Here is a 47,939-nt window from a genome sequence, read left to right as displayed (position 1 = left end):
GCCCCGGACCGATGGTCCGGGGCCGTTCGCACGGGCGGGCCGGTCGGGCCGGTCCGCCGGTCAGGTCTTCTTCGGCGAGGGCGTCGGCGACGCCGTCGTCCCGGGCCGCACCACGTCGCCCAGCGTCGGGACCGCCTCCGGCCGCGAGCGGACGGCTTCGCTGCACTCCCACGCGCGCGGCGGGTCCGAGTCGGGACCGCCGAGCACCACCGGGCCCGGCCCCGCCGAGATCGCGTCGCTCTCCGAGAGCGTGCACACGATCTGCGACAGCGCCACCGGCGGCAGGTCCTCGGGCTTGCGGCTGAGCCGCAGCGTGCCCGCCGGGTCGCCCGGCCGCGGCGCCGCCGCCGTCAGCCCGGCCGGGACGTCGGTCGAGAAGCCCGCCTCCCGGTCCTCCGAGGACGGTTCGCGCTGCAAGGCTTCCAGCAGGGCCTGGCCCACCAGGACCACCGCGTCCCTGGACGGCTTCTTCTCCGGGATCGGCACCACCCGCTCGACGCCCACCAGCTGGGCCCCGCAGACCAGTTCCACCGTGGCCCGGATGCCCTGCACCCCGCCCGCCCCGGCCGGCGGGGTCGCCGGCGTCTTGCACGACACCCGTGAGGGCGCCGCGCCCACGTCCACCGGCACGGTGGTCGCCCTGATCCCGCACCCCGGCAGGCAGCCGCACAGGGCGAGCAGGCCCAGGGCCGCCAGTACGGCCGTACTACGCCTCGTCACCGGCGATCACCTTCCCCACGTCCACCGGCAGCCGCAGCGTGAACAGCGCGCCGCCCTCCGCCCCGTTCTCCGCGGTGATGTCGCCGCCGTGAATGTGCGCGTTCTCCATCGCGATGGACAGGCCCAGACCGCTGCCGTCCGACTTGGGGCGCGAAGCGCTCGCCTTGTAGAACCGGTCGAAGACGTGCGGCAGCACCTCCTCGGGGATGCCCGGCCCGTTGTCCCGTACCGCCATGACCAGCCACTCGCCCTCCACCCGGATGGAGACCCGTACCGGCGACCCGCCGTGCTTGAGCGCGTTGCCGATCAGGTTGGCCAGGATCACGTCGAGGCGCCGGGGGTCCAGACGGGCCACGATCCCGCGCTCCGCGTCGAGTTCGACCGCGTCGAGCCAGGCCCGGGCGTCGATGCACGCCGTCACCTGGTCGGCGACGTCCACGTCGTCCAGCACCAGCCGGGCCGTTCCCGCGTCGAAGCGGGTGACCTCCATCAGGTTCTCCACCAGGTCGTTCAGCCGCCTGGTCTCGCTCACGACCAGCGCCACCGCCGGTGCGATCATCGGATCGAGGTCGTCGACCTCCTCCTCCAGCACCTCGGCGACCGCCGTCAACGCCGTCAGCGGCGTGCGCAGTTCGTGGGACATGTCCGCGACGAACCGCCGGCTGGACTCCTCCCGCGCGCTCATGTCGGCGACCTTCTTCTCCAGCGCCTCCGCCGTCTTGTTGAAGGTGTGCGCCAGATCGGCGAGTTCGTCCGTCCCCGACACCTCCAGCCGGTGGTCGAGCTCGCCCTCGCCGAGCCGACGCGCCGCGTCGCCGAGCCGCTGTACGGGCTTCAGCACGGTCCGGGCCGCGGCCTGCGCGAGCAGCGCGCTGCCGAGCAGCGCGAGCCCCGTGGCGATGGTCAGCGACCAGGCCAGGGCGTTGAGGTCGTCGCGTTCCTGCGCGAGGGACTTGTACATGTAGCCCGTCGGCCCGCCGCCCACGATCCGGGTGCCGCCGACCAGGTACGGGTTGCCGTTCGGCTTCGTCCGCTGCCAGTACATGTGGTACTCGGCGTCGTTGGCCGACGTGGTCTTCTGCCGGTCGTCGATCGCGTGCTGAAGCGACTTGGGCACGTCCGCGAGCGAGAAGGCGTCGGGGCCGGCCGCGCCGGACACCTTGCGGCCGTCCTTCAGCTCGTCCACGAGCAGCACGCTGTAGCCGGGGCTGCTGCCCGCCATCATCTCGGCGGTGTGCTGCAGCTCCTCCTGCGTCGGGTCGGCGGGCAGCGCCGCGGCCCGGTTCTGCATCTCCTGCCGGAAGTCGCCGAGTGCGGCGTCCTGGGTCCGGGTCAGAACGGCCTCGCGGTTGAGCCAGTACGCGATCGCGGACGCGGAGACCGCGGCCGTCAGGGCGACCAGCGCGAACACGACGAGGAGCCGCAGCCGCAGGCTGGTCCAGCGCCGGCCCGCGAACAGGGCTTTGATCACTGAGGGGAATCCAGTCGGTAGCCGACGCCCCGGACCGTACGGATCAGGGTGGGTGACGAGGGCACTTCCTCGACCTTGGCGCGCAGCCGCTGGACGCAGGCGTCCACGAGGCGCGAGTCGCCGAGGTAGTCATGCTCCCAGACGAGCCTCAGCAGTTGCTGGCGGGAGAGCGCCTGACCGGGCCGGCGGCTGAGCTCCAGGAGCAGCCGCAGCTCGGTCGGGGTGAGCTGGAGGTCCTCGCCGTTCTTGGTCACCGTCATGGCGGACCGGTCGATGACCAGCGAGCCGAAGACGGCGGAGTCGGTGGACTCGCGTTCGCCGCGGCGCAGCACGGCCCGGATGCGGGCGTCGAGGACCCGCCCCTGGACGGGCTTGACCACGTAGTCGTCGGCTCCGGACTCGAGGCCGACCACCACGTCGATGTCGTCGTTGCGCGCGGTCAGCAGGATGATCGGCAGCTGGTCGGTGCGGCGGATGCGCCGGCACACCTCGAAGCCGTCGATCCCGGGCAGCATCACGTCCAGGACGATCAGGTCCGGCCGCTGCTCGCGCAGCAGTTTCAGGCCGTCCTCGCCCGTCGCCGCGGCGGCCACACGGTGGCCCTGGCGTGACAGGGAGAGTTCGAGGGCCGTGCGGATGGCGTCGTCGTCCTCGATGAGCAACAGGAAGGGCACGGGCTCATTCTGTCCCATCGCCCCTGAGGACTTCGACCGCCTTGCGCCCCCAATCCCGGGCGGGGCTCCCCCGGGGCCCGGCCGGGACCCTGTGACAGGCCTGTGACAGTCGAAGGACACCCCGGTTATGTCGGGCGGGCAGTCTTCTAGCAACGAACACACAGACTCCACGACGGGGGGCGCGAGATGAACACGCTGCACAGCACCACCACCAGCGCGGTTGTCACGCGGCTGCACGATGTGAACCGCCGGACGGTCGTCCGTACGGCGACGGCCCCTTCCCGGCGGCCGGCGCACGTGGTGGCCATCGACGCGAAGACCTACGAGCGCCCCACCGTCCCCACGCAGCGCACGGCGAACCCGTCCGGCGACTCCGAGGCCGAGTTCACGGCGTACGTCCAGGAGCGGCGGGCCGCCCTCTACGCGACGGCCTTCCACCTGACCGGCGACCGCTACGAGGCCGAGGACCTGCTGCAGACCGCGCTGTTCTCCACGTACCGCGCCTGGGACCGCATCAGCGACAAGGCTGCCGTCGGCGGCTACCTGCGGCGCACGATGACGAACCTGCACATCAGCGCCTGGCGCCGGCGCAAGCTGAACGAGTACCCGACGGAAGAGCTGCCGGAGACGGCCTCGGACACCGACGCCATGGGCGGTACGGAGCTGCGCGCGGTGCTGTGGCAGGCGCTCGCCCGCATCCCGGAGCCGCAGCGCACGATGCTGGTGCTGCGCTACTACGAGGGCCGCACGGACCCGGAGATCGCGGAGATCCTGGGCATCAGCGTCGGCACGGTGAAGTCGAGCATCTGGCGCTCGCTGCGGCGCATGCGCGAGGACGAGGCGCTGAGCTTCGGCCGCGACGAGGCGGAGTCCTTCGAGGACCTCGTCGCCTGACGGACCAACGGCCGGGGGGCCGTCCTACGGGGGTGGGGCGGCGGCCATGGGGGGAAAGCGCGGAATCAGTCGGCCGGGGGTCCGACTGGTTCCGCGCTTTCATGTGCGCCCTGCGTCTTGCGCGCTGGGTCCTGCGCGCTACGCGGCCGCGGTGCTCGCGCTCGCCGAGCGGTGGCGGCCCGCCGCAGCCGCCGCTAGGCGGCCCAGCGCCTCGTCACGGCCGCAGGCGTGCGCGCCCAGCGCGGTGTGCCGGGCCACGATGCCCCGCTCCGCCCGCATCAGCCGCCAGCCCCGCCGCAGCAGCATCGGCACCGACTTGCGGCCCTCGCGCAGGTCGCGGGCCAGCCGGCGCCGGAAGGTGGTGCTGGGCCGCCCGCGCAGGCAGATCGCGTCCGCCAGCAGTCCCAGTTCCTGGCACCGCAGCGCGACGTCCGCCGCGAAGATCCCCTCGGCTATGAACAGCGGGGTCCGGGAGATGTCCAGCGCCTCCGTACCGGTCCGGGAGGAGGTGGAGATGTCGTAGACGGGGACCTCGGTCCGCCCGGCCGCGCACAGCTCGGCGATCGCGGCCACGGCCGCCTCCGCGTCCCAGGACTGCGGGGAGTCCCAGTCGATGTCGGCACTGCCCTCGACGAGCGGCAGGGTGGGGTCGTCGCCGTCCTTGTAGAAGTCGTCCAGGCGCAGCACGGGCAGCCCGGAACGGGCCGCCAGCGAGGACTTGCCGGAGCCCGAGGGACCGGTCAGCAGGACGACACGCGTAGGCGAAGGAGAGGAACAGCTCACGGAACAACAGTGTGAACTATTACCTCGGGCAGGGGACCTACCCAAAGGTCCGTTGGTATCGAGGATCACACCTCCACTACGCTGCGTGCGCACGCGACTACAACCCAGGCGGGATCTCCATGGCACGTCACGCAGCCCCTTCCGTACCGAACCGACTCCGCAGTGCGGGCCTGACCCTCTCGATGGCCGGTGCGGCCCTCGCGATGGCCGCCGGGGGTGCCCAGGCCGGCGAGCTCGATGTTCCGGCGGCCCTCGCGGGGGTCTCCGACCCGATCTCGAACCTCAAGGTGAATCCGCTGGCCCACACCGGCGTGGACCCGCTCGACAACGGCGTGGCCACCCAGGTCGCGGATTTCCCCTCCGTCGGCACCGGCATGGTCACCGGCATCCTGACCCAGGGGCCGTCGGTCGGCGAGCTGCCCACCGCCGCGGCGTCTTCCCTCCTGGGCCCGCTGACGGGCGGCAAGCAGCTCCCGTAGGGCATGAAGAGGCCCCGGCAGTGCGGGGGAACGCTGCCGGGGCCGGTCTTCGGGGGAGCTCGTACGGCTCTAGTACGAGGAGCCGCCCGCGCCCAGCGACCCGGTGGGGTGCCAGACGGTCTTGGTCTCCAGGAAGGCCGTCATGCGCGCCGTGCCCGGGTCGGCGCTCCAGTCGTCCACAGGCTGTGGACGCAGGACGCGCTTGAGGTTGTCCGCGGCCGCGATCTCCAGCTCCTTGGCCAGCGCCGTGTCGGCGCCCGCCAGGTCGATCGCGTTGACGTCCTGGTGGGACGCCAGGTGCGGGCCCATCTCGGCGGCCTTGCCGGACAGGATGTTGACCACGCCGCCGGGCAGGTCGGAGGTGGCCAGCACCTCGCCCAGGGAGAGCGCCGGGAGCGGCGCCTTCTCGGAGGCGATGACGACGGCCGTGTTGCCCGTGGCGATCACCGGGGCGATCACGGATACCAGTCCGAGGAAGGACGAGGCCTGCGGGGCGACGACCGTGACGACACCGGTCGGCTCGGGGGTGGAGAGGTTGAAGAACGGGCCCGCGACCGGGTTGGCCCCGCCCACGATCTGGCCGATCTTGTCGGTCCAGCCCGCGTACCAGACCCAGCGGTCGATGGCCGCGTCCACGACGGCGGCCGCCTTCGACTTGGACAGGCCCTCGGCCTCGCCGACCTCGCGGACGAACTGCTCGCGGCGGCCCTCCAGCATCTCGGCGATGCGGTAGAGGATCTGGCCGCGGTTGTACGCGGTCGCGCCGGACCAGCCGCCGAAGGCCTTGCGCGCGGCGACGACCGCGTCACGGGCGTCCTTGCGGGAGGCCAGCGGGGCGTTGGCCAGCCAGTTGCCCTTGGAGTCGCTCACCTCGTACACCCGGCCGCTCTCGGAGCGGGGGAACTTGCCCCCGACGTACAGCTTGTAGGTCTTGAAGACGTTCAGACGGGTCGACTCAACGGATCCCATTAGCGCTCACCCTTCGGGTTCGACGGGGCGAGGTAGCCCTCGAGGCCGTGGCGGCCGCCCTCGCGGCCGAAGCCCGACTCCTTGTAGCCGCCGAAGGGCGAAGTCGGGTCGAACTTGTTGAACGTGTTGGCCCAGACGACGCCCGCGCGGAGCTTGTTGGCGACCGCGAGGATGCGCGAGCCCTTCTCCGTCCAGATGCCGGCGGACAGGCCGTACTGGCTGTTGTTGGCCTTCGCGACGGCCTCGTCGGGCGTGCGGAAGGTCAGCACGGACAGCACCGGGCCGAAGATCTCGTCGCGGGCGACGGTGTGCGCCTGGGTGACGTTCGTGAAGAGCGTCGGGGCGAACCAGTAGCCGGACGACGGCAGGTCGCACGGCGCGGTCCAGCGCTCGGCGCCCTCGGCCTCGCCGGTCTCCGCGAGCGCGGTGATCCGGGCGAGCTGCTCGGCGGAGTTGATCGCGCCGATGTCGGTGTTCTTGTCGAGCGGGTCGCCGAGGCGCAGCGTGGACAGGCGGCGCTTGAGCGAGCCGATCAGCTCGTCGTGGACCGACTCCTGGACCAGGAGGCGCGAGCCCGCGCAGCAGACCTGGCCCTGGTTGAAGAAGATGCCGCTGACGATGCCCTCGACGGCCTGGTCGATGGGGGCGTCGTCGAAGACGATGTTGGCGCCCTTGCCGCCCAGCTCCAGGGTGACCTTCTTGTCGGTACCGGCGACCTGGCGCGCGATGGCCTTGCCGACGGCGGTGGAGCCGGTGAAGGCGACCTTGTTCACGTCCGGGTGCTCGACGAGGGCCGCGCCCGCGTCCCCGTACCCGGTGAGGATGTTGACGACGCCCTTGGGCAGGCCCGCCTGGCGGCAGATGTCCGCGAAGAACAGGGCGGACAGCGGGGTCGTCTCGGCCGGCTTCAGCACGACGGTGTTGCCGGTGGCGAGCGCCGGGGCGATCTTCCACGCGAGCATCATCAGCGGGAAGTTCCACGGGATGACCTGGGCGGCCACGCCGAGGGGGCGCGGGTTGGCGCCGTAGCCCGCGTGGTCGAGCTTGTCGGCCCAGCCCGCGTAGTAGAAGAAGTGCGCGGCGACGAGCGGGAGGTCCGCGTCGCGGGTCTCCCGGATCGGCTTGCCGTTGTCGAGGGTCTCCAGGACGGCCAGCTCGCGGCTGCGCTCCTGGATGATCCGCGCGATGCGGAAGAGGTACTTGGCGCGCTCGGAGCCGGGCAGCGCGGACCACTTCTCGAAGGCCTTGCGGGCCGCCTTGACGGCCCGGTCCACGTCGGCGGCGCCGGCCTGCGCGATCTCGGCGAGCACCTCCTCGGAGGCCGGAGAGACGGTCTTGAAGACCTTGCCGTCCGCCGCTTCGGTGAACTCGCCGTCGATGAAGAGCCCGTAGGAGGGGGCGATGTCGACGACGGAACGCGACTCCAGCGCGGGCGCGTATTCGAATACAGATGCCATGGTGATCAGTCCACCGTCACGTAGTCGGGACCGGAGTAACGGCCGGTGCTCAGCTTCTGGCGCTGCATCAGCAGGTCGTTGAGCAGGCTGGAGGCTCCGAAGCGGAACCAGTGGTTGCTCAGCCAGTCCTCGCCCACGGTCTCGTTGACCAGGACCAGGAACTTGATGGCGTCCTTGGTGGTCCGGATGCCGCCGGCCGGCTTCACGCCGATCTGGATTCCAGTCTGCTCCTTGAAGTCGCGGACGGCTTCGAGCATGAGGAGCGTGTTCGCGGGGGTCGCGTTGACGCCGACCTTGCCGGTGGACGTCTTGATGAAGTCGGCCCCGGCCATCATGCCGATCCAGGAGGCGCGGCGGATGTTGTCGTACGTGGACAGCTCGCCGGTCTCGAAGATCACCTTGAGGCGGGCGGCGGTGCCGTCGGGGCGGACGCAGGCCTCCTTGACCGAGCGGATCAGCTCGTAGGTCTCGAGGTAGCGGCCGGCGAGGAAGGCGCCACGGTCGATGACCATGTCGATCTCGTCGGCGCCGGCGGCCACGGCGTCGGCCGTGTCGGCGAGCTTGACGGGCAGGGCCGCGCGGCCGGCCGGGAAGGCGGTGGCGACGGAGGCGACCTTGACGTCGGCGCCGTTCAGGGCGGCCTTCGCGGTGGCCACCATGTCCGGGTACACGCAGACGGCGGCCGTCATGGGCGTGGTGCGGTCGGTCGGATCGGGGTGCACGGCCTTGGCGGAGAGCGCCCGGACCTTGCCCGGGGTATCCGCGCCTTCCAGCGTCGTCAGGTCGATCATCGAGATGGCGAGGTCGATGGCGTACGCCTTCGCCGTCGTCTTGATCGAGCGGGTGCCGAGGGAGGCCGCGCGGGCCTCCAGGCCGACAGCGTCGACGCCGGGCAGCCCGTGCAGGAAGCGGCGCAGCGCACTGTCGGACCTCGTCACGTCAGCGAATGCGGTGAGGGTGGTGGGCATGGTCACCACATGAGCATATCTACGCGCGTAGCGGCCTGTCACCCCCCCCACAGGGGGCGGAAGGGGCCGCCGGGGGCCGGCGAGCGGTTCTCCCGCCCTTTCGGGACAATGCTCCGAGGAGCCGCCATGCGTACCGTTTTCCGTACCCCGCTCGTCACCGCCGCCCTCGCCGGGGCGCTTCTGACGCCCGCCGCGACCGCGATCGCCTCCGCTTACGTCTCTGCCTCTGCCTCTGCCCCTGCCCCTGCCCCTGCCTCCGCCTCCGCCGATCCTCCGGGCCCGTCCGACCCGTCGGCCGACGCCCGCTACGGCGGCGAGACCGTCCTCGTCGGCAAGGGCCGGATCGCGGTGCTGCGCAACGGGCCCGAGGGACCCGAGGCCTGGATCCGCGCCGTCGCTCCGGACTGGAAGCCCGCCGACGGCTGGGCCGGCCGCGTACTGGCGAAAGTGGACCGCGCGCACCCCCGCACGATGCTCGACGGCACCCGGTACGACCTCGTCGCGACGGACGACGCCCAGTACGGGCTCAGGGTGTGGCCGGCGGGCGCGGAAGCCGCGGCCGGCTTCTACCCGCTGCCGACACCACCACCGCGGCGGGGTTGAGGCAGAATCGGGCCCATGAGCAGCGAGCAGCCCACCGATGAGCCGGCGTACGCAGACCGTGTCTACCGCTCCCCCATGGCCACGGTCTCCGGCGTGCTGATGCTCGCGCTGATCGCGTGGCTCTGCGGGGACACCGTCGTACGCGGCGGCGGGAACTCCCCGTGGGTCGCGCTCGCCGTCGCGCTGTTCCTCGTACCGCTCGTCGTGGCGTTCACGATCCGCCCGGCCGTCTTCGCCAACGCCGACCGGCTGCGCGTGCGGAACCCGTTCCGGGTCATCGAGCTCCCCTGGGCTGCCGTCGACTCCCTGCGCGCCACGTTCTCGGCCGAGGTGCGGGCCGAGGGGGCCAAGTACCAGCTGTGGTCGGTGCCCGTCTCCCTGCGGGAGCGCAAGCGGGCGAACCGGGCCCAGCAGGGGCATCCCAGCAGGCTCGGCGGGCTCCTGGGCCGGAGCATGTCCACGCCCGGGCAGGGTGCGGACCAGAAGGACGAGGTGCCCCGCGCCACGGCGGACCGGACCATGGAGGAACTGCGCGAACTGCACGAGCGCGGAGCCTCCCGGCCCGGCGCCCAGGGCAGTGTGAAGGTCACCTGGTCGTACGAGATCATCGCGCCCGCCGTGATCGGCGCGCTGATCCTCATCGTGCTGCTCGCCACGGGCTGACCGGCGCTTTCTCCGGAACCGCGGGCACCGCGGGGTGCGTCCCCCCAGATGTGCACCGTCTCAAGGGCAGCGGCAACGCCGCTATTCACCTGCGGATCCGACTCCTCGCCGGGGTCCTGCTGACCGCTCACCTCCTCGTCGTCGGCTGGCTGATGCTGCGCCCGCTGGACGTTCCCTGGGCGGCCGCTGCCAATCTGACTCCGCTGGACGGTATCCGCGCGGACCTCGCCGCCGGGCCCCTGGTGGCCGCACGGCGGATCGGTGGGGGGCTGGCCCTGCTGGCCCCGCTCGGGGTGCTGCTGCCGCTGATCAGCGGGCGGGTGGAGCTGTCTCCGCTGGCCGCCTGGTCCTCGCTGGCCCGGACCGCCGCCGCGGGCGCGCTGGTTTCGGTCGGTGTGGAGATGCTCCAGACCGCGGTCCCGGGGCAGGTGGTCGACGTGGATTCGGTGCTGCTGAACACCGTCGGCGTGATGCTCGCGCACGTGATCGTCGTACCGGCGCTGCGGGGCCGGATGCGGCGGGCCCGGACGGCCGTCGCTTCTTCGGGGGGCGTCCTGGCCTCCTCCCCGTCCGGTTCCGGGACGGGCGCCCGGGCCGGCTCCCAGGGAGGCCCTCAGGCCGGGCCTCAGGGGGCTACCCCGAGAATTCCCAGGGTCGGGCTCGGTCCCTGGACCGACGTCCTCTCCTCCATTCAGCGGGAGTATTGAGACATCGCAGGAAGACTTCCCGCGAAAAAGCCTGAGGAGAGACCATGAGCGCCCTTGCCCGCCCCCGTGACGGACGATGGATCGGCGGAGTCTGTGCCGGCCTGGCGCGTCGATTCGGAATATCCGCGAACACGATGCGTGTCATCTTCCTCGTCTCGTGCCTGCTCCCCGGCCCGCAGTTCCTGCTCTACCTGGCGCTGTGGGTGCTCCTGCCGAACGACAAGACGAGCGCCGCCGGCACCGCCGGCTGGTAATCCGGAAAAGCCGGGCGCCGAGCGGGCCCGCCCTTCCGGCGGGCACGTTTCGACCGGCGCCCTCGTATCCGACCGGCAACGTCAGCGAGCGGCGCGGACCTTCTGGAGCTGCTTGTCCGTGACCTCGTGCGGGACCTCGGGCGCCTTCGGACTGCCCGTCACGTTGAGGGCCATGAGGCGCACGACGGAGTCCCCCTGGCGTACGACGACCAGGTGCACCTGAGCGGTGACGCCCTCGGCGGAGGCGGTGGTGGTCCAGCTGACGCTCTCGTCGCCGTCCGTCTTGTAGTCGGTCGGCTTCACGTCGCGGTAGACGCCGCTCTGCTTCTCGACGGTGGCGGTGAAGCCCGTACCGCAGGCGGCCACGGCGTCCCTGAGCCTGCTGATCAGCGCCTTGGCGTCGGCCTCGGCGTAGGAGCTGACGGAGGCGGAGACCGCGAGGCCCATCTGCTTCTGGGAGCCGATGCCGCGGTTGACCGTCTCGCGCGCGGCCGGGTCGGGCTTGTCGCCCATGATGTCGGCGAGCGGCTGGCAGGCCTTGCGGTCGGCCTGGGGCTGGCCGTCGGGTGCGCCGGGGTTCTTGCCGTTCGCGGAGATCTGATAGCCGGCCAGGTCGCCCTGTTCCAGGGCGGAGCGCTCCAGCCTGCTGCCGGCCCGCTTGGGCGCGGCGGAGGATCCCGTGGATCCGGCGGAGCCCGGGGCTCCCGGGGCGCCGGCCGACGCGGACGGGCCGGGTGCGCTCGCGGAGCCCTTCGGGTCCGGGGCCTTGCCCGGCGCGGGGGTGTGCGTACTGCCACAGCCCACTGCCGCGAGCAGCAGGGCGGGGAGCAGCGCGGCCGTGACCGCTGGTGCCTTCATGCGCATGATCGAGACCTCACACCCCGTTGTTCGGCGGGCAGTTGGCGGTGATCCTGGCACATGCCGCGACGCGGCACACACCTGCTCGAAGAGGTGTGCACCGCGCGGGCATGCGTGCGAATCGCGTACGGATCACGTACGAATCCGCCGGTGATCCGGAGCGGATCAGGCGCCGAGGCCGCTGGTCGGGAGACCGCCGAGCAGACCGGTCACCGTGCCGAGCGCGGCGGCCGGGTCGGTCGCCTGGGGGGCCTGCTGGCCCTCCTCGGAGCTCACGCGCTGCTGGCTGGTGAGGCCCTGGACCGTGCCCAGCGCATCGCCGAGACCGACGGCGGGGACGGAGGCCGAGGCGGTCCCGGCGGCGACGGCGGCGAAGGCGGCACCGAGAGCGGCGACACCGAGGGTCTTGGCAGCTGACTGCTTCATGAAGGATCGTCCTTGCGACGGGGAAATGAGCGGCTCCGCAAACTAGTCACTTCAAACCCCGGCCCGCAAACATCGTTAAATACGAGAAAGCGCCCGGGAATTGCTCCTCCCGGGCGTTCTCAGAACGTCATGCCATGGCCTACGCCGAGACAGAACCGCTGGTGGAAGCGGTCTGCTGGAACAGCCATTCCGACTTCAGCTCCGCATATCCGGGCTTGATGACCTCGTTGATCATGGCCAGTCGTTCATCGAAAGGAATGAACGCCGACTTCATCGCATTGACGGTGAACCACTGCATGTCGTCGAGCGAGTAGCCGAAGGTGTCGACCAGGTGCTCGAACTCGCGGCTCATGCTGGTGCCGCTCATCAGACGGTTGTCGGTGTTCACCGTGAGCCTGAAGTGCAGCTTCCGCAGCAGGCCGATCGGGTGCTCGGCGTACGAGGCGGCCGCGGCCGTCTGCAGGTTCGACGTCGGGCACATCTCCAGGGGGATGCGCTTGTCCCGGACGTAGGAGGCCAGGCGCCCCAGCTTCACGGAGCCGTCGGCGGCCACCTCGATGTCATCGATGATCTTCACGCCGTGGCCGAGCCGGTCGGCGCCGCACCACTGCAGCGCCTGCCAGATCGAGGGCAGACCGAAGGCCTCGCCCGCGTGGATGGTGAAGTGGTTGTTCTCGCGCTTGAGGTACTCGAAGGCGTCGAGGTGGCGGGTGGGAGGGAACCCGGCCTCGGCACCGGCGATGTCGAAACCGACCACGCCGTTGTCGCGGTAGCGGTTGGCCAGCTCCGCGATCTCCAACGCGCGGGCGGCGTGCCGCATCGCGGTCAGCAGCGCACCGATGCGGATGCGGTTGCCGTTGCTGCGCGCACGGCGCTCGCCCTCGCGGAAGCCCTCGTTGACCGCCTCGACGACCTCTTCGAGGGTCAGGCCGGCTTCGAGGTGCTGCTCGGGGGCGTAGCGGATCTCGGCGTACACGACGCCGTCCTCGGCCAGGTCCTGGGCGCACTCGGAGGCCACCCGGAAGAGGGCCTCCTTCGTCTGCATGACGGCGCAGGTGTGCGCGAACGTCTCCAGGTAGCGCGGGAGGGAGCCGGAGTCGGCGGCTTCCCGGAACCAGACGCCGAGCTTGTCGGCCTCGGTCTCGGGAAGGTTCTCGTAACCGACCTTGGCGGCCAGCTCGATGATGGTCCCGGGGCGCAGTCCACCGTCGAGGTGGTCGTGCAGGAGCACCTTCGGGGAGCGGCGGATCTGATCCGGGGTGGGCAGGTTGGGGGTCTCGCTCGTCATCTGCGCACTCTAGCTCCTACGCGCGTAGAGCGTTGAGAGTGTGCCTGCATGCGATATGTAACAGTGACCGCGCGGACGGGTGGCGTACACCTCGGCGTCTGAGACTGTTCCGTCATGGCACAGCATGCGCCGCCGGCGCGCGGGGCCCGCCTGGGGCGGGCGGCCGGCGCGAACGGCTCGGTCTCTACGGTCAGTGGTGTGGTGCTCCTGCTCCCCGGGGCGTCCAGGTTCTCCCCCGGTCCGGTGCGCCCGCTCGCGCGGGCGCTGGCCCGTGCGGGGGCGGCGGAGGGGCTGGTCACGCACCAGGTCGTCCACGGCGGAGGCAGCCGGGAGGAGGACGCCCAATGGGCGGCGGACGAGGTCGTCCGCCGGTACGGGGACGTTCCGGTGTGCCTGGCCGGATACGACGCCGGGGGCCGGGCGGCGCTGGCCGCCGCGGGCCACGAGGCCGTCAACTCCGTTCTCGCGCTCGCCCCTTCGCTGCCCCGGCAGGGCGGGGACGGCTCCCCTGAACCGGTGAAACAGCTGTCGGGGCGCCGGGTGCTGATCGTGCACGGCACCAATGACGCGCGCAGCGACCCGGAGCTCTCGTTCCGGCTGGCGAGCCGGGCGAAGAAGGCCAACCGCACCACGTGCCGCTTCGAGGTGCACTCCGACGGGCACCGGTTACGTGAGCACCAGGCCGAAGTGGTTGCCCTGTCGGTGGACTTCGTCCTGGGATCCGTGTTCTCCGGCCGCTACTCCCGTCCTGTCACCGACGCGCTGGCGGCGCCGCCGCCGTTGGGGCTGCGGATGCCGTTGGCCTCCGGGTTCGGGCGGTCGCTGCGGGGGTGAGGGCGGTGGGGGTGAGGCCGTGGGTGCCGGGGGCGGGGGCGGGGTGGGTGGCTGGTGGTCGCGCGGGGTGGGCCGCGCCGGCCGGGCCGTCCCCTCACGGTCGGATGGTGCGGTCGGATCCGGCGCGACCACCAGAGGCACGCACCCGCTTGCGGGCGCGACGCCGTGACGGCGAAGCGCGGACCGGAAAACGCCCGCGCCCTCCCCCGAGAACGCCGTGGCACCACTGTGCCGGTTCGGCATAAGCTCGCGAAGATCCAGGGGCATCGTCTTGACGCCTTGCGGGAACACGAGGGGTTTACCAATCGGCACAGGTCGGGACGAATATGTACATGCCTGCGGATGAAACGGAGCAGCTGAGTCCCGCGGCCCTGCGTCTTTACGGGTACGCGGCCGAGCGGCACGTCTTCACCGAGGCGGAGGCGGCCGAGGCCCTCGGCGAGCCCGCCGCGTCCGCCGTCGCCGAGCTCGCGGCGGCCCACCTGCTCCAGCCCCGTCCGCAGACCTGCGCGAACGGCACCGTACGGGAGCTGCGCTGGAGCGCGGTGTCCCCGCGGGCCGCCACCGCCCGCACGCTGGCCCCGCTGGCCCTGCGGGTGCGCGAGACCCACGACGAGATGGACCGGCTGCGCGCCCGGCTGGAGTCGCTGATCCCGCAGTACGAGGCCGGCAGCACCCAGCGCGACCGGGACGGGGTGGACCGCCTGGAGCTGATCACCGACCAGGCCGCGCTGCAGAACCTGATCACCGAGCTCATCGGCTCGGCCGAGTGCGAGGTGCTGACCTGCCATCCGGGTGGCGGCCGGTCCCCGGAGATCCTGGAGCAGGCGGTCGGCCGGGACGAGGCGATGCTGGCCCGGGGCGTGCGGCTGCGCACGATCTACCAGCACACCGCCCGCTACTCGCGCCCCACCGCGGCCTACGTCGAGCGCGTGACCGCGCTCGGCTCGCAGGTCCGTACCGTCGGCGACGGGCTGATGCGGATGATCCTGGTCGACCAGCACACCGGGCTGCTGGAGGTCCGCGACGACGACAAGGCCGCGCTGGTGGTGCGCGAGCCGAACGTCGTGCACTTCATGGTGCAGACCTTCGAGCGCTCCTGGGCCCAGGCGGAGCCCTTCGCCACCACCGTCGGCCCGGACCAGGCCCGCTCCATTTCCGAGGAGCTCCGCCAGAACATCGTCCGGCTCCTCGCGGAGGGGCTGGAGGACAAGGCCATCGCGCGGCGGCTCGGCATGTCCGAGCGGACCTGCCAGCGTCACATCGCGGAGGTCATGCGCGCGGTGGGCGCCAAGTCCCGTTTCCAGGCCGGGTACTTGCTGTCGGCGGCGGTCGGCGCCCCGCTCACGCGCCCGGCCGGGGCTCCGGAAGCTCCGGGATCAGCCGGCCCCGACGGGACAGCAGGAACCGTTTGAACTCCGCCACCGGCGGCGTGTCCGGGTGTCCGTCCAGCCAGGCGACCCCGATCTCGCGGACCGCGCGCGGGGCGGTGACCGTCAGCTCGACCACCCCCGGGCGGGCCACGGCGGGCGGCGGCAGCAGCGCGACGCCGAGCCCGGCGGCGACGAGCCCGCGCAGGGTCTCCGCCTCCTCCCCCTCGAAGGCGACCCGGGGAGTGAACCCGGCCTCCGCGCACAGGTCGTCGGTGATCCGGCGCAGGCCGTAGCCGGCCTCCAGGGTGACGAAGGTTTCCTCGGCCGCCTCGGCCAGCCGGATCCGCTTGCGGCCGGCGAGGCGGTGGTCGTCGGGGACCACCAGGCGCAGCCGCTGTTCGTCCAGGCGGCGGGCCACCAGGTCGGGGGCGTCGGGCAGCGGCGAGGTCAGGCACAGGTCGAGCTCGCCGGCCCGGAGCTTCTCCAGCATGGCCTCGCCGTAGTTCTGGACGAGGGAGAACCGTACGCCCGGATGGTCGGCCCGGAAGGCCCGGATCAGGCCCGGCACGGTCTCGGAGCCCAGGGTGTGCAGGAAGCCGAAGGCGACCTTCCCGAAGGCCGGGTCCGCGTCCTGCTGTACGGATCCCGCGGCGCGGGCGATCTCGGCGAGCGAGCGCTCCGCCGAGGCGAGGAAGGTGCGCCCCGCGGTGGTGAGCGCGACGGTACGGCCCTTGCGGGCGAACAGCGTGACGCCCAGGTCCTGTTCGAGCCGGACCATGGCCCGCGACAGGGTGGACTGGGGAACGCCCAGCTCGTGGGCGGCGCGGGTGACGTGCTCGTGCCGGGCCACGGCCACGAAGTACGCGAGGCGCGGGGCCAGCGCGTGTGTCACAGCCATGTCTTCTTCGTAACGGCTCATCGATATGCGCCCATCTGACCTGCGGTGATGCGTGGATGGATTGATTATCGCGAATCTGTGCATTGGACGCATGAAACGGGCGGCCCTACGGTCGTACACATGCCTCCCGCTCATACCGGGGCACCCGCCGTCACGGGTGCCTCCACCCCGTCGTTCCCCGCCTCCGCCCCCGAAGCGCACGAGCCCGGCCGTCCCGGCTACCGCCGCCTCAGCCTCGCGCTCTTCGCCGCCGGACTGGCCACCTTCGCCCTCCTCTACTCCACCCAGGCACTGCTGCCCGCGATCTCCGCCGGCTTCGGCGTGACGGCGGGTCAGGCCAGCTGGACGGTCTCCGCGGCCACCGGCGCGCTCGCCCTCTTCGTCCTGCCGCTCAGCGCGCTCTCGGAGCGCTTCGGCCGGACCCGGCTGATGATCTGCTCCATGGCGGTCGCGGTCGGCGTCGGCCTCCTCGTGCCGTTCGCCCCGAACCTGGAGTGGCTGATCGCGCTGCGCGCCGTCCAGGGCGCGGCGATCGCCGGCATCCCGGCCTCCGCGATGGCGTACCTGGCGGAAGAGGTGAAGCCGAAGGCGCTGGTCGCCGCGATCGGCCTGTTCGTGGCGGGCAACTCGATCGGCGGCATGAGCGGCCGCATCGTCACCGGCTGGGCGGCCCAGGCGTGGGGCTGGCGCGGCGGACTGCTGACCGTGGGCCTGATGTCGCTGGCCTGCGCGGCGGCGTTCCTGGTGCTCCTCCCCCGGGCCCGGTTCTTCCGGCCGGCCTCGCTGAACCCGCGCGCGGTGGGGCGTACCGTCGCAGGCCACCTGCGCGATCCGCTGCTGCTGCGGCTGTACGGGATCGGCGCGCTGTTCATGACGGTGTTCGGGGCCGTGTACACCGTCATCGGCTACCGCCTCGTCGACGAGCCGTTCTCCCTCGGGCAGGGTGTCATCGGCTCGATCTTCCTCGTCTACCTGGTCGGTACGGTCTCCTCGGCGGCCGCCGGGCAGCTGGTGGCCCGCACGGGCCGGCGCGGCGCGCTCTACCTGGCGGTGACCACGACGGCGCTGGGCCTGTTCCTGTCCCTCGCGGACTCGCTCGCCGCGATCCTGCTGGGGCTGGTCCTGATCACGGCGGGCTTCTTCGCGGGCCACGCCGTGGCCTCGGCGGCGGTGAGCCGCACGGCGAAGACGGGCCGCGCGCAGGCCTCGGCGCTCTACCAGTCGGCGTACTACGTCGGCTCCAGCGCCGGCGGCACGCTCGGCGCCCTCGCCTACCACTCGGCGGGCTGGGCGGCCACGGTCACCATCGCGCTGCTCGCGGTCGCCGGCGTCGTCTCGATCACCCTGTACGGGTCCCACGCGGCCCGTGCCGCGCACGCGGCGGCGCTGCCCGCCCGCTGAAGGGCCGACGGGGTGCGGCACTGACGGACCCGGATGGCATGATCGCTGCCCATGTCCACAGTCAACTTTCACCTGATCCTCGGTGACACGGTCAGCATGGTCTGTCCGGCCCGGATAGTGGAGGACCGCGAAGACGGTCTGCTGCTGTGGATCGCCCCGGGCACGCCGGTCTGGCGCGCCGAACTCCCGCCCGGCGCCCACCTGCGGGACCTGCCGCCGGGCGGCTCGTACCCGCTGCGGCCGAGCCGCTGGCGGCGCGGGGGCGCGCTGATCCTCCAGCCGGCCGGGGCGGGGCACGCGGTGTGGTGGACCTTCACGGAGGAGCAGGAGTTCCGGGGCTGGTACGTGAACCTGGAGTCGCGCGCCCGGTCCGGTGCGGACATCCACGTGACCGACCAGGAGCTGGACATCACGGTCAGCCCGGAGCGGGTGTGGCAGTGGAAGGACGAGGAGTCCTTCGCCGGGAAGACGGGCCACCCGGTGTACTGGACGGCGGCCGAGGCGGAGGAAATACGCGCGGAGGGCGTCCGCGTCACGGAGCTCGTCGAGGCGGCCGCGTACCCCTTCGACGGCACGCGGTGCGATTTCCGCCCGCCCGCGTCGTGGGACCTCCCGGAGCTCCCGGCCCTCACGGAGCTGGTCCTCGGTTCGGTCACGGCCCCCTCGGGGGTGCTCCTCCTGGGCAAGGCGGGCTGGATCGACCACCGGCGGGACGGGGACGGGCCCTGGTCGGAGCACGCGTTCGCCGCCGCGGCGGCGGGCGGTGGCCACCTCCACGACGGCGAGGCCGCCGACCCCATGACGTGGGAGTACGAGGCCGTGGCCGTCCCGGCCGCCGCCGACCGGCCGCTGCCGGTACGGGCGTGGACCTCCCCGTCCGTCTTCGACGACGAGCCGGTGGTCTCGGCCCTGGAAATCTCCCTGGGCATCCCCTGGGACCGGGCGGCCCACGGCGACGGCCCGGTCCCCCTCGGCGACCTCCCGATCGACCGCTGCGGCATGATCCTGGGCGACGCCCGGGCGCTGGACTCCTTCGAGAGCCTGGGCGGAGAGTCCGTGGACGGGCTGGCCGACGTCACGTACTGGGGGCTGTACCGGGAAGAGGCCCACGCGGTGTTCGGCGGCGAGGTCGTGCCCGAGAACCCCGACGGCTCCGGACCGTACGGCTTCCTCGACCTCCCCCTCGCCGAGGCTGAGGCCCTCGGCGCGCGGATCGAGGACTGGGTCAACCGGGGCCCGGGCAACGGTCTGGTGGTCGCGGTGGACGAGCACACCGACTTCCACCGCTTCCACCGCGCCGGCTGGGGCCATCCCCTGCTGGCCGGGGCCATGGAGGTCGGCGGATGCCGGGTGCTCGGGCTCGGCTGGGACCCCGGGGACCATGCCCTGCGCCACTACGGCGAGCGGGCGTACGGGCAGGTGTACCCGGCCACGCTGGAGGACCGGGCGGGCGAGGCCGTCCTTCGATGGGTCGTACCGGCTTACGAGGAAGAAGACGAGGACTGACGTGCCGCTCCCCCATGTGTACCGGGTGACCAAGTACGACCCCGCCGACCGGGATCCCGACGGGACCTACCGGGGGACGGTCGACTCCATCAGCGACCACGGGCCGCTGGAGGCCGCGTACCTGGAGGCCGTCGCCGCCTTCGCCGAGGAGAGCGGGGTCGAGCGGCTCGCCGTCCGGTCTCCGGAGGTCAGCGGCTTCGTGCACTTCGGGCTGGAGCCCCCGGTGGAGGGCCACGGGCTGGACGTGCTGTTCCCCGACGGCCTTGCCGGGTTCCACGACGGCGCGCAGGTGACGGTGCCGATCGCGCTCGAGCTCGTACGCGGCATGCTCCGCGACCACGGCGCGTGGTGCCGGCTGGAGGCGCAGGAGGAGGAGCGGGACGTCTTCACCGTGCACGTCGGGTACGACCAGTACGTCTACGTCGGCTCCCGCACGCCCTGCGAGTCGGCCGTGGCCCGCGCCGGGGAGCTCGGGCTCTTCGCGGAGCCGATCGAGGCCTCGCCGTACGAGCAGTCGCCGGACGAGGAGTACGAGCTGCGCCCCGCCGACGAGGAGTTCTGGGAGCGGGTGCGGGCGAGCGCGGAGCGCGGTGAGGCGGGGCTGGTCCAGGAGAACGCCGTCTCGAACCTCTCCCGCTGGCACTCCCTCGGTGACGGGAGCCGGCTCGACGCCCTCCGGGCCGGGCTGGCGCCGCGCGCCCTGCTGAACGTGTGGCCGGGTCTGTCCACCGACACCGACGGGCTGCTCGCCGGGCTTCCCGAGCAGTTCACGGTCGAGGTCGTGTGGGAGGACGCGGACGGTCTTGTGTCGAGCATGTGGGTCAACGAGGAGGACCGGGCCGAGCTGGCGCAGGTGCTCGCCGTCGCCCGGGCCGCGACCCTGCTGTCGATCTACGTCGACGAGCGGAAGCCGTTGTTCACCGGTGTACTGCCGGACGCGGACGGTGTGGTGCGGGCCCGGTGGCAGCTCTGAGCAACCGGGTGAACGTTCCGTCACCGCGTGCCGGGCTGCGGTTGTCAGAGCCCTCGGGTAGTTTCCGAAGTATCGGGAACTACCAGGGGGATCAAGGGACATGACGGATACCACCGATCTCGGGCCCGGGCTGGACGCGGCGCTGGACCGGTACCGCGTCGAGCTCACCGGCTACTGCTACCGGATGCTCGGTTCCTCCTTCGACGCCGAGGACGCGGTGCAGGACACGTACATCCGTGCCTGGCGCAGCTTCGAGAAGTTCGAGGGGCGCTCCTCCCTGCGGTCGTGGCTGTACCGGATCGCCACGAACGTCTGCCTGGACCTGCTGAACGCGGGGAACAAGCGGGCCCGCCCGATGGACCTGAGCGCCCCGCAGCACCAGGCGTCCGCCGTGCTCAACGAGCGGCCCGAGGTGACCTGGCTGGAGCCGGTCCCGGACGGGCGGGTACTGCCGCAGACCGCCGACCCGGCGGAGATGGCGCTGGCGAAGGAATCCGTACGCCTCGCCTTCGTCGCGGCGCTCCAGCACCTGCCGGCGAAGCAGCGGGCGGTGCTGATCCTGCGCGAGGTGCTGGCCTGGAAGGCGGACGAGGTCGCGACGCTGCTGGACACCACCGTCGCGTCGGTGAACAGCGCCCTTCAGCGGGCCCGCGCGACGCTCGCCGCCACCCGGATCCGCGAGAGCGAGTCCGCGGACCCGCTGGACACCGACCAGGTGAAGCTGCTGGAGCAGTACCTGTCCGCCTTCGAGGCGTACGACATCACCCGCCTGACCACGCTCCTGCACGAGGACGCGGTGCTGTCGATGCCGCCGTTCGACCTGTGGCTCCGGGGCCGCGAGGACATCGCGGCCTGGCATCTGAACCAGGGCATCGGCTGCAAGGGCTCGCGGCTGCTCCCGACCACGGCGAACGGCATGCCGGCGTTCGGCCAGTACCGGCCGCGCGAGGACGGGCGGCCGGGCTGGACCCCGTGGGCGCTGCAGGTCCTGGAGGTCTCAGACGGGAAGATCGTCGGGCTCAACGCCTTCCTGGACACCCCCCGGTGGTTCCCGCTCTTCGGGCTCCCCGAGCAGCTCGACGAGTCCTACGAGGTCCAGCAGCGCGCGTAAGCCGGGCCCGGCCCCGATGACCCGGAGGGGGCGGCCGGCGGCTGCGAGGCGTAGCCGGGCCAGCGCCTCGACGGTGCGGAGATCCGGCGCGATGGCGGCGGATGCATCGCATACGACCTCGGTGGCCCCCGCCTCGTAGAGCAGTACGAGCCGTGCGCACAGTCGCGCGGTGTCCTGGGCGGTGGAGCCGGGCAGTACGAGTCTTGTGATCGTCACAAGGGGATGACTCGCCTACGGCCCGTAACTCATCGGCGCGACCCGCGCGGCCGAGAAACCGGGGTCAGAGGCGGGGGAAGTCCGACGTGTCGAGCGTGTAGTCGAACGGCTTGGGGATGTGGATCGGCTCGCCGAACTCGACCACCGAAAGCAGGCGGTACGTGCCGCCCTGGGGCTCGCCGTACAGGTGGACAGTGGGCGTGCCGGACACGTGCGGGTCGATCAACAGGTAGAGCGTCACGCCTGCGGCGGCGTAGCCGTTCAGCTTGGCCACCCGATCGTCGGAGGCATTCGACTTCGAGGTGATCTCGACAACGATCTCAGCGGCGGCTGCAGGGACGTAGTTGCCCTCGCTGCGCACCACATCGCGTGGCACGACCGCAAGGTCAGGAATGTAGAGGCCGCTTCGCGACGGGACCGCCACGTTGAGCGTCTGGTAAATCCCACAATCGTCGGGCTTCGCCGCGTACAGGCCCTCATGAACCAGGTCGGCGATGTAGTTGTGATGGTTGACCGGTGGTGGCGCCACGGTGACGATCCCCTCGATGATCTCCACCTTGCAGCCCTCCGGCCAGTCCATCGCCTCCCAGCGATGGACAAGCTCGTCCCAGCTCTCGCCACCTCGTGGCTCATGCTGAACGGTGAGTGCGCTCATGGTGTGCTCCTCAAGCTGTTGGCACCGATCCCAGCATGCAGAACGGGACCGGTGGTCGTCCACCGATCCCGTTCAGCCGCACGAGGGAGCGCGCAGGATTACGCGATCCGGTCCAGCACGATCGGCGTGGCGGAGAAGGCCGTGCCCGCCGCCGCGATGTCGAAGGTGCCGTCCAGCGCCGCCAGGGCGTAGTCGAACTTCTCCGGGGTGTCGGTGTGCAGGGTCATCAGCGGCTGGCCGGCCGTGACCGTGTCGCCCGGCTTGGCGTGGAGCTCGATGCCCGCGCCCGCCTGGACCGGGTCCTCCTTGCGCGCGCGGCCGGCGCCCAGGCGCCAGGCGCCGACGCCCACGCCGTACGCGTCGAGTCGCGTGAGCACGCCCGAGGAGGGGGCGGTGACCACGTGCTGCTCGCGGGCCACCGGCAGGGCCGCGTCCGGGTCGCCGCCCTGGGCCGCGATCATCCGGCGCCAGACGTCCATGGCGGAGCCGTCGGCCAGGGCCTTGGCCGGGTCGGCGTCCTTGATGCCCGCCGCGTCCAGCATCTCCCGGGCCAGGGCCAGGGTCAGCTCGACGACGTCCGAGGGGCCGCCGCCCGCCAGGACCTCCACCGACTCGCGGATCTCCAGCGCGTTGCCGGCGGTGAGGCCCAGCGGGGTGGACATGTCGGTGAGCAGGGCGACCGTCTTGACCCCGCTGTCCGTGCCCAGGCCCACCATGGTGCGGGCAAGTTCGCGCGCGTCCTCGATGTTCTTCATGAAGGCGCCGGTGCCGACCTTCACGTCCAGGACCAGCGAGCCGGTGCCTTCGGCGATCTTCTTCGACATGATCGAGGAGGCGATCAGCGGGATGGCCTCGACGGTGCCGGTGACGTCGCGCAGCGCGTAGAGCTTCTTGTCCGCCGGGGCGAGGCCGTCGCCGGCCGCGCAGATGACGGCGCCGGTGGTGTCCAGGACGTGCAGCATCTCCTCGTTGGAGAGCAGCGCGCGCCAGCCGGGGATGGACTCCAGCTTGTCCAGGGTGCCGCCGGTGTGGCCGAGGCCGCGGCCGGAGAGCTGGGGCACGGCCGCGCCGCAGGCGGCGACGAGCGGGGCCAGCGGGAGGGTGATCTTGTCGCCGACGCCGCCGGTGGAGTGCTTGTCGGACGTCGGGCGGGAGAGGGAGTCGAAGTTCATCCGCTCGCCGCTGGCGATCATCGCGGCGGTCCAGCGGGCGATCTCGGCCCGGTTCATGCCGTTCAGCAGGATGGCCATCGCCAGTGCCGACATCTGCTCGTCGGCGACCACGCCGCGCGTGTACGCGTCGATGACCCAGTCGATCTGCTCGGGGCTCAGTTCGCCGCGGTCCCGCTTGGTGCGGATGACGGAGATGACGTCCATGAGGTGACTTTCCTTCCGGCGGTGCTGCGTACGTCCGAAAACTCTACGCGCATAGAGGCAGAAATGAGGGAGTTGGGAAGGGCAACGGCCCTTCCGCACGCGGGCGGAAGGGCCGTCAGAAGGGTTCTCGGCTACCTGAGGTGGTCCGGCCCGAAGGCCTGCGGCAGCATCGCGGAGAGCGGCAGGACCCCCTCGGGCGTCTCCACCTGGAGTTCGGCGCCGCCGAACTCGAACAGCAGCTGCCGGCAGCGGCCGCAGGGGACGAGGATCTCGCCCTTGCCGTCCACGCACGTGAAGTGCGTCAGCCGGCCGCCGCCCGTGGCCTGGAGGGAGGAGACCAGGCCGCATTCGGCGCACAGGCCCAGCCCGTAGCTGGCGTTCTCGACGTTGCAGCCGACGACGGTCCGGCCGTCATCGACCAGCGCGGCGACGCCGACCGGGAAGCCCGAGTACGGGGCGTACGCGCGGGACATGGCGTCCCGCGCGGCCGTCCGCAGGGCCTCCCAGTCCACGGTCCGCTGCGCCGTCACTTGCCCTGGCCCTTGCGGTACGGCATGCCGTCCGCCTTGGGCATCCGCAGGCGCTGCGCGGACAGCGCGAGCACCAGCAGCGTCGTCAGGTACGGGGCGGCGTCCACGAACTGGCTGGGCACCGCGTCGGTCAGCGCGTACCAGACGAACAGCAGCACGGCGAAGACCGCCGAGATGCCGGCCTGGACGTAGCGCTTCTTGTAGACCTGCCAGGCCACGACCAGGACCAGCAGGATCGCGATGAGCAGCAGCATCGCGTGGACGTTCTCGGCACCGCCGCGCAGCTTGAGGCTGTCGGTGAAGCCGAACAGGCCGGCGCCCAGCGCCATGCCGCCCGGCATCCAGTTGCCGAAGATCATCGCGGCGAGACCGATGTAGCCGCGGCCGCCGGTCTGGCCCTCCTGGTAGATCGGGCTGGCCACGATCGACAGGAACACGCCGCCCAGGCCCGCGAGGGCGCCCGAGACGATCACGGCGATGTACTTGTACTTGTAGACGTTGACGCCGAGCGATTCGGCGGCGACGGGGTTCTCACCGCAGGAGCGCAGGCGCAGGCCGAAGGTGGTGCGCCACAGCACCCACCAGGTGCCGGGGATCAGCAGCAGCGCGAGGACGGTCAGCAGCGACAGGCCGGTGACCAGGCCGCCGACGACGCCCGCCAGGTCGGAGATGAAGAACCAGTGCTTGCCCTGGAGGGTGGACATCCAGTCCGACACCCCCGGCACGGTGATCTTGTAGATCGGCTCGACGCGCGGGGACTGCTTGGAGGAGCCGCCGGCCGCCTCCGCGAAGGTGAAGTTCGACAGGTACTGGGTGAAGCCCAGCGCCAGGATGTTGATGGCCACACCGGAGACGATGTGGTTGACGTTGAAGGTGACCGTGATGATCGCGTGCAGCAGGCCGCCGATGGCGCCGCCGATCAGACCGGCGATGACGCCCGTCCACGGGCCCCACTGGTAGCCGGCCCAGGCACCGAACCAGGTGCCGAGGATCATCATGCCCTCGAGGCCGATGTTGACGACGCCCGCGCGCTCGGCCCACAGGCCGCCGAGGCCGGCGAGGCCGATCGGCACGGCGAGGGAGAGCGCGCCGGAGACCTGGCCGACCGAGGTCAGGTCGTTGGCGCCGCTGATCACGCGGACCAGCGAGACCAGCGCGAGGCCGCCCGCGACGATCAGCATGATCCACGGAAGGGTGAGCTTCTTGCGGCCGCCCTGCTTCTTGGGGGCGGCGCTCGTCGCGGAAACGGTGCTGGTGCTCACGCCGCGACCTCCTTGTCGGTCTTGATGGCGCCGCCGGCGGCGAGTTCCTCGCCGACCTTCTGCTGCTGGCGCCGGATCCCGTAGCGGCGGACGAGCTCGTAGGACACGACGACCGCGATCACGATCAGGCCCTTCATGATCGTGCCGATTTCCTTGGCGTACCCGGCCTGGTCGAGCGAGGCCGAGGCCTTGTCGATGAAGGCCATCAGGAACGCGGCGAAGAAGATGCCGACCGGGCTGTTGCGTCCGAGCAGCGCGATGGTGATGCCGGTGAAGCCGATGCCGACCGGGAAGGACAGGTTGTACGTGTGGGTCTCGCCCAGCAGCTGCGGCATGCCGGAGAGGCCGGCGACGGCACCGGAGATGAGCATCGAGGTGATGATCATCTTCTTGGCGTCCACACCGGAGGCCTGGGCGGCGGACTCGCTGGCGCCGGTGGCGCGCAGGTCGAAGCCGAAGCGGGTGCGGTTCAGCCCGAACCAGTAGACGATGCCCAGCGCGAAGGCGACGAAGGTGAAGCCGTAGATCTCCAGGCCGTTGCCGAGGTCGAGCGGCGGGAACCAGCCGGAGGAGGCGATCTCGCCGGTGGTCAGGTCGTTCGAGCCGGCGGGCTGGACGCCGAGGTTCTTCGGCAGGATCAGCCAGGCGATCAGGCTGGTCGCGATGGCGTTCAGCATGATCGTGGAGACGACCTCGCTGACCCCGCGCTTGGCCTTCAGGATGCCGGCGATGCCGGCCCAGAAGGCGCCGGTGAGCATGGCGACGACCACGATCAGCAGGATGTGCAGCGGCCCCGGCAGGGTCACGGCGGTGCCGACCACGGCGGAGATCATCGCGGCGAGGCGGTACTGGCCGTCGACGCCGATGTTGAAGAGGTTCATCCGGAAGCCGATGGCCACGGCCAGGGCCGCCAGGTAGTACGTGCCCGCCTGGTTCACGATGAGGATCTGAACGTCCTCGTAACCGGCGTTCTCCACCATCAGACGCAGGGGTTCGATCGGGTCGATGCCCGTCGCGCCCAGTACGGCCATGGTCAGCGCGAAGGCGGTGACCAGCGCGAGCGCGGGCCCGGCGAAGCCGAGGAGCAGCCGGTCCTTGTCGAGTTTCTTCATCGGGCCTCGTCCTCCGGAGAGTCGGTACGGGCGTCCGTACCGGCGGCGGAGTGGTTGTCGGTGGCTTCCAGGCGCCCGGAGGCGGCGCCCGTCATGGCGGTGCCGAGCTCTTCCGGGGTGACGGTCGCGGGGTCCGCGTCGGCGACCAGGCGGCCGCGGTAGATGACGCGCAGGGTGTCGGACAGGCCGATGAGCTCGTCCAGGTCGGCGGAGATCAGCAGCACGGCCAGGCCCTCGCGGCGGGCCTCGCGGATCGCGTCCCAGATCTGCGCCTGAGCGCCGACGTCCACACCGCGGGTGGGGTGGGCGGCGATGAGGAACTTCGGGTTGTGGCTCATCTCGCGGCCGACGATCAGCTTCTGCTGGTTGCCGCCGGAGAGCGAGGCCGCGGTGACCTCGATGCCGGGCGTGCGGACGTCGTACTCGCGCACGATCCGCTCGGTGTCCTTGCGGGCGGCCTTCGGGTCGAGGATGCCGCGCTTGGAGTTGGGGGCCTCGGTGACGTGCCCGAGGATGCGGTTCTCCCAGAGGGAGGACTCCAGCAGCAGACCGTGCCGGTGGCGGTCCTCGGGGATGTAGCCGATGCCGTCTTCGCGGCGCTTGCGCGTCGCGGTGGTGGAGATGTCGGCGCCGTCCAGCGTGATGGTGCCGCCGTCCGGGATGCTCATGCCCATCAGGGTCTCGATGAGCTCGGTCTGACCGTTGCCCTCGACGCCCGCGATGCCGAGGACCTCGCCCTTGTGGATGGTGAAGTTGATGCTCGCCAGCACCTCGCGCACCACGCCGTCCGGGTCGGTCGCGGCCAGCCGCAGGTCCTCGACCTGGAGCATCGGGGTGGTGGTCACCGTGGACTCGCGGGTCTCGGGCGAGGGCAGCTCGGAGCCGACCATCAGTTCGGCGAGCTGCTTGGTCGTGGTGGTCCGCGGGTCGGCGGTGCCGACCGTGGTGCCGCGCCGGATGACGGTGATGTCGTCGGCGACCTTCAGGACCTCACCCAGCTTGTGCGAGATGAAGATGACGGTCAGGCCCTCGGACTTGAGCTCGCGCAGGTTGTCGAAGAGCGCGTCCACTTCCTGCGGGACGAGCACGGCGGTCGGCTCGTCGAGGATGAGGATCTTGGCCCCGCGGTAGAGGACCTTGAGGATCTCCACGCGCTGCCGGTCGGCGACACCGAGGTCCTCGACCAGCGCGTCGGGGCGCACGCCGAGGCCGTAGGCGTCCGAGATCTCCTTGATCTTCTTGCGGGCCTTCGCGCCGATGCCGTAGAGCTTCTCGCCGCCGAGAACCACGTTCTCCAGGACGGTGAGGTTGTCGGCGAGCATGAAGTGCTGGTGCACCATGCCGATGCCGCGGGCGATGGCATCGCCGGGGCTGTGGAAGGAGACCTGCTCCCCGTCGATGGCGATGGTGCCCTCGTCCGGCTTCTGCATGCCGTAGAGGATCTTCATCAGAGTCGACTTGCCGGCGCCGTTCTCACCGACGAGGGCGTGGACCGTGCCCTTGCGGACGGTGATCGCGATGTCCTTGTTGGCGACGACGCCGGGGAAGCGCTTGGTGATGCCGTGCAGTTCTACGGCGGGGGGCGGGCTGGACGCGTTGATGACGCACTCTCCTTGGCGCGGAAGGAGCTGAAGACAGGAGGGGGACAGGGCGGGGGGAGAAAGTATCGCGTCCACGATGCTTCTACGCGCGTAGCACTGTCGAAAGTGAAAACTTGCGGCCAACCGGCCACACGATCACATGAAACCACGGGACACGGACCGGGGCCCGGGAGCGATGGAGACCGCTTCCCGGACCCCGGGTGTCACGCTGACCGCAGGTCAGACGGCGCCTTACGGCGCGGTCTTGACCTCGATCTTCTTCGCGATGATGTCGGCCTTGGCCTTGTCCACCGCGGCGACCAGTTCGGTCATCTTCTTGTACTCGGGGTTGGAGTCGGCCAGGCCGACGCCGTCCTTGTCGAGGCCGTAGCGGACCTCACCGGTCTGCGGCTTGCCGTCCTTGACCGACTTGATCAGGTTGTAGACGGACTGCGAGACCTGCTTCGTGACCGAGGTCAGGATGTGGTCCTTGTACTTCGCCAGACCGGCCTGGTTGTACTGGTCCGAGTCGACGCCGATGGCCCACTTGCCCTTGGCGGCGGTGGCCTCGATGGCACCGGAACCGGCCAGACCGGCGGCCGCGTAGATCACGTCGGCGCCCTTGTCGAGCTGGCCCTCGGCGGCGGCCTTGCCCAGGTCGGGCTTGGCGAAACCGTCGAAGTTCGGCGGCTGGGTCAGGTACTGGGTGAGCACCTTGGCGTTCGGGTTGGTGTCCTTGACGCCCTGGACGAAGCCCGCCTCGAACTTCTTGATCAGCGGAACCTCGACACCGCCGATGAAGCCGACCGTGCCGGTCTTGGACGCCTTGGCGGCGGCGACGCCGGCCAGGTAGGAGCCCTGCTCCTCGTTGAAGACGAGGTTGGCGATGTTCTTCGCCTGCACCGAGGTGTCGTCGATGATGCCGAACGTGGTGTCCGGGAACTTCTCGGCGACCTTCTTGATGGCCGGCGCGTAGGCGAAGCCGACGCCGATGACCGGGTTGTTGCCCTTGCGGGCCAGCTCGGTGAGGCGCTGGACCTTGTCGGCCTCGCCCTCGCCGTCGGTGGGCTCCGCCTGGGCGCCCTTGATCTGCAGGTCCTTCTCGGCCTTCGCGAGACCCTCGTAGGCGGCGTCGTTGAACGACTGGTCGCCGCGGCCACCGATGTCGTACGCGATGGCGGCGGACTGCTCCTTGGAGGAGGAGGTGTCCGAGGACTTCTTACCGCCACAGGCGGTGGCCGAGAGGGCCAGCGCCGCGGACGCGATGCCCACGGTGGCGATCCTGGTGATCCGGCGCAAGGGGAGGCTCCTTCAAAACCTGACCGAAGCGCCACGACCGGCGCTGGTTTCGCCGCGATCGTAACGCGCGTAGATGTCAGTTAAAGGCCCGTTCATGAGTCGTTATCGGATCGTCGTGAACCAGACAGTGACCGGCCGGTAACTCACGACGCGTCCAGCCCTTGCGTACCAAGGGCTGGACGCTCCCGCCGGATCATCCGCCGATGCTGTACGGATTTCTACCCCGCGGACCCCGTCGGCCTGGCGCGTCGCCCTTCGAGCGGCTTCCCGTCGAGCAGCGCGACGGCCGTGAAGAACTCCACTCCGACCCCGATCGCGGCCTCGTCCACGTCGAAGTCGCCCCGGTGCAGATCGCGCTTGGCCGTGTCGCCGGGCTTGCGGACGCCCAGGCGCGCCATGGCTCCGGGGACGTGCTCCAGGTACCAGGAGAAGTCCTCGCCGCCGAGGCTCTGCTCGGTGTCCTCGACCGAGTCGGGGCCGCGCCGGGCGCTCATCGCGTCGCGCAGCAGTTCGGTGACCACCGGGTCGTTGACGACCGGGGGGACCCCGCGGACGTAGGTGATCTCCGATTTGGCACGGTGCATCGAGGCGATCTCGTCGATGACCGCGTGGATCTGGTCGGGGGCCTCGTGCCAGGAGTTCAGGTCCAGGCACCGAACGGTTCCGGACAGCTCCGCGTGCATCGGGATGACGTTGCAGGCGTGTCCGGCCTCGATCCGGCCCCACGTGACCGACATGCCCGAGCGGGCGTCCATCCGCTTGGCCAGGACCGCGGGCAGGTCGAGGGCGAGCCGGGCGGCCGCCGTCACCAGGTCGGTGGTCAGGTGCGGGCGGGCGGTGTGACCGCCGGGCCCGTCGAGGGTGACCTCCAGCCGGTCGCAGGCCGAGGTGATGGGTCCGCTGCGCAGTCCGATCCGGCCCGCGTCGACGCGCGGGTCGCAGTGCACCGCGACGATCTTGCCGACGCCGTCCAGCACCCCGGAGTCGATGGCCTCGGTGGCGCCGCCCGGCAGGACCTCCTCGGCGGGCTGGAAGAGCAGCCGCACCGGCCGGGGCAGCAGCCCCTGGCGGTCGAGCTCGGCGAGGACGAGACCGGCACCGAGGACGACGGCGGTGTGCACGTCGTGGCCGCAGGCGTGGGCGCGGTCCGGGACGGTCGAACGGTACGAGACGTGGGTCTTCGCATCCGGAATGGGCAGGGCGTCGATGTCCGCGCGCAGGGCCAGCATGGGACGTACGCCGTCCCAGGTGCCGACGTCACAGATGAGCCCGGTGCCCGACTTCAGCACCCTCGGGCGCAGGCCCGCTTTCTCCAGCCTGGCCTTGATCGCCGCCGTGGTGCGGAACTCCTGGTGTCCTAGCTCGGGATGCATGTGCAAGTCCCGTCGGAAGGCGATCAGTTCGGCACGCAGGTGGTCCGGAAGCTTGCCGGGCAGCTCGGGCCGGTCGGGCGTGCCGGGCAGGGCGGTCTGGGACTCGCGGGACATCAACTGGTTCACCCGTTCAAGGGTAGGCGCACCCATGGGTCAACTGGCCGGAGATCACCAAAAGTTCATGCCGTTAGGGGAAAGAAACCCGGCCTCTGGACGCATGACCGGATGTGCGCGGGGGTAAACTCGCGCGCTCATCCGGCCGCCGGAGCCGCCTGAGCAGGAAGTCTGTGCACATCACGGGCCGAGTCGGTGACTCCGGCGAGGAATCCGCGGGCCCGCTCCGACGCGGACGGCGTGAGCCAGCCCGGATCGACATCGCATACAGCGACCCGGACACCCGTACCGATCAGGGCGTACGGCAGCGTGTGGACGACCGTGGACGGAAAACTGACGATCGTACGGCCGACCGGTCCCCGACGCGCGATCAGTTCCAGCGGCAGGTCCGGCCGTACGATCTCCAGCCCGGTGGCCTCGCTCAGCGCGCGCAGCTTCTCCGGGGACTCCCGGCGGTGCGCGAAGTAGCGGGTGGCCCCGTGTTCCAGGGCCAGGGCGCGCACCGCGTCCAGATAGTGCTCCGGGTCGACCACGCCGGTCTCCACCAGCGAGGTCCCGACCAGGTCGGTGCCCTTGGTCAGGCGCGGCGGGCCGAAGCGGGCCCGGGTCCAGGCGAAGTCGTTGAGCCGGACGGTCATCGTGCCGTGCGCGGTGACCGGCATGGAGGTGAACACCTCGACGCGGCGGCCCGAGGCGGGGCCCGGGGTGAACCTGCGCCGGGCGTTCGCCGAGACCGGCGCGTACGCCAGCTCGCGCAGCCGGCCCGGCAGTCCGCCGCCGCCGGCCCGGTGCCAGCGCACGAGGCGTTCGCCGCGGGCCGTCTGGGCGACGAACTCCATGGTGGCCGTGCCGTCGTCCACGACGACGAGCTCTTCGGCCCGGACCAGGGTGAGCAGCAGCTGGACGTAGCGGGAGAACGGATCCCCTATGACCACCCGCCGGGCCGCCCGCACGTCGCGCGCGAGCGCGCCGAACGCCTTGAAGGGCGTGAACCGGCCGCCGCGCGCCTCCTGCCAGCGCACCTCGTGCCCCTCGTCCCGCGCCAGGCCGGCCATCCGGCGCAGCTGGCCGCGGGACATGGGGTCGGTGGGCGGGAGCACGACGATCCGCAGGCCTGCGGTGGCGGCGGGAGTCGCGGGACGCACCCCGGCCCCGCGGCCGGTGCCCCGTTCGGGCTGGCGCGGGACGGCGGCGAGCAGGCCGGCTCGCTGCGCGTGCGCCCACTCCAGGACGTTGAGGAGCTGGACCGGGCTCTCGACGAAAGCGAGGGTTCGTTCGGGGGCTGAGGGGGTCACCGGGTACTCCTCGTCGGAGGGTGGATGGGAACGACGCACAGTCCGCACGCGCGGGCCCGCTGCACGGGGGCCGGCCCCCGGACCCCCGCGCCTCAATCGCCGGCGGGGCTGGATTTCTGCCGGCGCCGACCTGCACGCGCGCGCCGCGCACCGTGCCGGCCCGGGGAACGGGGGAAGGGCGGGTAGGGGACGAGCCCCGCGCAGCGGCGATCCGCAGCCCGGGTCAGACGGTGGCGAGCTCGCCCTGGAAGCGGCGGAGCTTCTTCATCGGGCCGAGCTCGGACTCGTAGACCCGCTTGATGCCGTCGCCCAGCGCGGTCTCGATGGTGCGGATGTCGCGGACCAGCCGCGTGAGGCCGCCGGGTTCGACCGAGGCCGCCTGGTCGGAGCCCCACATGGCCCGGTCGAGGGTGATGTGCCGCTCGACGAACGAGGCGCCGAGCGCGACCGCGGCCAGCGTGGTCTGCAGGCCCGTCTCGTGGCCGGAGTAGCCGATGGGGACGTTCGGGTACTCCTCCTGAAGGCTGTTGATGACCCGCAGGTTGAGCTCCTCGGCCTTGGCCGGGTACGTGGAAGTGGCGTGGCAGAGCAGGATGTTGTCGCTGCCGAGCACCTCCACCGCGTGCCGGATCTGCCTCGGGGTGGACATGCCGGTGGACAGGACGACCGTGCGGCCGGTGGCGCGCAGGGCGCGCAGCAGCTCGTCGTCGGTGAGCGAGGCGGAGGCGACCTTGTGCGCGGGGACGTCGAACTTCTCCAGGAAGGCGACGGCCTCGGTGTCCCACGGGGAGGCGAACCAGTCGATGCCGCGCTTGGCGCAGTGCTCGTCGATGGCGCGGTACTCGGCCTCGCCGAACTCCACGCGGTGGCGGTAGTCGATGTAGGTCATCCGGCCCCAGGGGGTGTCGCGCTCGATGTCCCACTGGTCGCGCGGGGTGCAGATCTCGGGGGTGCGCTTCTGGAACTTCACGGCGTCGCAGCCGGCCTCGGCGGCGGCGTCGATGAGGGCGAAGGCGTTGCCGAGGTCGCCGTTGTGGTTGATGCCGATCTCGCCGACGACGTAGACGGGGCGGCCGGGGCCGGCGGTGCGCGAGCCGAAGGTCCGGAGGCGGGAGGCGGGGGTGACCGTCATGGCAGGGCTGTCCTTCGGTACGGGAGGGGTCTGCGCGGGAGGGGACGCGAGTACGGGTACGAGCGCGCGGGCGCGGGCCAGGTCGTGGGGGTCGTCGATCTCCAGGACCCGGGCGGGGTCGGTGGCGACGGGCACGGTCCGCCCGAAGAAGCGGTGGCGTGCCGTGCGGAACCCGGCTGCGTCCATGGCGTAGGCGGCGCCGGTCTCGAGCAGGTCCTGGGGGCGGTCCTGGCGGCGGGGGCGGTACGAGGTGTCGTGGTTGACCCCGGTCCCGGAGCCGTCGGGGGACGCCCGCCAGAGGAAGCCGTGGAAGGGGGCCGCGGTGAGCGCGCAGTCGGCGGCGCCGGACGCGACGGCCGCGGCGACGGACTCCACGTCGGAGGCGGTGACGAAGGGGCTGGTGCACTGGACGAGGAGGACCACGTCGACGGTGACCGAGTGCAGCTCCTCGAAGGCGTCGAGCGCGTGCAGCAGCGCGGCCTCGCTGGTGGCGGTGTCCCCGGAGATCCCGGCGGGCCGCCGCAGCACCACGGCCCCGGCTGCGCGGGCGGCAGCGCCGATCGCCTCGGAGTCGGTGGACACCAGGACGTCGGTGACGCTGGCGGCCCCCAGGCAGGCCCGTACGGCCCGTACCACCAGGGGTACTCCGCCGACGTCGGCCAGGTTCTTCCCGGGGACCCCCTTGGAGCCTCCCCGGGCCGGGATCACAGCCAACACCCTTGTTCTGTCCAGGTGTTGAGCGAAGGCGGGTCCGGCCCCGGCCGGGCGGGCGCTCACAGCTCCCCCAGGCGGCGGATCACCGGGGCGACGCGCTGGACTCCGTGGCGGTAGGCCCCGCGGGCGGCTTCGCGCAGGTGGGCGCGGAGCCGGCGGCGCAGCCGGGACTCCCCCTTGTCCGGCCGCGGGGCCCCGGGCAACGGGCGTCCATCGGGGCCGAGATGGTGCCGGGCCAGGATTCCGGGCAGGTAGCCGGGCGCGGTGTCCTGCGTGTAGTAGGGGGAGAGCGGCGGGAGCCGGTCCCGCCCGAGCAGCTCCGCGAGCCGGGCCCGGGCGGCGGCGTACGCGTCCCCGCGCGCGCCGGGCTCCTCCGGAGCGGCGGCGGCAGCCGCCGGAAGGCGCGCGGCCTCCGCCGGAGCGGCGGCCGGGGCCACGCCCTGTGCCGCCAGCCAGTCCGGGTCCCCCTCGGGCAGCAGCCCGGCGTCGAGTTCGGTCCAGGAGGCCAGGCAGCCCGAGCCGAGGAAGTGGTGGTTGCCCAGGGTCTCGCGGACGCCGAGGTCGGTGAGCACCGCCGTCGGGATGCCCCGGTGCAGGGATTCCAGGGCGGCCGTGGAGGAGACGGTGACGAGCAGGTCCGTGGTGTCGAGGACCTCGCCCATGTTCCCGTACACCAGGCGGCAGTTGACGGGCAGTCCGCCGGGCAGCTGCTGCGCCAGCCGCTGGTAGGGGAGCTCCTCCAGGTGGGTGGTGTGCTCCCCCGGGCGGCTGCGCAGTTTGACCAGCACCTCGCGCTCGGGGTGCAGACGGGCGTGTTCCGCGGCCCGCCGCAGCAGGTAGGAGCGGTCCGCGCGGGACTGCGGCACGGAGGGCTGGACCGCGAAGACGACCCGGTGGGTCCGGTCGCCGACGGGCGAGTACGGCGCCCCGTCGAGGAACGGCAGGGCGGTCTCCACGACGGCTCCGGGGTCCGCGCCCACGCCCTCGTACACCGCGCGGAACCGTCCGGCGTCGTGGCGGGAGTTGGCCAGGACGAGGTCGGCCCCGTGCCGCAGCAGGAGCCCGTCGGCGAGCTTCTCGTACACGACGCCGACGTATCCGGTGACGAACACCGGGCGGGTGCCCGGTCCGGGCCACAGGGCGCGGGCTCCGTGCAGGACGGCCGCGGCCGCGCCGCCGACCAGCGCGAGGACGACCACGTCGTACCGCTCGCGCTCCAGTTCCGCGAGGAAGCCGGCGCAGGTCACCTCGGTGAGCCGGTCGGCCCGGACCCCGACCTCGCCGAGCTGGCGGGCGGTGGGTGTGGCCCGGCCGCGCAGCAGGTATCCGGTCAGGTGGGTGGCGCCGGGCTCCGGGGCGAGGCGGTGCGCGGTGAGCGCTCCCCATTTCCACCGGGTGTCGGAATCGGCGAGGACGGCCGTACGGAGGACGGCTTGTGGCGTCGCGCGGTTGCTTGCTGGCACCCGGCAGAAGTTATTCCGCCTTTTCGGTGATCGGCCCAACGAGCGCACAACAGCGGGTTAACAACCCGTCGACTCCATGCGAAAGCGCCCGGGTTAACGCGTCCGCCGTTCGTCGTTCACATGGAATCCGCGCCCGGGCCACGGTGAATGACGAACGGCGTCCTAATGTCTCGCGAGTGCTCAAGCTCTCTGTTGTCGTGCCGTTCCACAACGTGCAGACATACGCGCCGGATGCCCTGAAGAGTCTCGAACTCAACGCCCGGGACGATTTCGAGTTCCTGCTCGTCGACGACCGCTCGACGGACGGAACGCCCGCCCTCCTGGAGCGGGCGGCCCGCGAGCTGCCCGGCGCGGTGCACCTCAGACACGAGCGCAACGGCGGCCTGGCGACGGCCCGGAACACCGGCCTGGACGCGGCGCGCGGCGAGTACATCGCCTTCCTGGACGGGGACGACTGGCTGGCGCCGGGCCATCTGGCCCGTACGCTCGCCGCCATCGAGGCTCTGAGCTGCGATTTCGTCCGCACCGACCATGTCCGGTGCACGGGCAGGGCGCGCAGTGTGCAGCGCGTGCCGTTCGGCCCGGAGTCGGTCGTGGCCGATCCGCGGACCGCGATCCTGCCGGCCGGCCGCTCGACCTCGGTGGACTATCCGTACGCCTGGGCGGGGATGTACCACCGGCGGCTGCTGGACCGCGGGCTGCTGCACTTCACGGACGGCCTGCGGACGGCGGAGGACCGGCCGTGGATCTGGCGGCTGCACCGGGAGGCGGAGTCCTTCGCGCCGGTCGGGCTGCCCGGAATCTTCTATCGTCGCGGGGTTTCCACCTCGCTGACACAAATCGGGGACGAGCGTCAGCTCGATTTCATTCGAGCATTTGATCAAGTGCTGGCGGATACGGCCACCGACCGGGAATTCGATCTTCTTCTCCCGAAAGCCGTACGAACATATTGTGCAATCATCGCGCACCACATCGGGACCATCGAAAGGTTCGAACCGGCCGTGGCAAAGAAACTCCGTTCGACGAGCGCGGCCGCGCTCGGCCGAATGCCCCAGGACGTGCTCGACCGGGCCCTCGACTCGATGGACGCCGACCGCGCCGCCCTGCTCCGCCGGCTGCGCCGCCGCGCCTCGGCCGGAGCGGGCGCATGAGCACCGGCGTCACCCAGATCTTCCTGGCCTCCACCCTCTACGGCACGGCCACCCTCGCCGCCGCCCTCGACGCGGACTGCTTCCCGCCCGCCGGCCGCAGGATCCTGCTGACCAGCAACCACTCCGTCACCGCCGAGATCGCGCCCGCCCCGGCCGACGCGCCCGGCTTCGCCGCCCTGCGCTCCCGCTTCGACGAGGTGCTCGACTGGAACGCGGTCATCGCCCCGCAGCACCCCAGCACCTGGGCCCCGCGCCCCGACGACGTCCCGCTGTGGGAGCGGCTGCTGCGCGCCTCCTGGGGCCTGGGCTCCGGCCGCATCGAGCTGATCGTGGAATCGCTCCAGGTCCCGCCCGCCCAGAGCCTGTGCCGGGTGTTCCCCGGGGCGGCCATAGAGGTCTACGCCGACGGGCTGATGAGCTACGGACCCACCCGCTTCCGCCTCGACCCGCAGCTCGGCATGCGGGTCCGGCGGGTGCTGCACCTGGACCTCGTACCGGGTCTGGAGCCGCTGCTGCTGACCGAGTTCGGCGTCCGCGCCGAGGCGATCCCGGCGGCGGCGTTCCTCAAGGTCGTCGAGGCGCTCTCCGAGCTCGACGCGCCGGTCCTGCCCGCTGCCCCGGAGGAGGCGCCGGCGCTCCTGCTCGGCCAGTACCTCTCGGCGCTCGACCTCATGCCGGCCGGCGAGGAGGAGGAGCTGCACGTGGCGATGGTCCGGGGCGCGCACGCGCTGGGCCACCGCGAGCTGGTCTTCAAACCGCACCCCAGCGCCCCCGCCGCCTACGCGCGCCGGGCGCGGGAGGAGGCGCAGCGGCTCGGCGTCCGGCTCACCGTGCTCGACGCGCCGGTGCTCGCCGAGACCCTGTACGAGCGGCTGCGCCCGGCCCTGGTCGTCGGCTGCTTCTCGACGGGGCTGCTGACCGCCGCCACCCTGTACGGGCTCCCGGTCGCCCGGACCGGCACCGAAGCGGTGCTCGCGCGGCTGGACCCGTACCCGAACAGCAACCGGATCCCGCTGGCGCTGGCCGACGCCCTGCTGCCGGACCTCGGCGACGCGGCGGCCGTGCGCTCCTGGACCCCGCCGGGCCCGGAGCGGGCCGCCGAGGAGGTGGCCGGTCTGCTCACGGCCGTCGGCTTCACGATGCAGCCCAAGATCCTGGCGGCGCGCCGGGCGGAGGCCGAGGGCTGGCTGGCCGCGCGGCTGACCCCGCGCACCTGGCGCTACTTCACCCGCCGCCGGCTGACCGTCCTGGGCCTGCCGGGCGGCATCCCGGCGCAGCTGTCCTTCCTGCCCCGCAGCCGCGCGGTCCGCCGGATGGCCCGGCTGCTGCGCAGGGCGGTCAGCTGACGGCGAGCTTGGCGGCGAAGCCCAGGAAGAGGACGCCCGCCGCCGAGCTGGCGCCCGCCGAGAGCCGCTTGCGGCGGCGGAAGGCGGCGGCGAGCCGGGTGCCGCCGAAGATCAGGGTGGTCAGGTAGAGGAAGCTGCCGATCTGCAGCAGGCCGCCCAGCAGCAGGAACGACAGCGCCGGGTAGGCGTAGGCCGGGTCCACGAACTGCACGAAGAAGGACATCAGGAAGAGGATGGCCTTCGGGTTGAAGACGCTGATCAGCAGGGCGCGCCGGTAGGGCCGCTCCACGTCGCCGGCGGACCCGGCGGACCCGGCGGACCCGGCCGGGGCGCCGTCCTCGGCGGCGGTGCGATCGCGCCGCGAGCGCCACATGGCCCACGCGCCCCGGAGCATGCCGATGGCCAGCCAGGTCAGGTATCCGGCACCGAGCAGTTTGACGGCACCGAAGAGGATCGGGCTGGTCTGGAGCAGGGCTCCGGCGCCGACCGCGGCCAGGGTCATGAGGACGGCGTCCCCGGTGAAGACTCCGCAGGCGGCCTTGTACCCCTCGCGGACCCCACCGCGCGCGGCGACGGAGAGCACGTAGAGGGAGTTCGGACCCGGCAGCAGAACGATCAGCACGAGTCCGGCGATGTACGTCGGAAGATCTGTGACACCCAGCATGTCCAGGAGTGTCGCAAGGGACACACCTGTCGCGCCAGTCGTTTCCAGCAAGCGGACGCGAGGCCTCCGCCACCCCGTCACCACTGGTCACACGCCGCTCACCAGGTGGAATCGACGGGTACGTACGTCCCCCACACCTCGCGCAGCGCCCCGCACACCTCCCCGACCGTGGCCCGTGCCCGCAGCGCCTCCCGCACCGGGTAGAGCACGTTCCCCGTCCCCGCCGCCGTCTCCCGGACCTCCGCCAGCGCCGCCGTCACGGCCGCCCCGTCGCGCCGGGCCCGCAGCGCGGCCAGCGCCGCCCGCTGCCGGTCCTCGATGGCCGGATCCACCCGCAGCGGCTCGTACGGTTCCTCCTCGGCCAGCGCGAACCGGTTGACCCCGACCACCACCCGCTCGCCGCTCTCGGTCTCCCGCGCGATGCGGTAGGCGTTCCGCTCGATCTCGCCCTTCTGGAAACCCGCCTCGATCGCGGCCACCGCCCCGCCCAGTTCCTCGACCCGCCGCATCAGGGCGAGCGCCGCCGCCTCCACGTCGTCCGTCATCCGCTCCACCGCGTAGGACCCGGCGAAGGGGTCGACGGTGTGCGGCACGTCCGTCTCGTACGCGAGCACCTGCTGGGTCCGCAGCGCGAGCCGGGCCGATTTCTCGGTGGGCAGCGCGATCGCCTCGTCGAAGGAGTTGGTGTGCAGCGACTGGGTGCCGCCCAGCACCGCGGCCAGCCCCTGCACGGCGACGCGTACGAGGTTGAGCTCCGGCTGCTGCGCCGTCAGCTGCACCCCGGCGGTCTGGGTGTGGAAGCGCAGCATCAGCGACTTCGGGTCCCGGGCCCCGAACTCCTCGCGCATGACGCGGGCCCAGATCCGGCGGGCCGCGCGGAACTTCGCGACCTCCTCCAGGAGGGTGGTGCGGGCGACGAAGAAGAACGACAGCCGGGGTGCGAACTCGTCGACCTCCATCCCGGCGGCCAGCGCGGTGCGCACGTACGCGATCGCGTCGGCGAGGGTGAAGGCGATCTCCTGCGCGGGCGAGGCCCCGGCCTCGGCCATGTGGTAGCCGGAGATGGAGATGGTGTTCCACCTGGGCATCTCGGCCCGGCAGTAGCGGAAGGTGTCGGCCGTCAGCCGCAGGGAGGGGCCGGGCGGGAAGATGTACGTCCCCCGTGCGACGTACTCCTTCAGCACGTCGTTCTGGACGGTGCCCGTCAGGGCGGCGCCCTCGATCCCCTGCTCCTCCGCGACCAGCTGGTAGAGCAGGAGCAGCAGCGCGGCCGGCGCGTTGATGGTCATCGACGTGGAGACCCGGTCGAGCGGGATCCCGTCGAACAGCACCCGCATGTCCTCGATCGAGTCGATCGCCACGCCCACCTTGCCGACCTCGCCGTGCGCGAGCGGGGCGTCGGAGTCGTGGCCCATCTGGGTGGGCAGGTCGAAGGCCACGGACAGGCCCGCGGCCCCGCCCTCGATGAGCTGGCGGTAACGCGCGTTGGACTCGGTGGCGGTGCCGAACCCCGCGTACTGGCGCATGGTCCAGGGCCGTCCGGTGTACATCGTGGGGTAGACCCCCCGGGTGTACGGGTACTCCCCCGGCTCGCCCAGTTCGACGGCCGGGTCCCAGCCCGCCAAGTCGCCCGGCCGGTAGACCGGCTCGATCGGGATGCCGCTCTCGGTGTGCCGGTTCATGTGCCCGCTCCTTCGTGGATCCGAGGGGCCCGGGGCTGATAAAACGTCCCCGCGACGGCCGCTGGTCACAATGGCGCAACATCGCGGCTTTCCTTGCAACTGTCCACGCCCGCCGCGCATCACCTAGATACACACGTAGAGAAATCGGGGGACCGCAATGCACCGCCAGAGAGTCATAGTCCGCGCACTGGGCCTGGCCACCGCCGTCGCACTGGCCGCGACCGCTTGCGGGCCGCAGGAGTCGGAGGCCACGGGCTCCGGTTCTTCCGCGCCCGCCTCGCCCACGGCGGTCGCCTCCCCCGAGACCTCGCCGTCCACGGACGCCAAGCCCGGGGAGGCCTCGCCGTCGCCCTCCGCTTCCGCGTCCCCCTCGGCTTCCGCCTCGCCGTCGCCGACCGTCAAGCAGATCATGTCCAACGGTGACGACAGCGAGCAGGTCCGCGAACTGCAGGCCCGGCTGCGCCAGCTCAAGCTGATGTCGGTCGCGCCGACCGGCTTCTACGGCTCGAAGACGACCGCCGCGGTCAAGTCCTTCCAGTCGAAGAACAAGCTGGACGCCACGGGCGGCGTGGACGAGCCCACCTGGAAGAAGATCCAGAGCCTCTCCAAGAAGCCGACCGCCGACGAGCTGCGCCCGCCGGCCGTCAACGAGGCCGACGCGCCCGACCCGCGCTGCATGACGGGCCGCGTCATGTGCATCAGCAAGGAGAGCCGCACCCTCACCTGGATGATCGACGGCAAGATCATGTCCACCCTGGACGTCCGCTTCGGCTCGGAGAACACCCCGACCCGCGAGGGCGAGTTCAAGGTGGACCGCAAGGAGAAGGAGTGGACGTCGACGCTCTACGGATCGTCGATGCCGTACTCGATGTTCTTCAGCCGCGGCCAGGCCGTGCACTACTCGGCGGACTTCGCCGCCCGCGGTTACAACGGCGCCTCGCACGGCTGCGTGAACGTCCGCGACAAGGGCAAGCTCGCCTCGCTGTTCGAGCAGGTGCAGGTCGGCGACAAGGTCGTCGTCTACTGGTGATCCCGTCGGGGGCGAAGGTCTGACGTTGAGGGCGCGGGCGGGATCGGGGGAACGAATCCCGCCCGCGCCGGTTGCGCAGAGCCCAGGGGTACGGGGGGAACCCCGGCTCATGCGCGGCCGATGACCAGTCGGCTCGTTATGTACTGCGCCGGCGCTTCGAAAAGTGTTACAGCCGGGTCGGGGTCTGTTTCAGGACAGTGTCCGGTACCCGGTTCCGGCCGGGACCGCCTTCAGCGGCCTCCGCCCGACACGCGCGAACCGTCCGCGGGGGGCCGCGCCGGTTCCGCCGTCGAGCCCGCCGCCGGCGTGCGCCCCGAAGCCGGGGCATCGTCCTTCGTACCGCCGGCGGGGCCGTCGAGCACTCCCTGGCAGTAGCGGGGGATCCGCAGCAGCCCGTTGGCCAGGCGCACCAGCTTCTCCCGGCCGTCGTTGTCGAGCCTGCCCGCCCGGAAGTCCCTGCACAGCGCCGCGGCCTTGGTCCGGATCTCCGTCTCCTTCTCGGCCGCGCCCGCGGTGCCGCCGAGGAGGAAGCGGTCCGTGCCGCCCTTCTCTCCGGTGGAGCCCGTCCCGCCGGTGGAACCGCCCGCGGACGGCTGTGCGGTGACCGCTCCGTCCGCCCCGGTGGAACCGCCGCCGTCGGGTCCGGCGGGCGTACGCTCCTGCGCGCCCGGGGAGTTCCCCGGACCCGGGGTGCCCCCCTGGCTCTGCCCGCCGCCCGGCGGGGTCGTCTGCCCGGGCTGCGGGACCGGCTTCGCGTACGTGCCGCCGGAGGCCGCCGGGGAGAACCCGGTGGTCACCGACACGGCCGGGAGGTGACTCGCGTCCTCGGCGGTGTCCCGGTCCAGCAGGCCGGCTCCGGCGACGGCCGCCAGTCCGCCCACGGCGACGCTCGCCAGGGCGGCCGCGAGGCCGAAGCGGACCGGGCGGGCCTTGCGGGAGGGGGAAGCGGAGCCCGCCGGGCGGCGCGGGCCCGGGGAGCGGGTGCGGGAGCCGGCGCCACCGGCCGGCGGGCTGAGCTCGACCACCGTGTCACCGGACGCGAACACCCCGGCGCCCAGGGCCCGGCCCCGGGGCACGGAGCCGCGCGCCGCGCGGAAGGCGGCCACGGCGGCGGCCTCCCCGGGCAGCTCTCCGGTGGCCGGCGGCGGCTCCGCCAGTACGTCGAGGGCGGCGCGCAGCCGCTCGGCCCGTGCTCGGGAGTGGTGCTCGGCGCCAAGTACAGCCGGTTCACCGCGCAGCAGTCTGTCCGCCGCGGCCCTGTCCAGCCACCTGTCGCGCTCGTCGGCCATCACATGTCCTTCTGCGTCCGCCAACGTGAATGCGTCACACCGGTTTGTTCTACGAGCCCCCCGTTGTGGGCCCGCTGCGCCGGTACGCCGTCGAGATCCCTCTCGCCCCCCGCGTCCCGTGACCGGCCGGCGCCATTATCGCCGAGTCCGTACCCCGGTCCGGAGCCGATGTCGGAGCCGGTCTCGAAACCGCCCTCCGCGCCGAGCATCTCGGCCAGTTTCTTCAGACCCCGGTGCGCGGCCGTGCGTACCGCGCCGGGCCGCTTGCCGAGGGTCTCGGCCGCGCTCTTGGCGTCGAGGCCGACGACGACCCGCAGGACGACTGCTTCCGCCTGGTCCTGCGGGAGCCTGGCTATGAGCGCCATCGTGCGGCCGGTGGAGAGGGACTCCATGGCTTCGACGGCGGTGTCGGACTCGGCGGCGTGGCCCGTCAGCTCGGTCTCGTCGCCGCCGACGGCGGGGCGCCGGCCGCGCATCCGGATGTGGTCGAGGGCACGGTTGCGGGCGATCCGGGCGGCCCAGCCGCGGAAGCGGTCGGCGTCGCCGGTGAAGGAGTCGAGGTCGCGGGCGATCTGCAGCCAGGCTTCGGAGGTGACGTCCTCCGCGTCCGCGTCTCCGACGAGGGTGCGGACGTATCCGAGCAGGCGTGGGTGCACGGCGCGGTACACAGTACGGAACGCGTTCTCGTCGCCGTCTTGTGCCGCGAGCACCGCGGTGGTCAGCTCCGCGTCGTCCCCCAGCAAAGTCCCCAACCCGTTCACTGTCCTGTACGTGTGGCGCAAATCAGCACGTTACGGGTTTCAAGCACCTTCGTCCACGAGTTGTACAACGAGCAACCATTCCTGCGCGGAGCGAGGTGTGACACAAAACGCACCGAAGACGCTGACAGGGGTACGGGCTTGTCGCACGAGTCCGTGACGGATGGCGATCGGGGCCTCTCCTGTGGGGGGTGGCGGCCTCGGTCGCCCTCCCCTTTTCCGGCCCTTTCCGGCCGCCCCCGCGGCCATCATGCCCGCTCGCCCCGCGTGGCCACGACACGCGGCCCCGTCATCCTTTCGGCTCACTTACGGGTGAAAACCCGGGATGGGTACGACACACCCCGCCCCACGTCGATAGCGTGGCGGGACACCCGCGCCACGCCACGAGGAGCCCCCCGCTGTCCAGCCACCTTCCGGCACAGGCCCGCGGAGGCTCCGACCCCTCGCACGGCTCAGGGCTCGCGCGGTTCAACGCCCTGTCCCCCGAAGCCGCCCACGCGGCCCTGCTGCACTGCTGCGGCAGCCGGCGCTGGGCCCACCGGGTGGCCGCCCACCGCCCCTACCCCGACCACGGCGCGCTGCTCGCCGCCGCGGACGAAGCCTCGTACGACCTCTCCCAGGCCGATCTCTCCGAGGCGCTGGCCGGCGAGTTCCCGCCGGAGCTGGAGCAGGGGGCCTCGTACGCCGCGCTGCTCGCGCTGGACGCCGCCCACGCGGAGTACGAGCGGACCTTCGGCCACGCCTTCGTCATCTGCCTCGACGGGCACACCCCGGAGGAGCAGGCGGACCAGCTGCTGGCGGCGATCCGGCGGCGGATGGAGCTGGAGGTGGACGAGGAGCGCGCGATCTCCGCGGACGAGCTCCGTCGTGTCGCGCAGGCCCGGCTGGCAGATCTGACACGCTGGCTGACCTCGACAGATGGTGCCTCAGCTGTCGAATTCGGGCTATTCGCCCCTGTGGGATAGTCCGTCCGTGCCTGTTTGATCACACCGATGGCCCCCGCGCGAGGGAACCGACAAAGCGTCGCTACGATGTCCGGGGCCGGAGGACCGTACCCGGCCGGGCCCGACCGACAAAGAAGCCGGCTGGCCCCCGCCCCGCTTCCGGAGGGTTTTCCGTGCCGGCTGGAACGTTGTACCGCGGCCGGGAAGGAATGTGGTCCTGGGTGGCTCATCGAGTCACCGGCGTCACCATTTTCTTCTTCCTGTTCGTACACGTCCTCGACACCGCTCTCGTCCGCGTCTCCCCCGAGGCGTACGACGATGTCGTGGCTACCTACAAGACTCCGATCGTCGCGCTGATGGAGTACGGCCTCGTCGCCGCCATCCTTTTCCACGCGCTCAACGGTCTCCGTGTCATCGCCGTGGACTTCTGGTCCAAGGGCCCCCGCTACCAGAAGCAGATGCTCTGGTCGGTCGTGGGCATCTGGGTCGTGCTGATGGCCGGGGCCGTTTACCCCGTGCTGCACCACGCCTACCTCCAACTGTTCGGGAAGTGACACCCATGTCTTCCGACACTTCTTCCGCTCAGGCCATCGGTGATGTCGAAGGCGTCTCCCTCTACGACGTCGACAACCCGGCGCCGTACATCGAGGCGCCGCGCAAGCGCACCGGCAAGACCCCTCGTTCGACCCGCGGCAACTTCGAGATGGTCGCGTGGCTCTTCATGCGCCTCTCGGGCATCGTGCTCGTCGTCCTGGTCATCGGCCACCTGCTGATCCAGCTCGTCCTCGACGGCGGCGTCTCCAAGGTCGGCTTCGCCTTCGTGGCCGGCCGCTGGGCCTCCCCGTTCTGGCAGGGCTGGGACCTGCTGATGCTGTGGCTGGCGATGCTGCACGGCGCCAACGGTCTGCGCACCGTCGTCAACGACTACGCGGAGCGCGCCAACACGCGTCTGTGGCTCAAGGGCCTGCTCTACACCGCCACGGTGTTCACCATTCTTCTGGGCACGCTGGTGATCTTCACCTTCGACCCGAACATCCGCTAGGCAACGGGGCTGAGGCGAAACCAATGAAGATCCACAAGTACGACACCGTCATCGTCGGCGCTGGTGGCGCGGGCATGCGCGCCGCCATCGAGGCGACGAAGCGCAGCCGCACCGCCGTGCTGACCAAGCTCTACCCCACCCGCTCCCACACGGGCGCGGCGCAGGGCGGCATGGCCGCCGCGCTCGCGAACGTGGAGGACGACAACTGGGAGTGGCACACCTTCGACACGGTCAAGGGCGGTGACTACCTGGTCGACCAGGACGCCGCCGAGATCCTGGCGAAGGAGGCCATCGACGCGGTCCTCGACCTCGAGAAGATGGGCCTGCCGTTCAACCGCACCCCGGACGGCACCATCGACCAGCGCCGCTTCGGCGGCCACTCCCGCAACCACGGCGAGGCGCCGGTCCGCCGGTCCTGCTACGCCGCGGACCGCACGGGCCACATGATCCTCCAGACGCTCTACCAGAACTGCGTCAAGGAGGGCGTGGAGTTCTTCAACGAGTTCTACGTCCTGGACCAGCTCCTGGTCGAGGAGGACGGCGTCAAGAAGTCGGCCGGCGTGGTCGCGTACGAGCTCGCCACCGGCGAGATCCACGTGTTCCAGGCGAAGTCCGTCATCTACGCCTCCGGCGGCACCGGCAAGTTCTTCAAGGTGACCTCCAACGCGCACACCCTCACGGGTGACGGCCAGGCGGCCTGCTACCGCCGCGGCCTGCCGCTCGAGGACATGGAGTTCTTCCAGTTCCACCCGACGGGCATCTGGCGCATGGGCATCCTGCTGACGGAGGGCGCCCGCGGTGAGGGCGGCATCCTCCGCAACAAGGACGGCGAGCGCTTCATGGAGAAGTACGCGCCGGTCATGAAGGACCTCGCGTCCCGTGACGTCGTCTCGCGCTCCATCTACACCGAGATCCGTGAGGGCCGCGGCTGCGGTCCGGCCGGTGACCACGTGTACCTGGACCTGACGCACCTCCCGCCGGAGCAGCTCGACGCGAAGCTCCCGGACATCACCGAGTTCGCGCGCACCTACCTGGGCATCGAGCCGTACACGGACCCGATCCCGATCCAGCCCACCGCGCACTACGCCATGGGCGGCATCCCGACCAACGTCGAGGGTGAGGTCCTCGCGGACAACACCACCGTCGTCCCGGGCCTGTACGCGGCCGGCGAGGTCGCGTGCGTGTCGGTGCACGGCGCCAACCGCCTGGGCACCAACTCGCTGCTGGACATCAACGTCTTCGGCAAGCGCTCGGGCATCGCGGCCGCCGCGTACGCCCACGCCAACGACTACGTCGAGCTGCCCGAGAACCCGGCGCAGCAGGTCATCGACCTCGTCGAGCACCTGCGCGCCTCCACGGGCAACGAGCGGGTCGCCGACCTGCGCCTGGAGCTCCAGGAGACGATGGACGCCTGCGTGATGGTGTTCCGCACCGAGCAGACGATCAAGACCGCGGTCGAGAAGATCGCGGAGCTGCGCGCGCGCTACAAGAACGTGTCCGTCCAGGACAAGGGCAAGCGCTTCAACACGGACCTGCTGGAAGCCATCGAGCTGGGCAACCTGCTCGACCTGGCCGAGGTCATGGCCGTGTCCGCGCTGGCGCGCAAGGAGTCCCGCGGCGGTCACTACCGCGAGGACTACCCCAACCGCGACGACGTCAACTTCATGCGCCACACCATGGCGTACCGCGAGGTCGACGACAACGGCCAGGACTCGGTCCGCCTGGACTACAAGCCCGTCGTCGTCACCCGCTACCAGCCGATGGAGCGTAAGTACTGATGGCCACCCCGACCCTGTCCAAGACGGACGCGATGGAGGCGGCGGCCGCCGCCTCGCCGTTCATCACGGTGACGTTCCGGATCCGCCGCTTCAACCCCGAGATCTCGGAAGAGTCGACCTGGCAGGACTTCCAGATCGAGATCGACCCGAAGGAGCGCGTGCTCGACGGTCTCCACAAGATCAAGTGGGACCTGGACGGCTCGCTCACCTTCCGTCGCTCGTGCGCGCACGGCATCTGCGGCTCCGACGCGATGCGGATCAACGGCAAGAACAGGCTCGCCTGCAAGACGCTGATCAAGGACATCAACCCGGAGAAGCCGATCACGGTCGAGGCCATCAAGGGCCTGACGGTGATGAAGGACCTCGTCGTCGACATGGAGCCCTTCTTCCAGGCGTACCGGGACGTCATGCCGTTCCTGGTCACCAAGGGCAACGAGCCGACGCGCGAGCGCCTGCAGTCCGCCGAGGACCGCGAGCGCTTCGACGACACCACCAAGTGCATCCTGTGCGCCGCGTGCACGTCCTCGTGCCCGGTGTTCTGGAACGACGGCCAGTACTTCGGCCCGGCGGCGATCGTCAACGCGCACCGCTTCATCTTCGACTCGCGTGACGAGGCCGGCGAGCAGCGGCTGGAGATCCTGAACGACAAGGACGGCGTGTGGCGCTGCCGCACGACCTTCAACTGCACCGACGCGTGCCCGCGTGGCATCGAGGTCACGAAGGCGATCCAGGAAGTGAAGCGCGCGCTCATCACGCGCCGCTTCTGATTCCGTCGTAGTCGGTCGTAGTCAGTCGTACGAGGGCCCCGCGGCCCGGGGTGGCAC

General features: G+C 71.4%; 47 protein-coding genes and 1 pseudogene. 20 read left to right on the top strand and 28 right to left on the bottom strand.

Features of this window, described 5'->3' with window-relative positions:
• Positions 1 to 60: 60 nt before the first annotated feature.
• Genes ACWGDE_RS06945 through afsQ1 form a run of 3 tightly spaced genes read right to left on the bottom strand, consistent with a single transcriptional unit; the run spans position 61 to position 2,865 of the window.
• The gene (locus tag ACWGDE_RS06945) at positions 61 to 720 is read right to left on the bottom strand and encodes a hypothetical protein (RefSeq protein ID WP_453387929.1); all 660 of its coding nucleotides are present in this window, start codon (positions 718 to 720) and stop codon (positions 61 to 63) included.
• Positions 707 to 2,290, bottom strand: a complete 1,584-nt coding sequence (locus ACWGDE_RS06940) for an ATP-binding protein (RefSeq protein ID WP_453387936.1) — start codon at positions 2,288 to 2,290, stop codon at positions 707 to 709. Before ACWGDE_RS06940 ends, ACWGDE_RS06945 begins: the two co-directional genes overlap by 14 nt.
• Positions 2,188 to 2,865 (bottom strand): two-component system response regulator AfsQ1, encoded by a 678-nt coding sequence (afsQ1, locus tag ACWGDE_RS06935; protein ID WP_453387928.1) that lies wholly within the window; start codon positions 2,863 to 2,865, stop codon positions 2,188 to 2,190. Before afsQ1 ends, ACWGDE_RS06940 begins: the two co-directional genes overlap by 103 nt.
• Before the next feature lie 186 nt (positions 2,866 to 3,051).
• Here afsQ1 and ACWGDE_RS06930 point away from each other — a divergent pair, with 186 nt between their 5' ends.
• Positions 3,052 to 3,759 (top strand): SigE family RNA polymerase sigma factor, encoded by a 708-nt coding sequence (locus ACWGDE_RS06930; protein ID WP_453387927.1) that lies wholly within the window; start codon positions 3,052 to 3,054, stop codon positions 3,757 to 3,759.
• Positions 3,760 to 3,897: 138 nt separating this feature from the next.
• Here the strand turns inward: ACWGDE_RS06930 and ACWGDE_RS06925 are convergent, their stop codons facing one another.
• Complete coding sequence (locus ACWGDE_RS06925; RefSeq protein WP_453387935.1) at positions 3,898 to 4,608, bottom strand: uridine kinase family protein; 711 nt, start codon at positions 4,606 to 4,608, stop codon at positions 3,898 to 3,900.
• A gap of 53 nt (positions 4,609 to 4,661) precedes the next feature.
• Between ACWGDE_RS06925 and ACWGDE_RS06920 the strand changes: the two genes are divergently transcribed.
• Positions 4,662 to 5,021 (top strand): hypothetical protein, encoded by a 360-nt coding sequence (locus tag ACWGDE_RS06920; RefSeq protein ID WP_453387926.1) that lies wholly within the window; start codon positions 4,662 to 4,664, stop codon positions 5,019 to 5,021.
• Between the two features lie 69 nt (positions 5,022 to 5,090).
• On the opposite strand, the gene ACWGDE_RS06915 is transcribed toward ACWGDE_RS06920, so the two are convergent.
• From ACWGDE_RS06915 to deoC, 3 genes are read right to left on the bottom strand one after another with little or no spacing between them, the layout of a single operon-like run.
• Complete coding sequence (locus ACWGDE_RS06915; RefSeq protein ID WP_453387925.1) at positions 5,091 to 5,990, bottom strand: aldehyde dehydrogenase family protein; 900 nt, start codon at positions 5,988 to 5,990, stop codon at positions 5,091 to 5,093.
• Positions 5,990 to 7,447: an aldehyde dehydrogenase family protein gene (locus ACWGDE_RS06910; protein WP_453387924.1), complete on the bottom strand. Its 1,458-nt coding sequence runs from the start codon at positions 7,445 to 7,447 to the stop codon at positions 5,990 to 5,992. Before ACWGDE_RS06910 ends, ACWGDE_RS06915 begins: the two co-directional genes overlap by 1 nt.
• A 5-nt stretch (positions 7,448 to 7,452) precedes the next feature.
• Positions 7,453 to 8,415, bottom strand: a complete 963-nt coding sequence (gene deoC / locus ACWGDE_RS06905; protein ID WP_453387934.1) for a deoxyribose-phosphate aldolase — start codon at positions 8,413 to 8,415, stop codon at positions 7,453 to 7,455.
• Positions 8,416 to 8,541: 126 nt separating this feature from the next.
• Between deoC and ACWGDE_RS06900 the strand changes: the two genes are divergently transcribed.
• From ACWGDE_RS06900 to ACWGDE_RS06885, 4 genes are read left to right on the top strand one after another with little or no spacing between them, the layout of a single operon-like run.
• On the top strand, positions 8,542 to 9,018 hold the full coding sequence (locus tag ACWGDE_RS06900; protein ID WP_453387923.1) for a hypothetical protein: 477 nt from the start codon (positions 8,542 to 8,544) through the stop codon (positions 9,016 to 9,018).
• 15 nt (positions 9,019 to 9,033) lie between these two features.
• On the top strand, positions 9,034 to 9,681 hold the full coding sequence (locus tag ACWGDE_RS06895) for a PH domain-containing protein (RefSeq protein WP_453387922.1): 648 nt from the start codon (positions 9,034 to 9,036) through the stop codon (positions 9,679 to 9,681).
• Between the two features lie 50 nt (positions 9,682 to 9,731).
• A complete protein-coding gene (locus ACWGDE_RS06890) occupies positions 9,732 to 10,388 on the top strand; it encodes a VanZ family protein (protein WP_453387921.1) in 657 nt (218 codons plus the stop codon).
• 44 nt (positions 10,389 to 10,432) lie between these two features.
• Positions 10,433 to 10,642 carry a PspC domain-containing protein gene (locus tag ACWGDE_RS06885; RefSeq protein ID WP_453387920.1) on the top strand — a complete coding sequence of 70 codons (210 nt, stop codon included), beginning with the start codon at positions 10,433 to 10,435 and terminating at the stop codon, positions 10,640 to 10,642.
• Between the two features lie 81 nt (positions 10,643 to 10,723).
• Here ACWGDE_RS06885 and ACWGDE_RS06880 read toward each other — a convergent pair whose 3' ends face one another.
• The 3 genes from ACWGDE_RS06880 to ACWGDE_RS06870 form a co-directional block, all read right to left on the bottom strand.
• Complete coding sequence (locus ACWGDE_RS06880) at positions 10,724 to 11,500, bottom strand: hypothetical protein (RefSeq protein WP_453387919.1); 777 nt, start codon at positions 11,498 to 11,500, stop codon at positions 10,724 to 10,726.
• 165 nt (positions 11,501 to 11,665) lie between these two features.
• Positions 11,666 to 11,926, bottom strand: a complete 261-nt coding sequence (locus ACWGDE_RS06875; protein WP_453387918.1) for a hypothetical protein — start codon at positions 11,924 to 11,926, stop codon at positions 11,666 to 11,668.
• A gap of 139 nt (positions 11,927 to 12,065) precedes the next feature.
• Positions 12,066 to 13,214, bottom strand: coding sequence for an adenosine deaminase (locus ACWGDE_RS06870; protein WP_453387917.1), 1,149 nt, complete (start codon positions 13,212 to 13,214; stop codon positions 12,066 to 12,068).
• 114 nt (positions 13,215 to 13,328) lie between these two features.
• Between ACWGDE_RS06870 and ACWGDE_RS06865 the strand changes: the two genes are divergently transcribed.
• Together ACWGDE_RS06865 and ACWGDE_RS06860 are read left to right on the top strand one after the other, a co-directional pair.
• A complete protein-coding gene (locus tag ACWGDE_RS06865; RefSeq protein WP_453387916.1) occupies positions 13,329 to 14,048 on the top strand; it encodes an alpha/beta hydrolase in 720 nt (239 codons plus the stop codon).
• A gap of 332 nt (positions 14,049 to 14,380) precedes the next feature.
• Complete coding sequence (locus tag ACWGDE_RS06860; RefSeq protein ID WP_453387915.1) at positions 14,381 to 15,463, top strand: LuxR C-terminal-related transcriptional regulator; 1,083 nt, start codon at positions 14,381 to 14,383, stop codon at positions 15,461 to 15,463.
• Here the strand turns inward: ACWGDE_RS06860 and ACWGDE_RS06855 are convergent.
• A complete protein-coding gene (locus ACWGDE_RS06855) occupies positions 15,393 to 16,340 on the bottom strand; it encodes a LysR family transcriptional regulator (RefSeq protein ID WP_453387914.1) in 948 nt (315 codons plus the stop codon). The two genes, ACWGDE_RS06860 and ACWGDE_RS06855, sit on opposite strands and share 71 nt — an antisense overlap.
• Before the next feature lie 99 nt (positions 16,341 to 16,439).
• On the opposite strand from ACWGDE_RS06855, the gene ACWGDE_RS06850 reads away from it, so the two are divergent.
• The 4 genes from ACWGDE_RS06850 to ACWGDE_RS06835 all read left to right on the top strand — a co-directional run bounded on the left by ACWGDE_RS06850 (position 16,440) and on the right by ACWGDE_RS06835 (position 21,310).
• Positions 16,440 to 17,720 (top strand): MFS transporter, encoded by a 1,281-nt coding sequence (locus ACWGDE_RS06850; RefSeq protein ID WP_453387913.1) that lies wholly within the window; start codon positions 16,440 to 16,442, stop codon positions 17,718 to 17,720.
• Positions 17,721 to 17,771: 51 nt separating this feature from the next.
• On the top strand, positions 17,772 to 19,226 hold the full coding sequence (locus ACWGDE_RS06845; RefSeq protein WP_453387912.1) for a DUF402 domain-containing protein: 1,455 nt from the start codon (positions 17,772 to 17,774) through the stop codon (positions 19,224 to 19,226).
• Position 19,227: 1 nt separating this feature from the next.
• Positions 19,228 to 20,199, top strand: coding sequence for an RNA-binding protein (locus ACWGDE_RS06840; protein ID WP_453387911.1), 972 nt, complete (start codon positions 19,228 to 19,230; stop codon positions 20,197 to 20,199).
• A gap of 100 nt (positions 20,200 to 20,299) precedes the next feature.
• Positions 20,300 to 21,310 (top strand): sigma-70 family RNA polymerase sigma factor, encoded by a 1,011-nt coding sequence (locus ACWGDE_RS06835; protein ID WP_453387910.1) that lies wholly within the window; start codon positions 20,300 to 20,302, stop codon positions 21,308 to 21,310.
• Here the strand turns inward: ACWGDE_RS06835 and ACWGDE_RS06830 are convergent.
• The 13 genes and pseudogenes from ACWGDE_RS06830 to ACWGDE_RS06770 all read right to left on the bottom strand — a co-directional run bounded on the left by ACWGDE_RS06830 (position 21,197) and on the right by ACWGDE_RS06770 (position 35,431).
• Positions 21,197 to 21,526 carry an STAS domain-containing protein gene (locus ACWGDE_RS06830; RefSeq protein WP_453387909.1) on the bottom strand — a complete coding sequence of 110 codons (330 nt, stop codon included), beginning with the start codon at positions 21,524 to 21,526 and terminating at the stop codon, positions 21,197 to 21,199. The two genes, ACWGDE_RS06835 and ACWGDE_RS06830, sit on opposite strands and share 114 nt — an antisense overlap.
• A gap of 64 nt (positions 21,527 to 21,590) precedes the next feature.
• Positions 21,591 to 22,181: a Uma2 family endonuclease gene (locus tag ACWGDE_RS06825; RefSeq protein WP_453387908.1), complete on the bottom strand. Its 591-nt coding sequence runs from the start codon at positions 22,179 to 22,181 to the stop codon at positions 21,591 to 21,593.
• Positions 22,182 to 22,279: 98 nt separating this feature from the next.
• Positions 22,280 to 23,557, bottom strand: coding sequence for a thymidine phosphorylase (locus ACWGDE_RS06820; RefSeq protein WP_453387907.1), 1,278 nt, complete (start codon positions 23,555 to 23,557; stop codon positions 22,280 to 22,282).
• Between the two features lie 131 nt (positions 23,558 to 23,688).
• Positions 23,689 to 24,087, bottom strand: coding sequence for a cytidine deaminase (locus ACWGDE_RS06815; RefSeq protein ID WP_453387906.1), 399 nt, complete (start codon positions 24,085 to 24,087; stop codon positions 23,689 to 23,691).
• Positions 24,084 to 25,349, bottom strand: a complete 1,266-nt coding sequence (locus ACWGDE_RS06810) for an ABC transporter permease (RefSeq protein ID WP_453387905.1) — start codon at positions 25,347 to 25,349, stop codon at positions 24,084 to 24,086. The genes ACWGDE_RS06815 and ACWGDE_RS06810 overlap by 4 nt, the downstream gene beginning before the upstream one ends.
• Positions 25,346 to 26,461 carry an ABC transporter permease gene (locus ACWGDE_RS06805; protein WP_453387904.1) on the bottom strand — a complete coding sequence of 372 codons (1,116 nt, stop codon included), beginning with the start codon at positions 26,459 to 26,461 and terminating at the stop codon, positions 25,346 to 25,348. The genes ACWGDE_RS06810 and ACWGDE_RS06805 overlap by 4 nt, the downstream gene beginning before the upstream one ends.
• On the bottom strand, positions 26,458 to 28,128 hold the full coding sequence (locus ACWGDE_RS06800) for an ABC transporter ATP-binding protein (protein ID WP_453387933.1): 1,671 nt from the start codon (positions 28,126 to 28,128) through the stop codon (positions 26,458 to 26,460). The genes ACWGDE_RS06805 and ACWGDE_RS06800 overlap by 4 nt, the downstream gene beginning before the upstream one ends.
• A gap of 165 nt (positions 28,129 to 28,293) precedes the next feature.
• Positions 28,294 to 29,340, bottom strand: a complete 1,047-nt coding sequence (locus ACWGDE_RS06795; RefSeq protein ID WP_453387903.1) for a BMP family lipoprotein — start codon at positions 29,338 to 29,340, stop codon at positions 28,294 to 28,296.
• A gap of 218 nt (positions 29,341 to 29,558) precedes the next feature.
• Entirely contained in the window at positions 29,559 to 30,827 is a 1,269-nt protein-coding gene (locus ACWGDE_RS06790) for an amidohydrolase (protein WP_453387932.1), read from the bottom strand.
• Positions 30,828 to 30,964: 137 nt separating this feature from the next.
• Complete coding sequence (locus ACWGDE_RS06785) at positions 30,965 to 32,122, bottom strand: hypothetical protein (protein ID WP_453387902.1); 1,158 nt, start codon at positions 32,120 to 32,122, stop codon at positions 30,965 to 30,967.
• A 223-nt stretch (positions 32,123 to 32,345) separates the two neighbouring features.
• Positions 32,346 to 33,254 carry an N-acetylneuraminate synthase family protein gene (locus tag ACWGDE_RS06780; protein WP_453387931.1) on the bottom strand — a complete coding sequence of 303 codons (909 nt, stop codon included), beginning with the start codon at positions 33,252 to 33,254 and terminating at the stop codon, positions 32,346 to 32,348.
• Positions 33,255 to 33,611: 357 nt separating this feature from the next.
• Positions 33,612 to 33,962, bottom strand: a pseudogene (locus tag ACWGDE_RS06775) (acylneuraminate cytidylyltransferase family protein); the annotation flags it as partial.
• 65 nt (positions 33,963 to 34,027) lie between these two features.
• Positions 34,028 to 35,431 (bottom strand): DUF6716 putative glycosyltransferase, encoded by a 1,404-nt coding sequence (locus ACWGDE_RS06770; RefSeq protein ID WP_453387901.1) that lies wholly within the window; start codon positions 35,429 to 35,431, stop codon positions 34,028 to 34,030.
• A gap of 176 nt (positions 35,432 to 35,607) precedes the next feature.
• Between ACWGDE_RS06770 and ACWGDE_RS06765 the strand changes: the two genes are divergently transcribed.
• Both ACWGDE_RS06765 and ACWGDE_RS06760 read left to right on the top strand, forming a co-directional pair.
• Positions 35,608 to 36,582, top strand: coding sequence for a glycosyltransferase family 2 protein (locus tag ACWGDE_RS06765; protein WP_453387900.1), 975 nt, complete (start codon positions 35,608 to 35,610; stop codon positions 36,580 to 36,582).
• Positions 36,579 to 37,928, top strand: coding sequence for a polysialyltransferase family glycosyltransferase (locus ACWGDE_RS06760; protein ID WP_453387899.1), 1,350 nt, complete (start codon positions 36,579 to 36,581; stop codon positions 37,926 to 37,928). Before ACWGDE_RS06765 ends, ACWGDE_RS06760 begins: the two co-directional genes overlap by 4 nt.
• Here ACWGDE_RS06760 and leuE read toward each other — a convergent pair.
• Both leuE and ACWGDE_RS06750 read right to left on the bottom strand, forming a co-directional pair.
• Positions 37,921 to 38,592: a leucine efflux protein LeuE gene (gene leuE / locus ACWGDE_RS06755; protein WP_453387898.1), complete on the bottom strand. Its 672-nt coding sequence runs from the start codon at positions 38,590 to 38,592 to the stop codon at positions 37,921 to 37,923. The two genes, ACWGDE_RS06760 and leuE, sit on opposite strands and share 8 nt — an antisense overlap.
• Before the next feature lie 98 nt (positions 38,593 to 38,690).
• On the bottom strand, positions 38,691 to 40,274 hold the full coding sequence (locus tag ACWGDE_RS06750; RefSeq protein ID WP_453387897.1) for an acyl-CoA mutase large subunit family protein: 1,584 nt from the start codon (positions 40,272 to 40,274) through the stop codon (positions 38,691 to 38,693).
• Between the two features lie 157 nt (positions 40,275 to 40,431).
• Here ACWGDE_RS06750 and ACWGDE_RS06745 point away from each other — a divergent pair, with 157 nt between their 5' ends.
• The gene (locus ACWGDE_RS06745; protein WP_453387896.1) at positions 40,432 to 41,304 is read left to right on the top strand and encodes a L,D-transpeptidase family protein; all 873 of its coding nucleotides are present in this window, start codon (positions 40,432 to 40,434) and stop codon (positions 41,302 to 41,304) included.
• Between the two features lie 230 nt (positions 41,305 to 41,534).
• Here the strand turns inward: ACWGDE_RS06745 and ACWGDE_RS06740 are convergent, their stop codons facing one another.
• Positions 41,535 to 42,593, bottom strand: a complete 1,059-nt coding sequence (locus ACWGDE_RS06740) for a hypothetical protein (RefSeq protein WP_453387895.1) — start codon at positions 42,591 to 42,593, stop codon at positions 41,535 to 41,537.
• The gene (locus ACWGDE_RS06735; protein ID WP_453387930.1) at positions 42,593 to 43,336 is read right to left on the bottom strand and encodes an RNA polymerase sigma factor; all 744 of its coding nucleotides are present in this window, start codon (positions 43,334 to 43,336) and stop codon (positions 42,593 to 42,595) included. The genes ACWGDE_RS06740 and ACWGDE_RS06735 overlap by 1 nt, the downstream gene beginning before the upstream one ends.
• A 374-nt stretch (positions 43,337 to 43,710) precedes the next feature.
• Between ACWGDE_RS06735 and ACWGDE_RS06730 the strand changes: the two genes are divergently transcribed.
• From ACWGDE_RS06730 to ACWGDE_RS06710, 5 genes are all read left to right on the top strand, one after another.
• Positions 43,711 to 44,316: a 2-oxo-4-hydroxy-4-carboxy-5-ureidoimidazoline decarboxylase gene (locus ACWGDE_RS06730; RefSeq protein ID WP_453387894.1), complete on the top strand. Its 606-nt coding sequence runs from the start codon at positions 43,711 to 43,713 to the stop codon at positions 44,314 to 44,316.
• A 152-nt stretch (positions 44,317 to 44,468) separates the two neighbouring features.
• The gene (sdhC, locus tag ACWGDE_RS06725; protein WP_453387893.1) at positions 44,469 to 44,849 is read left to right on the top strand and encodes a succinate dehydrogenase, cytochrome b556 subunit; all 381 of its coding nucleotides are present in this window, start codon (positions 44,469 to 44,471) and stop codon (positions 44,847 to 44,849) included.
• 5 nt (positions 44,850 to 44,854) lie between these two features.
• Positions 44,855 to 45,337, top strand: a complete 483-nt coding sequence (locus ACWGDE_RS06720) for a succinate dehydrogenase hydrophobic membrane anchor subunit (RefSeq protein ID WP_453387892.1) — start codon at positions 44,855 to 44,857, stop codon at positions 45,335 to 45,337.
• A 23-nt stretch (positions 45,338 to 45,360) separates the two neighbouring features.
• Entirely contained in the window at positions 45,361 to 47,115 is a 1,755-nt protein-coding gene (gene sdhA / locus ACWGDE_RS06715) for a succinate dehydrogenase flavoprotein subunit (RefSeq protein WP_382741377.1), read from the top strand.
• On the top strand, positions 47,115 to 47,882 hold the full coding sequence (locus tag ACWGDE_RS06710) for a succinate dehydrogenase iron-sulfur subunit (protein WP_453387891.1): 768 nt from the start codon (positions 47,115 to 47,117) through the stop codon (positions 47,880 to 47,882). The genes sdhA and ACWGDE_RS06710 overlap by 1 nt, the downstream gene beginning before the upstream one ends.
• The last annotated feature ends 57 nt before the right edge of the window (positions 47,883 to 47,939 follow it).

Source organism: Streptomyces sp. NPDC054956, assembly GCF_053609185.1.
Note: the sequence above shows the minus strand (reverse complement) of the source record. Positions and strands in the feature narration are given on the sequence as shown.

Excerpts from the sequence above, each read along its gene's own strand:
- ACWGDE_RS06740 (WP_453387895.1), bottom strand. The coding sequence starts at position 42,593 with ATGGCCGACGAGCGCGACAGGTGGCTGGACAGGGCCGCGGCGGACAGA.
- ACWGDE_RS06710 (WP_453387891.1), top strand. The coding sequence starts at position 47,115 with ATGGCCACCCCGACCCTGTCCAAGACGGACGCGATGGAGGCGGCGGCC.
- ACWGDE_RS06850 (WP_453387913.1), top strand. The coding sequence starts at position 16,440 with ATGCCTCCCGCTCATACCGGGGCACCCGCCGTCACGGGTGCCTCCACC.
- ACWGDE_RS06870 (WP_453387917.1), bottom strand. The coding sequence starts at position 13,214 with ATGACGAGCGAGACCCCCAACCTGCCCACCCCGGATCAGATCCGCCGC.
- ACWGDE_RS06780 (WP_453387931.1), bottom strand. The coding sequence starts at position 33,254 with ATGACGGTCACCCCCGCCTCCCGCCTCCGGACCTTCGGCTCGCGCACC.
- ACWGDE_RS06845 (WP_453387912.1), top strand. The coding sequence starts at position 17,772 with ATGTCCACAGTCAACTTTCACCTGATCCTCGGTGACACGGTCAGCATG.
- ACWGDE_RS06820 (WP_453387907.1), bottom strand. The coding sequence starts at position 23,557 with ATGGACGTCATCTCCGTCATCCGCACCAAGCGGGACCGCGGCGAACTG.
- ACWGDE_RS06825 (WP_453387908.1), bottom strand. The coding sequence starts at position 22,181 with ATGAGCGCACTCACCGTTCAGCATGAGCCACGAGGTGGCGAGAGCTGG.
- ACWGDE_RS06720 (WP_453387892.1), top strand. The coding sequence starts at position 44,855 with ATGTCTTCCGACACTTCTTCCGCTCAGGCCATCGGTGATGTCGAAGGC.
- ACWGDE_RS06805 (WP_453387904.1), bottom strand. The coding sequence starts at position 26,461 with ATGAAGAAACTCGACAAGGACCGGCTGCTCCTCGGCTTCGCCGGGCCC.
- ACWGDE_RS06860 (WP_453387915.1), top strand. The coding sequence starts at position 14,381 with ATGCCTGCGGATGAAACGGAGCAGCTGAGTCCCGCGGCCCTGCGTCTT.
- ACWGDE_RS06790 (WP_453387932.1), bottom strand. The coding sequence starts at position 30,827 with ATGTCCCGCGAGTCCCAGACCGCCCTGCCCGGCACGCCCGACCGGCCC.
- leuE (WP_453387898.1), bottom strand. The coding sequence starts at position 38,592 with ATGCTGGGTGTCACAGATCTTCCGACGTACATCGCCGGACTCGTGCTG.
- ACWGDE_RS06915 (WP_453387925.1), bottom strand. The coding sequence starts at position 5,990 with ATGGGATCCGTTGAGTCGACCCGTCTGAACGTCTTCAAGACCTACAAG.
- ACWGDE_RS06875 (WP_453387918.1), bottom strand. The coding sequence starts at position 11,926 with ATGAAGCAGTCAGCTGCCAAGACCCTCGGTGTCGCCGCTCTCGGTGCC.
- ACWGDE_RS06865 (WP_453387916.1), top strand. The coding sequence starts at position 13,329 with ATGGCACAGCATGCGCCGCCGGCGCGCGGGGCCCGCCTGGGGCGGGCG.
- ACWGDE_RS06910 (WP_453387924.1), bottom strand. The coding sequence starts at position 7,447 with ATGGCATCTGTATTCGAATACGCGCCCGCGCTGGAGTCGCGTTCCGTC.
- ACWGDE_RS06750 (WP_453387897.1), bottom strand. The coding sequence starts at position 40,274 with ATGAACCGGCACACCGAGAGCGGCATCCCGATCGAGCCGGTCTACCGG.
- ACWGDE_RS06885 (WP_453387920.1), top strand. The coding sequence starts at position 10,433 with ATGAGCGCCCTTGCCCGCCCCCGTGACGGACGATGGATCGGCGGAGTC.
- ACWGDE_RS06835 (WP_453387910.1), top strand. The coding sequence starts at position 20,300 with ATGACGGATACCACCGATCTCGGGCCCGGGCTGGACGCGGCGCTGGAC.
- ACWGDE_RS06900 (WP_453387923.1), top strand. The coding sequence starts at position 8,542 with ATGCGTACCGTTTTCCGTACCCCGCTCGTCACCGCCGCCCTCGCCGGG.
- ACWGDE_RS06930 (WP_453387927.1), top strand. The coding sequence starts at position 3,052 with ATGAACACGCTGCACAGCACCACCACCAGCGCGGTTGTCACGCGGCTG.
- ACWGDE_RS06920 (WP_453387926.1), top strand. The coding sequence starts at position 4,662 with ATGGCACGTCACGCAGCCCCTTCCGTACCGAACCGACTCCGCAGTGCG.
- ACWGDE_RS06880 (WP_453387919.1), bottom strand. The coding sequence starts at position 11,500 with ATGAAGGCACCAGCGGTCACGGCCGCGCTGCTCCCCGCCCTGCTGCTC.
- sdhA (WP_382741377.1), top strand. The coding sequence starts at position 45,361 with ATGAAGATCCACAAGTACGACACCGTCATCGTCGGCGCTGGTGGCGCG.
- ACWGDE_RS06745 (WP_453387896.1), top strand. The coding sequence starts at position 40,432 with ATGCACCGCCAGAGAGTCATAGTCCGCGCACTGGGCCTGGCCACCGCC.
- ACWGDE_RS06760 (WP_453387899.1), top strand. The coding sequence starts at position 36,579 with ATGAGCACCGGCGTCACCCAGATCTTCCTGGCCTCCACCCTCTACGGC.
- deoC (WP_453387934.1), bottom strand. The coding sequence starts at position 8,415 with ATGCCCACCACCCTCACCGCATTCGCTGACGTGACGAGGTCCGACAGT.
- ACWGDE_RS06855 (WP_453387914.1), bottom strand. The coding sequence starts at position 16,340 with ATGAGCCGTTACGAAGAAGACATGGCTGTGACACACGCGCTGGCCCCG.
- ACWGDE_RS06895 (WP_453387922.1), top strand. The coding sequence starts at position 9,034 with ATGAGCAGCGAGCAGCCCACCGATGAGCCGGCGTACGCAGACCGTGTC.